This window comes from Staphylococcus sp. AtDRG32 (assembly GCF_004365845.1).
In the GTDB taxonomy this organism is placed as follows: Bacteria; Bacillota; Bacilli; order Staphylococcales; family Staphylococcaceae; genus Staphylococcus; species Staphylococcus hominis.
The window spans coordinates 1-57,671 of sequence record NZ_SODE01000003.1; the positions used below are offsets into that span (position 1 = coordinate 1).

48 protein-coding genes, 1 tRNA gene, 2 pseudogenes and 1 riboswitch (1 of these 52 running past the window's edge) are annotated in these 57,671 nt (G+C 32.4%); of the genes and pseudogenes, 16 read left to right on the forward strand and 35 right to left on the reverse strand.

The window, feature by feature from the left end; translation table 11 throughout:
• The first annotated feature begins 180 nt into the window (after positions 1 to 180).
• Positions 181 to 2,781, forward strand: coding sequence for a hypothetical protein (locus tag BDW25_RS05770; RefSeq protein ID WP_133945106.1), 2,601 nt, complete (start codon positions 181 to 183; stop codon positions 2,779 to 2,781).
• 358 nt (positions 2,782 to 3,139) lie between these two features.
• Here BDW25_RS05770 and BDW25_RS05775 read toward each other — a convergent pair whose 3' ends face one another.
• Positions 3,140 to 3,748, reverse strand: coding sequence for a recombinase family protein (locus BDW25_RS05775; protein WP_133945108.1), 609 nt, complete (start codon positions 3,746 to 3,748; stop codon positions 3,140 to 3,142).
• A gap of 166 nt (positions 3,749 to 3,914) precedes the next feature.
• On the opposite strand from BDW25_RS05775, the gene BDW25_RS05780 reads away from it, so the two are divergent.
• Positions 3,915 to 5,123: an ApeA N-terminal domain 1-containing protein gene (locus BDW25_RS05780; protein WP_049437654.1), complete on the forward strand. Its 1,209-nt coding sequence runs from the start codon at positions 3,915 to 3,917 to the stop codon at positions 5,121 to 5,123.
• A gap of 136 nt (positions 5,124 to 5,259) precedes the next feature.
• Here BDW25_RS05780 and BDW25_RS05785 read toward each other — a convergent pair whose 3' ends face one another.
• Positions 5,260 to 5,355, reverse strand: coding sequence for a type I toxin-antitoxin system Fst family toxin (locus BDW25_RS05785; protein WP_133945110.1), 96 nt, complete (start codon positions 5,353 to 5,355; stop codon positions 5,260 to 5,262).
• Positions 5,356 to 5,881: 526 nt separating this feature from the next.
• Between BDW25_RS05785 and BDW25_RS05795 the strand changes: the two are divergent.
• A pseudogene (locus tag BDW25_RS05795) lies at positions 5,882 to 6,004 on the forward strand (alcohol dehydrogenase); the annotation flags it as partial.
• A 297-nt stretch (positions 6,005 to 6,301) separates the two neighbouring features.
• On the opposite strand, the gene BDW25_RS05805 reads toward BDW25_RS05795, so the two are convergent.
• Complete coding sequence (locus BDW25_RS05805) at positions 6,302 to 8,560, reverse strand: ATP-binding cassette domain-containing protein (RefSeq protein ID WP_049437657.1); 2,259 nt, start codon at positions 8,558 to 8,560, stop codon at positions 6,302 to 6,304.
• Between the two features lie 572 nt (positions 8,561 to 9,132).
• On the opposite strand from BDW25_RS05805, the gene BDW25_RS05815 reads away from it, so the two are divergent.
• Entirely contained in the window at positions 9,133 to 9,741 is a 609-nt protein-coding gene (locus tag BDW25_RS05815) for a stage II sporulation protein M (protein WP_133945112.1), read from the forward strand.
• Positions 9,742 to 10,997: 1,256 nt separating this feature from the next.
• Here the strand turns inward: BDW25_RS05815 and isaB are convergent.
• A complete protein-coding gene (gene isaB / locus BDW25_RS05825; protein WP_049437661.1) occupies positions 10,998 to 11,516 on the reverse strand; it encodes an immunodominant staphylococcal antigen IsaB family protein in 519 nt (172 codons plus the stop codon).
• A gap of 753 nt (positions 11,517 to 12,269) precedes the next feature.
• Between isaB and BDW25_RS11120 the strand changes: the two genes are divergently transcribed.
• Entirely contained in the window at positions 12,270 to 12,404 is a 135-nt protein-coding gene (locus tag BDW25_RS11120; protein ID WP_002488448.1) for a hypothetical protein, read from the forward strand.
• Between the two features lie 71 nt (positions 12,405 to 12,475).
• On the opposite strand, the gene rarD is transcribed toward BDW25_RS11120, so the two are convergent.
• The 7 genes from rarD to lpdA form a co-directional block, all read right to left on the reverse strand.
• On the reverse strand, positions 12,476 to 13,381 hold the full coding sequence (gene rarD, locus BDW25_RS05830) for an EamA family transporter RarD (RefSeq protein ID WP_002454651.1): 906 nt from the start codon (positions 13,379 to 13,381) through the stop codon (positions 12,476 to 12,478).
• 137 nt (positions 13,382 to 13,518) lie between these two features.
• Positions 13,519 to 15,261 (reverse strand): phosphomethylpyrimidine synthase ThiC, encoded by a 1,743-nt coding sequence (gene thiC / locus BDW25_RS05835; protein ID WP_133945114.1) that lies wholly within the window; start codon positions 15,259 to 15,261, stop codon positions 13,519 to 13,521.
• 198 nt (positions 15,262 to 15,459) lie between these two features.
• Positions 15,460 to 15,563, reverse strand: a riboswitch (TPP riboswitch).
• Between the two features lie 186 nt (positions 15,564 to 15,749).
• A complete protein-coding gene (locus BDW25_RS05840) occupies positions 15,750 to 15,965 on the reverse strand; it encodes a zinc ribbon domain-containing protein (protein WP_002449335.1) in 216 nt (71 codons plus the stop codon).
• 92 nt (positions 15,966 to 16,057) lie between these two features.
• Complete coding sequence (locus tag BDW25_RS05845) at positions 16,058 to 17,341, reverse strand: dihydrolipoamide acetyltransferase family protein (protein ID WP_049417467.1); 1,284 nt, start codon at positions 17,339 to 17,341, stop codon at positions 16,058 to 16,060.
• A 14-nt stretch (positions 17,342 to 17,355) separates the two neighbouring features.
• Entirely contained in the window at positions 17,356 to 18,396 is a 1,041-nt protein-coding gene (locus BDW25_RS05850) for an alpha-ketoacid dehydrogenase subunit beta (RefSeq protein WP_002454647.1), read from the reverse strand.
• Positions 18,397 to 18,465: 69 nt separating this feature from the next.
• Complete coding sequence (locus BDW25_RS05855) at positions 18,466 to 19,419, reverse strand: thiamine pyrophosphate-dependent dehydrogenase E1 component subunit alpha (RefSeq protein ID WP_002449327.1); 954 nt, start codon at positions 19,417 to 19,419, stop codon at positions 18,466 to 18,468.
• A 41-nt stretch (positions 19,420 to 19,460) separates the two neighbouring features.
• Positions 19,461 to 20,813, reverse strand: coding sequence for a dihydrolipoyl dehydrogenase (gene lpdA / locus BDW25_RS05860; protein ID WP_049437667.1), 1,353 nt, complete (start codon positions 20,811 to 20,813; stop codon positions 19,461 to 19,463).
• A 259-nt stretch (positions 20,814 to 21,072) separates the two neighbouring features.
• On the opposite strand from lpdA, the gene BDW25_RS05865 reads away from it, so the two are divergent.
• Positions 21,073 to 21,690, forward strand: coding sequence for a CadD family cadmium resistance transporter (locus tag BDW25_RS05865; RefSeq protein WP_002449206.1), 618 nt, complete (start codon positions 21,073 to 21,075; stop codon positions 21,688 to 21,690).
• Positions 21,691 to 21,735: 45 nt separating this feature from the next.
• Here the strand turns inward: BDW25_RS05865 and BDW25_RS05870 are convergent, their stop codons facing one another.
• The 3 genes from BDW25_RS05870 to BDW25_RS05880 all read right to left on the reverse strand — a co-directional run bounded on the left by BDW25_RS05870 (position 21,736) and on the right by BDW25_RS05880 (position 24,046).
• Positions 21,736 to 22,143, reverse strand: coding sequence for a carboxymuconolactone decarboxylase family protein (locus tag BDW25_RS05870; protein WP_133945116.1), 408 nt, complete (start codon positions 22,141 to 22,143; stop codon positions 21,736 to 21,738).
• A gap of 16 nt (positions 22,144 to 22,159) precedes the next feature.
• Complete coding sequence (locus BDW25_RS05875) at positions 22,160 to 23,356, reverse strand: 3M3SH-releasing C-S lyase (protein ID WP_133945118.1); 1,197 nt, start codon at positions 23,354 to 23,356, stop codon at positions 22,160 to 22,162.
• 177 nt (positions 23,357 to 23,533) lie between these two features.
• Positions 23,534 to 24,046 carry a DUF308 domain-containing protein gene (locus tag BDW25_RS05880; RefSeq protein ID WP_133945120.1) on the reverse strand — a complete coding sequence of 171 codons (513 nt, stop codon included), beginning with the start codon at positions 24,044 to 24,046 and terminating at the stop codon, positions 23,534 to 23,536.
• A 233-nt stretch (positions 24,047 to 24,279) separates the two neighbouring features.
• On the opposite strand from BDW25_RS05880, the gene BDW25_RS05885 reads away from it, so the two are divergent.
• On the forward strand, positions 24,280 to 24,705 hold the full coding sequence (locus BDW25_RS05885) for a GNAT family N-acetyltransferase (RefSeq protein WP_049417475.1): 426 nt from the start codon (positions 24,280 to 24,282) through the stop codon (positions 24,703 to 24,705).
• Positions 24,706 to 24,788: 83 nt separating this feature from the next.
• Positions 24,789 to 25,475: a type 1 glutamine amidotransferase domain-containing protein gene (locus tag BDW25_RS05890; protein ID WP_119633473.1), complete on the forward strand. Its 687-nt coding sequence runs from the start codon at positions 24,789 to 24,791 to the stop codon at positions 25,473 to 25,475.
• A 71-nt stretch (positions 25,476 to 25,546) separates the two neighbouring features.
• Here BDW25_RS05890 and BDW25_RS05895 read toward each other — a convergent pair whose 3' ends face one another.
• A complete protein-coding gene (locus tag BDW25_RS05895; RefSeq protein ID WP_133945122.1) occupies positions 25,547 to 26,368 on the reverse strand; it encodes a LysR family transcriptional regulator in 822 nt (273 codons plus the stop codon).
• Positions 26,369 to 26,481: 113 nt separating this feature from the next.
• On the opposite strand from BDW25_RS05895, the gene BDW25_RS05900 reads away from it, so the two are divergent.
• Complete coding sequence (locus tag BDW25_RS05900) at positions 26,482 to 27,477, forward strand: YeiH family protein (RefSeq protein WP_133945124.1); 996 nt, start codon at positions 26,482 to 26,484, stop codon at positions 27,475 to 27,477.
• Positions 27,478 to 27,553: 76 nt separating this feature from the next.
• Here the strand turns inward: BDW25_RS05900 and BDW25_RS05905 are convergent, their stop codons facing one another.
• The 10 genes and pseudogenes from BDW25_RS05905 to BDW25_RS05950 form a co-directional block, all read right to left on the reverse strand.
• A complete protein-coding gene (locus tag BDW25_RS05905) occupies positions 27,554 to 28,411 on the reverse strand; it encodes an ABC transporter substrate-binding protein (RefSeq protein WP_133945126.1) in 858 nt (285 codons plus the stop codon).
• A gap of 133 nt (positions 28,412 to 28,544) precedes the next feature.
• Positions 28,545 to 29,888: a dihydrolipoyl dehydrogenase family protein gene (locus BDW25_RS05910; RefSeq protein ID WP_133945129.1), complete on the reverse strand. Its 1,344-nt coding sequence runs from the start codon at positions 29,886 to 29,888 to the stop codon at positions 28,545 to 28,547.
• 17 nt (positions 29,889 to 29,905) lie between these two features.
• Complete coding sequence (locus BDW25_RS05915) at positions 29,906 to 30,346, reverse strand: MarR family winged helix-turn-helix transcriptional regulator (RefSeq protein ID WP_002449393.1); 441 nt, start codon at positions 30,344 to 30,346, stop codon at positions 29,906 to 29,908.
• A 369-nt stretch (positions 30,347 to 30,715) separates the two neighbouring features.
• Positions 30,716 to 32,419, reverse strand: a complete 1,704-nt coding sequence (locus BDW25_RS05920) for an ABC-ATPase domain-containing protein (protein ID WP_133945131.1) — start codon at positions 32,417 to 32,419, stop codon at positions 30,716 to 30,718.
• A 100-nt stretch (positions 32,420 to 32,519) separates the two neighbouring features.
• The gene (glcP, locus tag BDW25_RS05925) at positions 32,520 to 33,863 is read right to left on the reverse strand and encodes a glucose transporter GlcP (RefSeq protein WP_017174752.1); all 1,344 of its coding nucleotides are present in this window, start codon (positions 33,861 to 33,863) and stop codon (positions 32,520 to 32,522) included.
• A gap of 152 nt (positions 33,864 to 34,015) precedes the next feature.
• Positions 34,016 to 34,255 carry a hypothetical protein gene (locus BDW25_RS05930; protein ID WP_133945133.1) on the reverse strand — a complete coding sequence of 80 codons (240 nt, stop codon included), beginning with the start codon at positions 34,253 to 34,255 and terminating at the stop codon, positions 34,016 to 34,018.
• Between the two features lie 394 nt (positions 34,256 to 34,649).
• Positions 34,650 to 35,429: a (S)-acetoin forming diacetyl reductase gene (locus BDW25_RS05935; RefSeq protein ID WP_133945135.1), complete on the reverse strand. Its 780-nt coding sequence runs from the start codon at positions 35,427 to 35,429 to the stop codon at positions 34,650 to 34,652.
• A 301-nt stretch (positions 35,430 to 35,730) separates the two neighbouring features.
• The gene (locus BDW25_RS05940) at positions 35,731 to 37,125 is read right to left on the reverse strand and encodes a YfcC family protein (protein ID WP_133945137.1); all 1,395 of its coding nucleotides are present in this window, start codon (positions 37,123 to 37,125) and stop codon (positions 35,731 to 35,733) included.
• 304 nt (positions 37,126 to 37,429) lie between these two features.
• Positions 37,430 to 37,945 (reverse strand): annotated as a pseudogene (locus tag BDW25_RS05945) (ArsB/NhaD family transporter); the annotation flags it as partial.
• Between the two features lie 52 nt (positions 37,946 to 37,997).
• On the reverse strand, positions 37,998 to 38,873 hold the full coding sequence (locus BDW25_RS05950) for a hypothetical protein (RefSeq protein ID WP_133945140.1): 876 nt from the start codon (positions 38,871 to 38,873) through the stop codon (positions 37,998 to 38,000).
• A gap of 204 nt (positions 38,874 to 39,077) precedes the next feature.
• Between BDW25_RS05950 and BDW25_RS05955 the strand changes: the two genes are divergently transcribed.
• Positions 39,078 to 39,758 (forward strand): M15 family metallopeptidase, encoded by a 681-nt coding sequence (locus tag BDW25_RS05955; RefSeq protein WP_002454626.1) that lies wholly within the window; start codon positions 39,078 to 39,080, stop codon positions 39,756 to 39,758.
• A gap of 50 nt (positions 39,759 to 39,808) precedes the next feature.
• On the opposite strand, the gene BDW25_RS05960 is transcribed toward BDW25_RS05955, so the two are convergent.
• From BDW25_RS05960 to panB, 4 genes are all read right to left on the reverse strand, one after another.
• On the reverse strand, positions 39,809 to 41,260 hold the full coding sequence (locus BDW25_RS05960) for a SulP family inorganic anion transporter (protein WP_002454625.1): 1,452 nt from the start codon (positions 41,258 to 41,260) through the stop codon (positions 39,809 to 39,811).
• Between the two features lie 134 nt (positions 41,261 to 41,394).
• Positions 41,395 to 41,778: an aspartate 1-decarboxylase gene (gene panD / locus BDW25_RS05965; RefSeq protein WP_002449536.1), complete on the reverse strand. Its 384-nt coding sequence runs from the start codon at positions 41,776 to 41,778 to the stop codon at positions 41,395 to 41,397.
• A 5-nt stretch (positions 41,779 to 41,783) separates the two neighbouring features.
• Positions 41,784 to 42,635 (reverse strand): pantoate--beta-alanine ligase, encoded by an 852-nt coding sequence (panC, locus tag BDW25_RS05970; RefSeq protein ID WP_133945142.1) that lies wholly within the window; start codon positions 42,633 to 42,635, stop codon positions 41,784 to 41,786.
• Positions 42,619 to 43,446, reverse strand: coding sequence for a 3-methyl-2-oxobutanoate hydroxymethyltransferase (panB, locus tag BDW25_RS05975; RefSeq protein ID WP_002449348.1), 828 nt, complete (start codon positions 43,444 to 43,446; stop codon positions 42,619 to 42,621). The genes panC and panB overlap by 17 nt, the downstream gene beginning before the upstream one ends.
• 82 nt (positions 43,447 to 43,528) lie before the next feature.
• Here panB and BDW25_RS05980 point away from each other — a divergent pair, with 82 nt between their 5' ends.
• Entirely contained in the window at positions 43,529 to 44,383 is an 855-nt protein-coding gene (locus BDW25_RS05980) for an oxidoreductase (protein WP_065580995.1), read from the forward strand.
• 118 nt (positions 44,384 to 44,501) lie between these two features.
• The gene (locus tag BDW25_RS05985; protein ID WP_077700177.1) at positions 44,502 to 45,377 is read left to right on the forward strand and encodes a helix-turn-helix transcriptional regulator; all 876 of its coding nucleotides are present in this window, start codon (positions 44,502 to 44,504) and stop codon (positions 45,375 to 45,377) included.
• Positions 45,378 to 45,403: 26 nt separating this feature from the next.
• Here the strand turns inward: BDW25_RS05985 and BDW25_RS05990 are convergent, their stop codons facing one another.
• Positions 45,404 to 46,327: a hypothetical protein gene (locus BDW25_RS05990; RefSeq protein WP_002454621.1), complete on the reverse strand. Its 924-nt coding sequence runs from the start codon at positions 46,325 to 46,327 to the stop codon at positions 45,404 to 45,406.
• A gap of 121 nt (positions 46,328 to 46,448) precedes the next feature.
• Positions 46,449 to 47,321 carry a trypsin-like serine peptidase gene (locus BDW25_RS05995; RefSeq protein ID WP_002449519.1) on the reverse strand — a complete coding sequence of 291 codons (873 nt, stop codon included), beginning with the start codon at positions 47,319 to 47,321 and terminating at the stop codon, positions 46,449 to 46,451.
• 218 nt (positions 47,322 to 47,539) lie between these two features.
• Between BDW25_RS05995 and BDW25_RS06000 the strand changes: the two genes are divergently transcribed.
• From BDW25_RS06000 to lip, 3 genes are all read left to right on the forward strand, one after another.
• A tRNA-Lys gene (locus tag BDW25_RS06000) sits at positions 47,540 to 47,630 on the forward strand.
• Positions 47,631 to 47,782: 152 nt separating this feature from the next.
• Positions 47,783 to 49,294 carry an MFS transporter gene (locus tag BDW25_RS06005; protein WP_037554240.1) on the forward strand — a complete coding sequence of 504 codons (1,512 nt, stop codon included), beginning with the start codon at positions 47,783 to 47,785 and terminating at the stop codon, positions 49,292 to 49,294.
• Between the two features lie 393 nt (positions 49,295 to 49,687).
• A complete protein-coding gene (gene lip, locus BDW25_RS06010) occupies positions 49,688 to 51,955 on the forward strand; it encodes a YSIRK-targeted triacylglycerol lipase (RefSeq protein ID WP_017174735.1) in 2,268 nt (755 codons plus the stop codon).
• A 216-nt stretch (positions 51,956 to 52,171) separates the two neighbouring features.
• On the opposite strand, the gene BDW25_RS06015 is transcribed toward lip, so the two are convergent.
• The 4 genes from BDW25_RS06015 to BDW25_RS06030 form a co-directional block, all read right to left on the reverse strand.
• Complete coding sequence (locus BDW25_RS06015; RefSeq protein WP_002449192.1) at positions 52,172 to 52,465, reverse strand: hypothetical protein; 294 nt, start codon at positions 52,463 to 52,465, stop codon at positions 52,172 to 52,174.
• A 126-nt stretch (positions 52,466 to 52,591) separates the two neighbouring features.
• Positions 52,592 to 53,125, reverse strand: coding sequence for a VOC family protein (locus BDW25_RS06020; protein WP_002449191.1), 534 nt, complete (start codon positions 53,123 to 53,125; stop codon positions 52,592 to 52,594).
• Positions 53,126 to 53,321: 196 nt separating this feature from the next.
• Entirely contained in the window at positions 53,322 to 55,331 is a 2,010-nt protein-coding gene (locus tag BDW25_RS06025) for a catalase (protein WP_002449504.1), read from the reverse strand.
• Between the two features lie 208 nt (positions 55,332 to 55,539).
• Positions 55,540 to 56,160 (reverse strand): nitroreductase family protein, encoded by a 621-nt coding sequence (locus tag BDW25_RS06030; protein ID WP_133945144.1) that lies wholly within the window; start codon positions 56,158 to 56,160, stop codon positions 55,540 to 55,542.
• A gap of 306 nt (positions 56,161 to 56,466) precedes the next feature.
• Here BDW25_RS06030 and BDW25_RS06035 point away from each other — a divergent pair, with 306 nt between their 5' ends.
• Positions 56,467 to 57,671, forward strand: the 5' portion of a protein-coding gene (locus BDW25_RS06035; RefSeq protein ID WP_049437703.1) for an amino acid permease. The gene runs 172 nt beyond the window's last position; 1,205 of the gene's 1,377 nt are visible here — the first part of the coding sequence; the start codon lies at positions 56,467 to 56,469; its stop codon lies beyond the right edge, outside the window.

The window sequence follows — 57,671 nt, forward strand, 5'->3', positions numbered from 1 at the left end:
GAATGGATTTATTCTTCAAGAAAATACATCAATTTTGATAAGTAGAAATGGTAAAAACATTGTATAGCATTTTACACAGGAGTCTGGACTTGACTTATAGTTGATAATAGTAATCTATGCATATTAAAAATAATGATAATATTAAATTTAAAGAGTCTTAAAAGATATGGAGGTAGTGTAATGTACATAAAAAAGAAATCTAGTAGAAACATTAATAAAATCACTAATGAAAATAATAGAGAATTTTTGAAATCGCTAAAATCTGCAAAGGATGAATCTGACGTAGAACAAGCTTACAAACGTATCTTTCAGAAGAGATATGTTGATGGTATTCAGAACGCTGAAATGAATAGACCATACAGTAGTGATGGTTATTTACGTTCTGGTGATCTTGTTCTAGTTTTAAGGATGCTAATGGAATTCAAAAAGGGAACTGACCTTGTTAATATATCTACTCGAGCGAGAATAATTGCTCAAGTCGTTTATTATCTTAAAAGGTTTAAACAAAACGGTGAAGAGTTGCCAAATGTGATTTTTAGTGGCGACGAAGAGGAAATGTTCATTGTTTATGCACCTGTTTTATTTAATTACTTGAACGAAGATTATGATTGGGATATAGCACCAAGCGATGCGCCTAAAAAAAATATTGAGTTATTAAATAAGTTAAATAATGATCCTAACTTATCTTCTTTTGTTTTCAATATCAATACTCCTGGTTTCAATATTAATGAAGTTTTAAATGCAATCGACAGTTTAGTAGCCAATGATGGAAAAAATGACAAAATAAAAGCTAATGAAGCTAATATTAGAATCGTATTTGATGAATTTATAAGAATGATTTTCTCTGAACAACGTAAAGTAAAGTTAGGTTTGGATCCAAACAAAGAGCCACATTTATTAGTAACTATTTTCATTCAATCTATTTTAGGGGATAAAAATTTATATCCTATACCTACAATGAAAAATACATTACATTTACCAAATGGTAGACAAATAAAGGTAGACACAAATGCTTTTAGCGCTTTCTTTTCAAGATATGAGCGTAAATATACAATCGAAGAACAAGATATTTTAAGATCAATTGCTGATCAACTTATAGAAGAAACAACGAGAAGATTTTCGGGTGATTTTTGGACACCTACAATTTGGGCAAACAGAGCTCATACTATTATAAGTGATGTGATTGGTAAGGAATGGAAAAACAAATTTGTTGTGTGGGACTGTGCAGCAGGTGCTAAAAACTTAACGCGTGATTATCAATTTAGTAAATTATATAGTTCAACAATCCATCAAGAAGAATTAGATATAGGAAGTAACTATAATAAAGATTCGGTAAGTTTTCAATACGATTTCTTAAATGATGATATTTATATAACTCCTAAAACAGCATCTAATCAAATAAAAATGCCTACAGAATTATTTAATGATTTAAAGAATGACAAACCGATAATATTTTTTGCAAACCCTCCATATGGTACCGCAAATGATGCTGGAGCTAAAGGAACTTCCAAAAAAAATATAGCCAAAACTGAAATGAACAAAGTAATGAAAAACAAAAAGCTAGGGCAATCCTCACAACAGTTATATGCTCAATTTTTTTACCGCATCTTAAAATTAAAAGATGATTTTAATTTATCAAATGTATACATAGCTTTTTTTAGTAAAACGCAATTTTTAACAGGTGGGAAATATTGGGAGAAATTTGAAGATATTTTATTTTCACAATTTAAATTTGAAAAAGGAATTTTATTTAATGCTAGTGAATTTTCTGATGTTAGTGATTCATGGCCTATAACATTTGGAGTTTATAGACTACGAGATGAAATTGAAGAAAATTATATGAAAGAGTTTAATTTTACAGTTGAAGAATCTGATGAAGATGGAATCAACTATTTAAGGAATAAAACTATTCCATTAGTGCCTCAAAGCGAATTTCTATCAGAGTGGTTACGTGAACCTAATAAAGGAAGAAAAGACTTTAAAGAAAAGCCATATCCTCAATTTAGTTCTATTTTTAAAGTTAATGAAGGTAAAGGTTCAGGTGGAACACTGCTATCTAATTCAATAGGATATATGGTTACAGTCGCAAATAATGTATATAAATCCCAAAGAGATGTATTTATTTTAAGTGGATCTGCATATATGGCACATGGTGTCACGGTTACACCTGAGAATATTGACCGAGTTGTTGTAACGTTCGCATCAAGAAAATCGGTTAAACATTCTTGGATTAATGATATGGAAAATTTCAAAAAACCTTCTTTTGAAATTATAGAAGATGAAGTTTGGGAAGAGTTCGTAAATGATTGCTTAATCTATTCCCTGTTCCATATAGGTGCTAGCTATCAAAGTTCCCTTTCCAATATAGAATATTACAACGAACTATTTGACATCAAAAACGAATGGTTTTTTATGAGCTATAAAGACATAAAAAAACTAGCACAACATCATTATTTAAATGAAATTGAAGAAAATTTAAGGTTTACAAATAAAGAGCGCTTTGTCTATAACAAAATTAAAGATATTGAATTAAGCAAAGAATCTCAAGATGTTTATAATCAAGCTGTTTATTTATTAGAACAATCGTTTAAATATCGTTCAATCGCAAACCAAGAACATCCAGAATGGGACTTAAATAGATGGGATGCGGGATTTTATCAAATTTATAAAATGGTTGATAACTATAACATAAATGGTTTAGATGATTTTAAAAATAGTTTTTCTAAATTAGAAAGCAAAATTGAAATGAAAGTTTATAATTTTGGGATGTTAACTAAATGATAATTTTATCTTAATGCATAGTTTTATTATAAGAAGAAGTGATGAGTTAAATGGTTTTAAGTAAAAAAGTAGAAGAATTAACAAAATCTAAAGCTTTTTAAGGAAGTGTTTATATTGAATATGACAAAATGAAATAGATTAATTTTTATATCGTAGATTTAAGTTTTAGAACAATAGTTTAAAAGGGTTATAAAATTAACTGTTAATTTTGAATTTTAGTCAGTAAAATTATCAATAAATATAAAAGTGTGAATTTGCACTCTTTTTCTTATACAATAACTAAACACTTAGTGCAATCGTATATTATAGCGATTTGGGTGGCTATAATATACGTTCATTTGCATTGTCAACCAATTTATCAAGATAATCCTTTATCATGTTTAATTCTATAAACTGTTTGTCTGGTAATATTAACTTCTTTTGCAATTTTACTAATTGCTTGTCCTTCTTCTAACATTTCTACAACTCTATGATAAATAATACGTTTTTGAGGATCTTTAGCGTTGGGAGAATATAATAAAGGCCGACCTTTATATACACCTTTTTCTTTCGCTACTTTAATTCCTTGTTTTTGTCTACGTTTACTTTCATTTCGTTCTTGTTCTGAAACCATCGCTAATATTTGTATGATTAAATCTTTCATAAACTTATCTAATAAAGGATTGCCAATGACTTCATTCATCATAGGTAAACTAGTAATCATCAATTGAACTTCTTTATCTTTTAAATAATTAACTGTGTTAATCACCTCATCATAATTACGACCTAAACGATCAATCGATTCTACTACAAATCTATCGCCCATTCTTACAAAGTTAAGTGCTTTTTGAAATACAGGTCTATTTTCTACTGACTTTCCCGATTGTTTCTCTGTAAATATTTTCTCTACACCAAATGTTTTCAAATTATCTAGCTGTCTCTCTAAATTCTGATCTATCGAAGATACTCTTGCATAACCTATAATCATTCATCTTCACCCTACAATTAATATACACCCTAATCATACGTTTAAGTTACTATAAATTCAATAACTTATTTTGTATGATTAGGGTGTGCTCTAAAAGCACATACACTCTGAAATTAAATGATATAATATAAATACTATTTTATATTGGTAAGCAAGGAGTTTATTAATGAAATTAAAAAACATTAGTAATACTGATACTTTTGAAATATCTGGAACATTAATTATATCTGATTTTAAGGAAGCTGGAATTTTAAAAAGTGATGGTAGTAATTATCAATTATTATTTAATACTGATATGGATTATGAAGAAAGAATAAACCAATGCCAATTTATTACTGCAAAAGGAGAAACATTGTATCTTAGAAACGGCATTTTATCGAGGCATACTATAAATTTTCCAGGAAGTAACGAATATGAGTATTTATTCACTCAAATTTGGGTATCTATTTCTCATACAGAGATTCCTAAAACTTTTGATAGCATAAATGTTAAATTTAGTGGTCTAAAAGAAAATATAAATCACATACCATTTGATATTAAAAGGGATCAAACAAATAATGAATATACTATTTCTATCGATAAAGCTAATCTAAAGAAAGAAATAATTTCATTGAATGAAGTTCGTCTTTCTTCAGCTTGTAAAATAAATCGTAAAAGAACTAGATTTAACGAAATCACCTTTCAATATGAAAATTCACTAAAATTTGAGTATAAAAACAATTTAACTAGTGATAAATGTATTTCAGATGCCCTTAATATCGCTTACATTTTTAGCTTTATAACTAATGAAAAACATAAAATTGAAAGTATCATATTGTATTCTAAAAAAGAAGCTTTTAGGGTTTTTGTAGATTTACCATTCAATTTTAAGGAGCACCATAAAACAAAAATTACGTACGTTACAAAAGATTTCCTTAATAAATATTTATCAAATATTTATTCTTTTTTTTATAATAATCATGATTCGTTTCAAGATATATTTTCAAATTATATTAAGTTAATGTATACACCAAAATTTATTGAACATTATCTAGTTGACTTATTAAAAATAAATGAAGGTTTGCATAGAAGACTCGTATCAAATCAGCAAATCATTTTAATAGATAGATATAAAGATTTATTTCACTCATTAGATAACGAGTTACAAAATTATTTAAAAAGCATTGTTAATTATGACGAAAAGTTACATGATTATTTGAAGGATTATAGACATTATTATTCTCATTATTTTCCACTATCAGAAAAACCTACATATCAAAAAGATAATATATTTAATATCTCCAATTTTGTTCTTCAACTCCATAAATCTTTTATAATGTTTAAGATAGGCATTCCCTCTAGTGAAATAGTATCTTTATTAAAGATCACTCACTAGTTAGTAATCAATAAACTATTTTGCATTCCTCTACTAACCAGTGTTATAATGTAACTAACAAGAATTCTAGTGTGAATACACCAATCCCCTCACTACGGCAATAGTGAGGGGATTTTTTAGGTGTGGCTAAAGTCGCCTATTTATCGTTGTGATTACGTAGCCAATGCGTAAATAACGCAACAATACAACCACTGATGATTGTGGTCGTGATGTGAACAAGAATTTCTAGCATGAATAACACCTCCTCTCTGCGTCTAAATTTGACACCTGAGAGATAGGCGACTTTATTATTATACCATCTGTGAATATACAAGCATATCTACTTCCGATAAGTTAAATTATGTATTATTTTCTGTTTTTCTCTTTCCTTGTATTTTTTCAAATTCTTCTATATGGTTCGAAATCATTGTTGGAGTAATATTAATATATCCACTTTTAAGCTTTATTTTTGGGGTAAATAATAGAAAAATGAGTTACATTGATATTCTGAGATAGTGAGGCCATATAAGAAAATAAAATTGATGATGAATGAATAGAGAATATCCTCCTTTTGTTATAGATACTATTTTTAAAAAAAGATGATTATATTCAATAAATTCACATGATTTATATGTAAATTATGTATATTTAACACAAAATAATAATTACTTAATTTACTCGTTTGAGTTTGTATTTTAATAACAGGAGCATATTGGCTAACAGAGGATGATTGTATGAAAGCAGTTACTTATCAAGGATATAAAAATATGGAAGTATGTGAAGTAAATGATACAACAGAAATTATCACTCATACTATACCGTTAGAAGATGTAAAAGAAGCTTATGATATCTTTGACCAGAAAAAAGATAATACTATTAAAGTTATTTTAAAATCACAATAACATATAGATGAAGACGCCTTATTTTGAATAACTCGTTCAAAGTTGAGGCGTCTTTTACCTATATATTTAAATTTTAACATTTTTCTATTTAGAAATTTCTTCCAGAAATTCATCCCCCAATCACAAATTGCATAAACTACTTTATCGAGTGTTTTTCTATGTTTGTTAACTTATACTCAACTTTTGGTGGAACTACTGGATAGACAATTCTTTCAATATTTCTATATTGAAAGAATCTATGATAAGAAAAGAGTTGAATGAATATAATAAATATAAACGCATCCAACTCTTCTATTTCTACTGATTGATATAGCGTTTCAAGTGTTTAGATGTCAATGTTTCTGAACTATCAATAAAGTTTTTAGGTGTTCCACTAAATTGGACCTTTCCGCCATCCAACCCAGGGCCTGGACCGACATCGATGATCCAATCTGCTTCACACATAATCGATAAATTATGTTCAATCAAAATAACTGTATTGTTTTGATCAATTAAATCATCAAAACACTCCATCAATATAGGGATATCCGATTCATGTAGGCCTGTGGTTGGTTCGTCAAAAATAAAAATACTATTTTTTATCTCTTCATCTAAATGTTGTGCTAGTTTCACGCGTTGAATCTCTCCACCAGACAAAGTGGATAAAGGTTGTCCAAGTGACATATAATTCAAACCTGTTTTACTTACAGATTGTAATTTTGACTTAATATCATTCTTTTTATCAAAGAAAATAATACCTTCGTCAACCGTCAAATCGAGAACATCGGCGATTGAATACCCATCTATGGTAGCATCTAATACTTCTTGTTTATAACGTTTACCATGACAAACTTCACATGTCTGTGAAAAATCACCCATAAAAGCAAGTTCCGTTTTAATATAGCCCTTTCCACCACAATTTGGACAAGCACCTTTTGAGTTATAACTAAACATAGCTTTATTTAAGCCTGTTTCTTTACTGAAAAAGCTTCTTACACTATCAAAAACACCTAAATACGTTAATAGATTAGATCTATTAGATCCTTGAACTGCTTTTTGATCAATAAAGATGGTATGGTCATTATTTTCAAAACCTGCTTTAACAAGGGTACTCTTACCTGAACCAGCAACGCCCGTTAAGACTGTTAATACGTGTTTAGGTATAGACGTTTTTACGTTATTTAAATTGTTTTGTGTCACAGGACCGATATTATAAAAATGGTTCGCTTCACGAATATTCTCTTTTAAATTATGTTTGTTACGTAATGCGTTACCTGTCGAAGTATTTGAAGATAGTAATTCATTATATGTTCCTTCAAATGTGATTTCACCACCATTTTTTCCTGAACCTGGTCCCATATCTATGATATAGTCTCCTTCTTTAATAACATCGGGATCATGTTCAACAATTAACACAGTATTGCCTTTGTCTTTTAAAGATTTTAAAATTTCATTGATTTTAGCTATATCTTCCGGATGCAAACCAACACTTGGTTCATCTATAATGTAAACTAAATCCGATAAAGAACTATTTAAATGACGTATTAATTTAAGGCGTTGCGCTTCACCGCCTGATAATGTCGTTGTGACACGATTAAGCGTTAAATAACTTAATCCAATATATTCTAATGCTTCTAACTGCTTTTTGAGAGGATCAATAATATATTTAGCTGTTGGATCCTCTAATTTATTAAGAAACTCTAAATTTTCCTTAATCGTCATTTGTGTGAAATCAGAAATATTTTTACTCATAATTTTAGAACTTAATATTTTCGAGTTTAAACGTTGACCTTTACATGTGGGACATATTTTATTATTTACTACATTTTTAAGATGTTTGGCGTAGCGTTTCTTATTAAATTCTTTATCGCCTAAAAATATTCTACTGAATCTAGGTATTAGACCTACATATTTAGCTGACTTTCTCCATTCTTTAGGAGGATTTTTTAACGTCATTGGCTCTTGATATAAAAATAATTCTAATTCATCTTTTGTATAGTCTTTTAATTTTTTATTATTATCAAATAAACCACTATCTCGATAGGCTTTACCACGCTCTTTATCTGGTCCAAAAGAAGGAAAGTCTATTGCACCTTCATTTAAAGACTTATCCCAATCTAGCAATTCATCTAAGTTAATGTCTTCAATATATCCTAATCCTTCACAAGTTTTACACATGCCCTTAGGACTATTGAAGGAATATGCATCTGAATAGCCAACAAACGGTTCGCCTATTCTAGACCACAGTAATCTAACGGAGGCATATATATCCGAAACTGTTCCTACCGTAGAGCGAGAATTTCCATTGAATCTTTTCTGATTAATCGTCATTGCTACAGGAAGATTTTTAATTTTTTTTACTTTCGGTCTGGGTTGTTGATTTAAATGAAATTGGATATAACTGGAATAACTTTCATTTAGTAGCTGTTCAGATTCCGCAGCAATAGTATTAAACACTAAAGATGATTTCCCTGAACCAGAACGTCCTGTAAATACGGTAACTAAGTGTTTTGGAATATTTACATCTATGTTTTTCAAGTTATTTTGTGAAGCACCTGTAATATTAATAAAATCCATTAAGTATCCTCCCTTTATAATCTTTACAACATTGATTATTGCATATTAATCAATGATTAACTACTCATTCAAAAGACGACAACTTTAAGTCTTTTATATTACAAATTATTCCACCAATTCAATCCGTCTTCACTAAGTAATTTTTCACTTTCTTTAGGTCCATAGCTTCCGGAGGTATAATTAGGAAACTGTGGTTGTTCTTGTTTTCATACATTTACAATATCAACGAGTACTATAAAAATGTTTTCAAAATTCAATTACACTATATTTATATCAATAGCGTTAATATTTGTTAATACTGAAATTTTTGTCATCTACGAACATATTAATATAAATAGAATTATAAAATTTAAAATATGACTCATTTGTCAGTATTGTTTAAAAACAGGAGCTATGTAAAAATGAGTTATATCAAATATTAAAAGATAGATGTCAGTACTTTAAATGTTTATAGAACTTTTAAATAAAATACACTTCAATATATAGTACTTTCTATTATAAAGTTATTAATTATCGGGACAGGAAGAAACTCATGATACTCGTTTCAAAAAACAAAAAAGAAAGGGTTAATTATGCTAAATATTAAAGATCAAAATTATTTTAAAAGAGCATTAAATTTCTTTATACTATCAACAATTCTACTACTAATGACAATTCCAATCGCTTTATTTTTTCATCCTTCAGAAGAATTTATAAAACAATTAGGATCCAATTCACCTGAAAGCGTTAGTAAAACACAAGGTCTAAAAAAAGTTTGGGTTTTTATACAAAATAATGGCTTTCATGTTCCAATACAAATGCTTTTGTTAGCGTTAATACCCATACCATTTTTATATACTTTAAACTTGATAGTATCGCTTATTATTCCTGGAATACTATTTGGTTTTTTCATACATTTTGACACTTACAAAGGTCTAACTAGCTTAATCGCTTATATACCCCATTACACTTTGGAAATGATGAGTTTTTGTATATTTACTAGTGGTCTTTATATGCTAAATAAATCAATTATAAGAAAAATAACCAATCTATTCAGAAAAGAAAAAAAACAAAACTACTCTTTCAAAACAAGTTTATTTAATTTATTAAAAGCATATTTATTCGTCTGTTTACCATTGGTTATATTAGCAGCATTTACTGAAACATATGTAGCTGATATGCTTTCAAATTTAATGAATTAAATACAAACAAAAGAATACAAAATCACAAAAAGTGAGGTCATTTTATGTTTCTTGAAAAATTAAAATGCAGTCATTGTGAAAGAGAAATCGACAAAAACGAAAATATAACAATACACACAAATTCAAAAAATCTTAATGGCGTAACAAATCTAAAAAGTTGGGCTAAAAATCAAAACGTTTTATGTGAAAAATGCTCAAAATAAAAAAGAGCCTGTGTTTAGGCTCTTTTTATCAGTACATCACATACGATTATTAGTATTTCCATGTCTTTGTTTAACTAATAAATAAACACCATTTATTAAACCCAAAATAGTCCAAGCAACTGATAAGTAGACATTATCCAGACTATAAATTGGAGCCATAAAAATTAAAAAGAAAATATTCATAACAAACGAAATACGATGAAATGTGCTGAGCTTATTAATATCAATTCTGTTATTTTGAATAATAAATCACCTCTTGATATTTATATTATTTCAAAATTTATGCTTTATTCCAATTGCTTTATTGACGCTGATCCTCAGAATCCTTAAAAATCCTTAAACTTATCGAATGGTCGGCCTCATAACTCTTGCTATGCTGACATTTGTCTGCAAGTTTAATTAAGGGTTCTTCTCAACACAAAACAAATCTTCTTGTCATAAATGTGCATTTTATTTTTTACTTTTATTTCCTTTTAAAACATAAATAAATAGAGTCATAAATATTGCAAAAAACAATGTAGAAATAAGACTTGGATATACATCAAAATCAAGGATGGATATCACTCAATCAAGTAGCAAATTTAAAATAAAAAAAGAAACAAAGAAATATACGAAATATAAAGCAAATTTCAAAATTAAGCCTCCTTTTCCAGCAAAACTTTTTCACAAACATAATTTAAATTTTAAATATACTTTTAAGACTTCAGCTATAATAAATAACCGTAAAGCCTTTTAATATACCTTATCATCATTGTAATTGCACGAAAATGATAGTTGATTGTTATTTTAAATCACGTTATGTTTGAAACAAGAATTCTAGATGTACAAGGAGATTATTACATGAAATTTATTAGTATTGTTCTAGGATTGCTAGTTATCATTTCATAGTTATTTGTTTTACGAGAATACCAACATGGATATGAGAAAACAGAAAAAGGAAAGTTAGTCATTATCATTGCTTGTATATTGACTTTCATTATGACATTAATCAATACACTCGATTAACAAAAAAACAGCACCTCACAATGAGGTGCTGCTCTTTTATATCTTCTATTATGACACAGTAACATGATCCACGTAGCCATCCGTAACATGGAATGTAATATGACCTTTGCCTACTGTGTAACCGTATAGTCCATTTGTTTTATCTGTTTGTTTCTCAGTCAGTGATGGTTGATATTGATAATGATCTCCGTAAACGTCTTTCACTTGTTCTAAGCTTACTGTTTTAGGTGCGACGTTAAAGTCAACCATTGCTGCTGTGTTGCCTTTGACTTGATTAAATGTTTGGTCATACTTCGTTGTTGTTGATGTACCGTTTTGATACTGATCATTCACTTTAATTCCGTTAAATGTCACATTTCCAGCTTTTAACGCATTATAGAACGTGTGATTTAATACGAATTCGCCACCTGATTTTGTATAACCTTGATAATGATAATGATAACCTTGTGACGTTTGTGTTTGTGCATGTGCTTCATTTGATACACCGTTATGCTCAGTTACATTAAACCCTAATACTGTTCCTAAAGTAATACCACCAACGACCATTGCTTTTGCAAATTTCTTCATTATGGATCACTCCTCTTATAGAATTATAATGAACTTCCACCTTGAATATATAATATTACACTTAAATATTCAAATTTTTATAAATTAAAATATAATTTTATTTAAAAATAATTAATTGAAAGACTAATTAATTATATAATACTTATAATATTACTCTGCTTTTTTATTCTTTCATTATTTTTAATTTATATTTAATACATGTTAGCCTTAAATCATACATATTTTAATTGATAAGGAGATTACTAATGAAAACAATACGTTATTTCCTATATTTTTTTATCGTTTATTTTATAATCTTTTACTTAGCACAACGACTATTAAAATTAGATTTAGGTATTGTGCGTTGTTTCATTTCATCCGTCATTTTCGCTATAATGATGAGTTATTTTGCTTACTTTGCGAAGAAACTTAATAGATAATGCCTATGTTTATTTGTCATACTTCTGCTTCATTCTATTAACGGTACTTCTTTCTATATCAGTAGTATTCCTATGAAACATTAAAAAACATCATGACATGGTATCAATTGCTAGAAATGTAAATAATAAAAAATATGTAGCATGGATATATGCAGACTTCTTAGATGTAAAGGAGGTATTGTCTATAATAAAGATCATTGGTGTAGCTATGTATCTTGTTCACTCCACAATACCTTTATCAAAATTAACGATGGACATGTTTTTTTTTTATAAAAACGGGAATACTTTACTATACGCTTTAACTACGTAAAACTTAACAAATGGAGGTCATATTATGGCTGGATATAAATCACCAGGACGTAAAATTTCTGAATATATTGGCATTATTGCTATCGTAGCAGTATTTGCTGGCGTTTTTTATAAAAATTTTAAAAATGAAAACCAAACTGGTAACGGTTCTTTAGGCTAATTTAAATAATTTTTATAGATGATAAATAGAGCCACCCTTCACTCATTAAGTAGTGAGGGGTGGCTTGTTTTTTATTCTGGTCTAGGACTACGTTTCATTTTAATATATTGAGAGATACTATAAAGCGCAATACCAATCCAAATAAAGATAAATGTAATGAATTGGTGGATATCGAATTTCTCTTTAAATACGAAAATCCCTAGTAAAAAGATAATCGTTGGACTGACGTATTGAATAAATCCTGTCAGTGATAGTGGAATGCGACGAGCACCCGCTGAGAATAAAATAAGTGGTACAGCTGTCACCGCTCCAGAGAATAAGAGTAAAAATGTACTCATATTCAAACCGACTGATGATTGGTGTGCTTGCCATAAATAAATGATATAAATCAGTCCTGCTGGTGCTGTCACAATACATTCAATCGCAATCCCACTCATCGCTTCAACACGTACCAATTTTTTTAGTAAACCATAAATTCCAAATGAGAATGCCAACATTAAAGAAATAATTGGAAATTCTCCTATCTTCATTGTCATGTAAATGACGCCAATTGCGGCTGATACAATCGCTAACGTTTCAAATGTATTGAAACGCTCTTTTAAGAAAATAAATGCGAGTAAGACACTCACCAATGGATTAATGTAATAACCTAAACTGGTTTGTAGCACATGACCATTAGACACTGCCCAAATAAACGTGCCCCAGTTAATCGTAATCACATAACCTGCAATGATAATCGCAACCAGTTGAATCGGATGTGCTACGAGTTGATTGATATCATGTTTAAGCGCTTGTGATTTTTTTAATACAAAAATCATTAGAATCATAAAAACCATCGCAAGGATAATGCGATACGCTAAAATTTCAAATGCGCTAATACCGTAAATGAATCTCCAATAAATAGGTAGAATTCCCCATAATAAATGCGCCCCTAACGCAAATAAAATTCCTTTTTTAAATTCTGCATGATTATCCATGCTAAACCCTCCTAGCAATATTACCCTGGAAATATGTATAACACTATCGTATCAGTAGTTAGACGAAATGGGTATATCTAGGAGAATTTTTTGAAAAAAGGTAGCCATTTTATATCACTACCTCTTTACCATTATCATTAATGATATATTGTATTGTCGCCTTCTCTAAATTCTTCGGCTTTCTTTTTCATGCCTTCAAGTTGTTCTTTGTAGGAATCGCGAATATCATGTGATAAGCGCATTGAACAGAATTTTGGTCCACACATACTACAGAAATGTGCAATTTTCGCTGATTCTGCGGGTAATGTTTCATCGTGAAATTCTCTTGCTCGATCAGGATCTAATGCAAGGTTGAATTGATCAATCCAACGAAACTCAAAGCGTGCTTTACTAATTGCATCGTCGCGTTCTGTTGCCCCTGGTAAGCCTTTAGATAAATCTGCTGCATGTGCAGCAATTTTATAAGTGACGACACCTTCACGTACGTCATCTTTATTTGGTAAACCTAAATGTTCTTTAGGTGTCACGTAACATAACATTGCCGTACCATGGCTCGCAATTTGAGCAGCACCAATGGCAGACGTAATATGGTCATATGCTGGTGCGATGTCTGTTACAAGAGGTCCTAATGTATAAAATGGTGCTTCTTTACAATAGAAATCTGCTAAATCTTGGTTTTCTTTAATTTTATGCATTGGAATATGCCCTGGACCTTCAATCATAACTTGCACATTATATTTCCAAGCAATATCCGTTAACTCACCTAAAGTTTTCAACTCCGCAAATTGACTTTCATCGTTAGCGTCATAAATTGAACCAGGACGCAAACCATCTCCTAGAGAAATAGCAACATCATACTTACTTAAAATTTCACAAATCTCATCGAAGTGTGTATATAAAAAGCTTTCTTCGTGATGTGCAAGACACCATTGTGCAATAATTGAGCCACCACGAGAAACAATCCCAGTCAAACGATCAACAGTTAATGGAATATAATGAAGACGTAATCCTGCGTGAATAGTAAAATAATCGACCCCTTGTTCAGCTTGTTCAATTAATGTATCTCTATACGCTTCCCATGTTAAATCTTCTGCTACCCCATTTACTTTTTCTAACGCTTGATAGATTGGCACTGTTCCTACTGGTACAGGTGAGTTACGTAAGAGATACTCACGAGTGGTATGGATATTTTTTCCTGTAGATAAATCCATAATCGTATCTGCACCCCAATGTGTGGCCCAAACTAATTTTTCAATTTCTGCTTCAATAGATGATGACACAATAGAGTTACCAATGTTTGCGTTGATTTTTACTGAGAAGTTTTTACCAATAATCATTGGTTCAGATTCAGGATGATTGATATTATTAGGGATAATCGCGCGTCCTCTCGAAATTTCTTCCCTTACAAATTCTGGTTCCACTTGTTCCCTAATTGCTACAAATTTCATTTCTTTAGTGATAATCCCATGTTTAGCGTAGTACATTTGCGTAACTGGGGTATCTTTACTGCCACGTCTTGGTTGATATTCAAATGGATGAGCTACATAATTTTTATGGCCTTCTTTTGAAAAACCATTATCAATCGATTGAATACGACGACCTTCATAATATTCAACGTCTTCACGTGCTTCAATCCATGCATCGCGAACCTTTGGAAGTCCGTGATTGATATCAACCTCATAACTGTCATCATGATAAGGACCTGCTGTATCGTACACTACGACAGGTTCATTTTGAAAACTACGTTGTTCTAATTGGGTGTCAGAAAGTTCAATTTCTCGAAATGGTACAAAGATATCACTATCATTACCCTCGCCTTTTTTAAAAATACGTTTACTTGCTGGAAAAGTTCTTTTAAAATTGATTTTTTCTTGCTCCATTGACATTGCCTCCTAAATACTAGAAGGGTCTAAATATCACTGATTATATGATTCATAAAAAAAGCATTCAGCTTAATACTGAATGCATAAGAATAAGTGAATATATACGAAAATATATGTAAGCATCATAATGAAGAAAATGATTAATAGTTAAATTGACCTTTTCATCAATTTATGAAAACATCCATATGTTATTGTAAAGTGACTCACTGGCTTCCCTACGCTAGTATTAACTAGATCAGGTTCAAAGGGTTGGAACATGATGTTCCTTTCAGCAATATAAAGCACCCCTAGCAGAGATTATTAAATTATAGGTTATTTAACCTACACTTATACAATGACTTAAAATTCCATAAATATCAAGTCAATATATCAAATAGTTTTACAACTTTTAGACACCCGAAAGTCTAACTTCACACAACCTGAAGTCTTACCTAAAGATTAAAAAACAGCAACCACAAGGGTTACTGTTGTTCTATTCTTTTGACCTATCCTCCAAAGAACAAATCAATAAAATCTCTACTTCTGTTTCTATCTTGTTTATAAAATTCGGTATATCCACAATTTTTACAAGTTATCGTCTTAAAATTATTATGTTGTACATCTAAAAATTTAGACAATCCTGATCCTGTTGCTGATAACGTTCCTTCTTCTATTTCTGTATGACCACATTTTATACAACCTTGATTTTGGTTTTCTGACATAATGAATCACTCCTCTATTATATTTGTTGTTAGCTTACATAATACAATAACCCCCAAAATTGGGGGTTATTCATTAATTTGATATTTCATGTTTATAACATCAATAGATATGGATTTTCAATATATTTAGCAAGTACTTTTAAGAAATCAGCTGCGCCTGCGCCATCTAAGATTTGATGATCGAATGTTAAACTTAATGGGATACGAGAGATTTGTTTTACATTATCTCCTTCAAGAACAAGTTCTTTAGCTAGAGCACCGACACCTAAGATACCTGTTTCACCTAAATTTAAAATTGGTGTGAAGTATTCGATACCACTTGCACCCATATTCGTAATTGTAAATGTAGCGCCACTAAGTTGAACGTCACTTGTATTTCCCTCACGTACTGCTTCAGCTGATGTTTTAATTTCTTTTGCTAAAGTGCCAATACTTTTAGTATCTGCATTGTCAATGACTGGCACCATAAGACCATCTTCAAGTGATGTCGCAATACCTAAATGTACATCTTCGTATTCTGTTAATTCACCGTTTTCATAACGAGCGTTCATTGCGCCATATTCTTTAAGTGCTAGGACTACTGCTTTAGCTAATAAAGCTGTGACTGTCAATTTTACATCTTGATCTGCATCTTTTAATTCTTCAGATAATCGAGCTTTAAAGTCTAATAAGCGATCTGCGTTGACTTTGCGATGTAATGTTAATTGAGCAGTATTATTAAGACTTTGACGCATATTTTGAGCAATACGTTGACGCATTGGATTTAGACCTTCACCAATACTAGACACATCGACGTTTTGTGCCGTTGAAGATGCGCTTTCGTTAGACGTACCCGCTTCACCTTCGTAATCATAACCTTCTGAGTCTACACGTTGAATATCTAATTTTGTAATACGATCATTTCCACCTGTACCTTTGATTCTTGTGATATCAAGTTCCTTATCTTCAGCCATATTACGTGCTAACGGAGAAATAAAGATACGGTCACGTTGTTCAGGCTTCGCTTCTTTTTCTGTATCTTTTTTATCAGATTGTTCTTCATTTGAAGAAGCTTGTTGATCTTCAGAAGTTGTGTCGTTATCTTTATTCTCTTGGGTAGTTTCTTCAGAATCATCGTCATCGCTTCCTACGTCTTCGCCTTCTTCTCCGATGATACCAAGCACTGCTTTTACTTTTGCATCTTCGCCTGCTTGTACTTTGATTTTTAGTAATGTTCCACTTGTAGGTGCTTCGACATCGTTTGTTAATTTTTCAGAGCTAATTGTGACAATGCTTTCGCCTTCTTCTACTGTATCGCCTTCTGATTTAAACCACTCTTCTACAGTACCTTCTTTCATTGTCATACCAAGCTTTGGCATAATAATATTTTCACTCATTGTGATACACCTCCCTACGCGTTAGCCTTTTTTAAGTCATCAACTAATTCAGATGCTACGTCTAATACTTTATCTGCATTTGGAATATATGCCGCTTCTAAGTTTGATGCAAATGGTACTGGTGTATCTGGTGCTGTTACTTTTTTGATTGGACCGTCTAAATAATCGAATCCAATATCACCGATGACAGAAGCGACGTCGCCAGCAATGTTACATTGTGGACTTGATTCATCAATAACAATTAAGCGACCTGTTTTTTTCACTGATTCTAACACTGTATCTTGATCCCATGGAGACACTGAACGTAAATCAATGACTTCTACTGAAACGTTATCTTCTTCAAGTCGGTCAGCTGTTTCTTCAGCTACTGCAACCATTTTACCAATTGCGACAATAGTTAAATCATCACCTTCTCGTGTAACATTGGCTTTACCAATCTCAATCGTATAAGGTTCTTCAGGGACATTACTTTTTTGACCAAGTAATGTTTTATCTTCTGAAAAGACAACTAAGTTATCGTCTTGAATCGCTGACATTAATAATCCTTTTGCATCATATGGATTTGATGGTACAACTACTTTAACACCTGGAATTGTTGCGAACATATTATATAGAGATTGAGAGTGTTGTGCTGCCGCACTTGCGCCAGCGCCATGAACGGTACGTACCACTAATGGAATTTTAGCTTTACCACCAAACATATATCTCATTTTTGCACCTTGGTTTAAAATTGGGTCTAAACCAAAGCCAATAAAATCGTTAAACATGAGTTCTGCGATGGGACGTAATCCGGTAGCTGCTGATCCTACAGCTGCACTTAATGTAATATGTTCAGAAATAGGTGTATCAATCACTCGTTTACGACTATATTTTTTAGCCAGTCCTTTTGTAACACCGAATACGCCACCAAATGTATCGTCGTCTTGAATATGTTCTACTTTTGCGCCACCTGAAACGTCTGTACCAATTAAGATGACATTTTCATCTTTCTCCATAGATTGATCAATCGCTTCATTAATCGCGCCCATAAATGTTAGTTTACGTTCTTCACTCATCGTAAAAACCTCCTCGTCTGGTTAGGTTCGTTCTTATCTATTTCTTCGTTTTAGTGCTTTAAAGGTTTGTTATGCAAAAACATCTTTGTATAGTGAATCTTCATCTGGTAATTCACTTTCGTCCGCAAATTTCACAGCATCTTCTACGGCTTGTTCAGCTGTATTTTCAATATCATCTGCTTCTTCTTCAGTTAACCAACCTTCTTCAATCGCTTGTTTTCTGAATTCTACAGTGGCATTTTTATCTGCATTACGATCATCTGGTGATTTAACTTTTTGTTCGTCACCTTCAAAGTGACCATATTTACGATACGTATCACATTCGATTAATGTAGGCCCTTCCCCTTTTTTAGCGCGGTCTACTGCTTCTTGTGTTGCTTTATAAACCTCTAAGACATCCATGCCATCTACACGTACGCCTGGCATATTATAAGCTGCAGCACGTTCAGCAATCGTTTCAGATGCACTTGCATAGTCGTGTGTCGTACCTTCAGCGAATTGGTTATTTTCACAAACAAAGATAACTGGTAAGTTTAAAATTGAAGCGAAGTTTAAACCTTCGTGGAATGTGCCTTCATTTGCGGCACCATCACCAAAGAAGCATACGGCAACATTGTCTTTACCTTGATTGATAATTGAAATACTTGCACCAATCGCAAGACCAAAGCCTCCGCCTACGATACCGTTCGCACCAAGCATCCCTTTGTCAATTTCGGCTACGTGCATTGAGCCACCTTTACCGTGTCCTAAACCATCACGTTTACCCATGATTTCTGCCATCATACCGTTTAAATCACACCCTTTTGCGATAGCATGTCCATGACCACGGTGTGTACTTGTAATATAATCATCGTCAGTTAGTTGTGACATGACACCTGTGGCAACGGCTTCTTCACCGACATATAAATGTACAAATCCTGGGATTTGACCATCACTAAAAATTTTGTGTACCTTCTCTTCAAAAAATCGAATTTCATTCATCGTTTTATAAATCCAACGTGCTTGTTCTTTTTCCATTTTCATTGTCAATTCCTCCTATCTTTCATAGGGCGTAAGTGTAATAACTACATGTGAATTGCAGAACCAAAGTATGCATCCGCACCTTCGCCAATCGCTTCTAATAATGCTGGATGTGGTTGAATTATTTCGGATAATTCATAGATGGTACCTTCTGACGCTTTTACTCCTAGGACTTCGCCAATTAAGTCTGTCGCATGAGGTCCTACAATAAAGGCGCCGAGTATTTCCCCATATATTTGATCAATAACTAATTTTATAATTCCTTCATTTTCCCCTTTAATGAGCGCCTTCGCATTACCTTGAAACGCTGATTGTGTGACTTTCACATCATATCCCGCTTCTTTGGCTTGCTCTTCTGATAAGCCAATGGATGCCGCTTCAAGTCGTGTATAAATACAACGTGTAATGTTCTCTTGACGAACAAGTGGTGGGTGTTCTCCAGCAAGTGTTTCTGCTACATGAATACCATGTGCACTTGCAGCATGTGCAAGTTGATAACCTTTGACTAAATCACCAATCGCATAGACATGTTTTTGACTTGTTTGATAATGGTCATCCACTTTAAAGAACTTGCCATCCATCTCTAAATTTAAATCTTTAGCCACTTGTGTATTCGGTTGTCTACCTGTCGCGACAAGTAACGTGTCGAAGCTGACGTCATCTTGACCATCGAGTACAATTTTAGTTTTATCTACTGTTTTAATTTTCGCCTTTGTAATAATGTTAATACCTTGATTTTCTAAATGAGCTTTTAATAACTCACGTGTATCATCAATTTCAGTAAGTAAAATATCATCTGCCACTTCAACAATGGTTACTTTCACGCCAAGATCAGCCATTGATGAAGCGAGTTCTGTTGCGATGACACCACCGCCAATCACTGCTAACTGTTTAGGTAGTTGTTTTAAATCGAAAAATGTATCTGTTGTTTCATAATCGACGTTATCTAATCCTTCAATAGGTGGTACAAATGGTTTACTACCTGTCGCTAAAATAATATCTTTACCTTGATACGTTTCATTATTTACTTTTACGTTTAAGTCTTTTGAAATACTTGCTTCTCCCTCAATATAAGCTACTTTATTTTTCTTTAGTAACTGTTTAACGCCACCCGTAAGTGTTTGTACGACTTTCTTTTTACGTTGTACAAATTTAGGAAAATCGATATTTAATTCTTTCGTCGTCATTCCCCAGTCATTAGCAACTTGAATGCTATGTGCTTTTTCCCCGTGTTCTAATAATGTTTTAGATGGAATGCAACCCACATTTAAACAAGTGCCTCCAGCATTGAATTTTTCGATGACTGCCACCTTTTTACCCAATTGTGCGGCACGAATGGCTGATACATACCCTCCAGGTCCTGCACCAATCACAATCAAATCATATGATTCACTCATGAATGAACGCCTCCTTCCGTAAGAGAACTTTTATCATTTTATTATAAAGAGATATTTGTAAGCGCTTTCTTATCTCTTTATATTTATTTTACATCTTATATTTTAAATTTTCAAATTATTTAGTATTTATTGTTTTTTATTTTTTCCATGCAAGTAGACATTAAAAATTTGGTGAAAATTTTAAAATAAAATCTATATAATTCTTATTTGAAGTACGTTATACTTTATTCAATATCACTTTTAAAAGGACAGTTAAACTATGATTCAAACTATCATTACTGCTGCGATATTGTATATCGCAACTGCAGTCGACTTACTTGTTATTTTGCTTATTTTTTTCGCGCGAGCACAGACAAAAAAAGAATATAGAAATATTTATATTGGTCAATATGTAGGATCTGTGACATTGATTGTCGTAAGTTTATTCTTTGCCTTTGTCTTAAATTATGTGCCTGAAAAATGGATTTTAGGATTACTTGGTCTTATTCCTATCTATTTAGGATTAAAAGTAGCTATTTTTGATGATTGTGAAGGAGAAAAAAGAGCGAAACAAGAACTAGACAAACACGGATTAACTAAACTAATTGGCACGGTGGCGTTAGTGACGATCGCAAGTTGCGGAGCAGATAACATCGGATTATTTGTCCCTTACTTTGTCACATTAAGTGTCTCTGAACTCATTGTGACACTAATCGTCTTTTTAATTTTAATCTATGTCTTAGTGTTTACTGCACAGAAGCTTGCATCTATTCCTGAAATCGGAGAAACAGTAGAGAAGTTCAGCCGTTGGATTATGGCGGTGGTCTATATTGGACTTGGTTTATTTATTATTATCGAAAACCACACCTTGCAGACGATTTGGGGAATGTTATTTTAAATGAAAATTATTAAAGGACTCTAACCTAAGCTAGAGTCCTTTTATTTAGGGTTGTAATTTCATTATCGCACCAAATTGTTGTTGTGCATTTGTAAATGTAATGAATGTAATAAGTTCGATAATTTCTTTATCTGATAAATGAGACTTTAAGATCTCTGTGTACGTTGTAGGTATTTGATCTCCCAGTTTGATATAGACTTCTGTAAATCCTATACATATTGCTGATTTTTCATCTGTTAGACTCCCGGTAGGCTTGCCTTTTGCTTTACAATATTGGCAACCATTTTTCTGAGCTAGCATACGGCGTATCTCTTCTTTGAGTTCTGCGTTTAACGCACTAGTATTTTCTAGTGTGTCACTCAATGCGGTCCACGTCTTCATAATGTCCTCATGATGACCTAATAATTGTTGAAATGGTGTATGACCTATGTGTGAGGATTCAATAATAGCCATGATATTTTTCCTCTATTTAGACTAAAGCCGCTTTTATTTTTTGTAGTCCCTTTTTCATTACTTCTCTAGGAACTGCAATATTAATTCTAATATGACCCTCTGCGTTATGAACAAATTGCTCTGCGCCTTCAATGATAACACCAGCATTTTTAATAAAGAATTTCGCCATTGATTCATCAATATCTTTTTCTTTAATATAATAGCTTAAATCTACCCAAGCTAAATACGTCGCCTCTGGAATTTTAAATTCTGCATGTGGTAGTTCTTTTTCTAGGAAATCTGCTAAATAGTTAAAGTTATCGTCTAAATAATGATTCATTGCTTGTAACCAATCTTCGCCTTTTTCATAAGCAGCTTGCGTGGCAACTACACTTAGAGGATTTTCCGTACCAAAGTGATGTGTATTCCAAGTTTTTAGAAGCGATTCATTTTGAATAATGATATTTGAAAACATCAAACCTGCAATGTTGAAAGCTTTACTTTGAGACATAGTTGTGATGATTTTGTCGTAATCTGAGACAGCTTTGGCAAATGGCATATGTGATTGACCTGAACGTTTGATATCACAATGGATTTCATCTGAAATGAGCCATACATCATTCTCTTTCATAATTTGACCTAATGTGGCTAACTCTTCTTCTGACCAGACACGTCCCGTTGGATTATGTGGATTCGCAAAAATGCATAATTTAATATTTTCTGTTTCTACTTTTTTACGTACATCGTCAAAATCAATCTCATAATATCCATGATGACTGATTAGTGGAGAATATACTGTTGAAATATGATTTTTATCACATGCCATTTTAAATGGACCATAACTCGGCGTAAAAATTAATGCTTTATCATCCTTATCACAAATATAACCTACAAGTTCAATTAACCCAGCCACAATGCCATGAGAGAATACAAGATGCTCTTGAGGGAAAGTGAAACCATAACGTTTCTTTGTCCAAGATACAAAAGCTTCATAATATTCAGAACCGAAAACGTTTGTGTAACCTAAAATTTTCTTATTTAAACGTTCACGAATCGCATTTAATACGACTTCTGGTGTACCAAAGTCCATATCTGCTACCCACATACGAATCAGTTCATCATTATCTTTTAAATCTGACGTATCTGCATCACTAAAAAGATAGCCTTTATAGCCTTCCACATTCATTGCATTTGTATAACGACGATCAATGATTTCATCAAAATTGTAATTCACAAGATTTCCTCCTAAACATGTTCATGTGTTTTATCAATTATCATTTTAATACTTACGCTATATTCTGTATATTAACTTTACTTTTCATTCAACGCAGTAGACACGCTTTTTAAGCGAAAAACTCCTCACTAATACAGTAGTGAAGAGTTTAAAATTTAATATGTTTGAATACGTATATTATGCTAGACCATCAATGACGTATGTCACACCTAGGACTGCGAATGTAAATGCGATTAAGGTTGAAACAAAAATCATACCCATCATTGGATTAAATAATAAGATAATACCTAAAATAATCCCTAGGATATTTACGATAATTGATAAACCACGTAATTGATGTTGTTGTGATAGTGTAAACAGACCGATAACCGAACTGAAAATAAACCAAAACGCAAACATAAATACAAAGAATACTGAACTTGCTCCAACATTAAATACAACTAGAATGCCAAAGATTAAATCGATAATACCATTAATTAAAATTAATTTTGTATTTACACCTACAAGTTTTTTTGCCGTACGACGGAATAAAAGTTGAATGACACCGCCTATCATAATGAGTAAGCCAATCAGCCAGGTAAGTGTATAGAAGTTTTGAACTGGATTACTAAATATAATCACAGCAATAATCAGTAATAGCGTACCAATGATTAAACTTGACCAATTTAATTTTCCACTATCTTGGGCCATTATTATCTCTCCTTTTTATATTTAAAATTATATTTAAAGATCACTACAAGTATAATTTATCTATCATTAGAACACAAAAAACCTCACTAATCGATGGATTAGTGAGGCTACTTTTACGAATTCATAGAATTGGTAAATTGTATATTAGTATGTACCACCATTAAGATTTTTCAAACAACTTTTGTAAAATTTGTATATAATTGAATCAAAATAAATAATTGTGAGATGATCTTATGAATATAGAATTATATAGTGAATATAATGAAAAATATCTAAACGATATCTACCAAATTTATAATTCGGTTGGATGGGCTAATCATAATAAGAATAATATTAACGAAATTTTTAACAATAGTACTTTTGTGACACTTGCTTCTTACAATGATAAAATAATTGGTTTTGCAAGAGCACTCTCTGATGGTGTATTCAATGCTGCAATTTATGATTTAGTAGTAAAAAAAGAATTTCAATCTCAATATATTGGCATTCAAATACTTAACCATATTCTTACACAAATTGGTTCTCTATCCTGTGTTCATTTAATCTCTACTACAAATAATGTGAAGTTCTATGAAAAGGCAGGTTTTAGGAAATTAAAAACTGGAATGGTACTCTATCAAAGTGAATCATTAAAGATGGAGTATACTGAAAAAATATAAATATAAAAAATATACCTAGTATGTGTTATTCTTCCTTAAAAATGGGTAAGTATGAATTACGTAAACAATTTAGGAGGTATACAATGAGTAAAGCATTAGTAGTTGTTACAAGTGTTTCAAAATATCCTGATATGAATCGTCCAACTGGATTATGGTTGGGTGAAGTTGTTCACTTTGCAGATGTATTGTACAAAAATGGTTATGATATCGACTATATTAGTCCAGAAGGTGGCTATACAGCTATTGACCCTGCAAGTCTACAAGAAGATATGATGTCTGAGTTAGATTGGAAATATTATCAAGATAAAGACTTTATGACACGTCTTGGTAGTACACTTACACCAGATGCTGTACGTGCTGAAGATTATGATATTATCTATTACGCAGGTGGTCACGGAACAATTTGGGACTTCAAAGATAATACAGATTTACAAGAATTAACACGTAAAATTTATGAAAATAATGGTGCAGTTTCTTCAGTATGTCATGGTGCTATCGGCCTATTAAATGTTACAGATAGTGAAGGTAATTCTATTATTAACGGTAAAACTGTAACTGGTTTCTCTAATACTGAAGAAGAAGCAGTTGGCTTAGCAGATAAAGTACCTTATTTAACAGAAGATGAACTTAAAAATCGTGGTGCACATTACGAAAAAGGTGACAACTGGAGTCAATTCGCTGTTATTGACGGTCATGTGATTACAGGTCAAAACCCACAATCTGGTAAAGCTGTAGCTGAAAAATTCTTTGAATTAAAAAACAATAAATAAGACACCCCGCAGTGTTAATAAAAAAGTTGGACCTTTCAATCTTTAGAAAGATCCACCTTTTTTTATATACTCTACTTCATAATCATTTCAATGACAGCTCTAATATTTTTATCAATATATTTATCAACATGTTGAGCAAGGTAATAGTGACGTTTCACATTTAAAGTTGTTATCATTAATTTTTCATAATCCTCGGGATGAATTGCTGATTTTGAAATAATCGCAAACCCATTTCCAGCCTCTACCATTTGTTTGATAATCTTAATATTATTAATTTCTATCAAATATGGATTTAATTTTAACTCAGAAAGACCTACTTCCTGATAAAACCTTGTTCCAGACCCTTTTTCTCTAACGAAACATATATCCATTCTAGGTTGAACCGATTTTTTGTAAATATACACCATTTCGTCTTCTATTATTTTCTTACATTTTATTACATTGTCTTGAATTTCCTTTTCTACAATACCTATATCTACTCTGTTGTGTTTAATATCATTTATAACAGAATCTGAATTATTAACACGTAAATGAATATGTAACTTAGGGTATTGTTGCATAAGACTGGTAAGCTGTTCTGATAATAAATATTCACCATATGTATAACTGCTTCCAATTGTTAAGGTGCCTGAGATGATTTCAGATTCCGATGTTAAGTTTTGCCATAATTCTTGTTCAATACTTTCCCGCTGCAATGCGTATTGTAATAGCTTTTCGCCATCTCTAGTTAGTTTTAAATATGGAGATTTAAATTCAAATATTTTAACATGATATTTTAATTCTAAACGTTTAATATCACGACTCACAGAAGGCTGCGAAGTATATAAATTTTCTGCTGCTCTAGTAAAACTTTCTGTTTTGATTACTTCAATTAATACCTTATACGGATCCATGCATCATTCTCCTTTAAGTCTAATATAACATTTTTGATATATATACTATACTTATTATTTATTTAACGTTATAACAATAACGTGCTAAGATTTCATATCGAGGTGAAAGTACTATGAAATCAATCACGCAGCCTTCATTTATGAAAGGTATTATGTTTACATTTATGATCGCAATGATCAGTTATATATTAGCTAAATTTCCTATTTTACATACGATTGGGGCATTAACTATTGCTATTATTTTTGCGATGCTATATCGCCAAGTGATGGGATATCCAGAACACATTCGTCCAGGTATTACGTTCGCATCGAAACGTTTATTAAAATTTGCGATTATCTTATATGGGTTAAAACTAAATATGGGAGATATTCTAAGTAAAGGCTGGAAATTACTACTTATTGATATTATCGTAATTATCTTTTCAATAAGTTTAACTTTAATTTTGAATCAAATTATTAAAGGAAATCAAGATATCTCTATACTACTTGGTATTGGTACAGGAGTATGTGGAGCTGCAGCTATTGCAGCTACAGCACCAATCTTAAAATCTAAAGAAAAAGACATTGCAATAAGTGTAGGTATTATTGCACTAGTTGGAACTATATTTGCACTTATTTATACAGCTATCGAGGCTATTTTTAACATACCTACTATAACTTATGGCGCTTGGACAGGTATCAGTCTACATGAAATCGCTCATGTCGTCTTAGCAGCAGATATTGGCGGGCCACAGGCAATGACATTTGCTTTACTTGGAAAATTAGGCCGTGTGTTTTTACTTATTCCATTAAGCATTGTCTTAATTTTGTATATGCGTTATAAGTCACACTCAAGCCAAGTACAACAAAAAATCGATATTCCTTACTTTCTCATTGGATTTATCATAATGGCTTTTATCAATACATTTGTTCCTATTCCTTCATTACTTATGAATATTATAAATGTTATTACAACGGTATGTATGTTAATGGCGATGGTTGCTCTAGGATTGAATATCGTTTTAAAAGAAGTTATTTCAAAGACACTTAAACCTTTCATAGTGATATGTATTACTTCGATTTGTCTATCTGGTGTGACTCTCTTAGTTACTTCTATAATATTTAAATAAGTAAACATGTTATATGCTTATATTTAAAATAAAAAGCATGCATTTCACCATTTTGAAATGCACGCTTTTTTAATCATTATTCTTCAATATTTATTAAGTCTTCTAAGATTAATTCTGATGCGATTAAGCCTCTATATTTTGCCCAACGTTCACGGTTTACATCGTGTACACGATCATTTCTAACTGCTTCAATATTTGACCACGCTTCTGATTCTTTTAATTTTTCATAATCTGCTTTGTTATCTTCATCTACCATAATCAATATACGTTCTGGATTGAAGCTTGCAAATCGGTCTGTATCGACTTTTAAGTAATCTGCACCCATATATTCAGGTAGATGGTTTTCCATATCTTCAGGAACAGAACCATTAAAACCAACTTTTTGCAAGAATTGTCCAACATATGAATGTGATGCATGAACATATAAACCATCATGTGTTGGTACAGCAGCAATAGTTGATAAGTCTTTATCAAGTTTAATATCTTTGCTTAAGTCTTCAACTTTTTCATTGTGTTGAACAACAAGTTCACGGCCTTTATCTTCTTTAGATACGAGTTCTGCAATTTGTTTAAATGTTTCAATACTTTGGTCGTAGTTAGCATCAAAGCTTTCTAATAATACTGTTGGTGCTGCCGCATTTAATTTTTCAAATATTGATTCATGTCTTGTCTTATCTGCTAGAATTAATTGTGGTTCTGCTTTTTTAATCAATTCTGCATCAGGCTCTAAACGTGAACCAACAGATGTATAGTTACCTACTAAGTGTTTAATAGAATGTTCTAAGTTATTTTTATCTTTGTCATCAGCAATACCTGTGACATTCATTTCTAATTTAGCTAATGCTTCTACAAAAGAATATTCTAACGCAACAACTGATTCTAATTCATCTGGTATTTCTACTTTAACACCATTCAATTCAAATTCTTTAGCCATAATATAAATCCCTCCAAATGAGATGACGTTTCATTTTTCGTACAATATAGTTATTTACGTTTTAGAGAAATTTAAACATTTCATTCTTTTATAAAAAAACGATTAGCCACATGGACTAACCGTTTTTAAATTCTTATAACATGTTCATTTTTAATAAATCAATCACACCACTTGAAGCACCTGGGAATGCAAAGATAAGTTGATTTAAATCTTCCGCTGTCATATGTTGATTAATAATAAATACAAGTAAGTTTACTAAATCATTGGCAGCATCTGCATAGATTTCAGCACCTACTAAGTGTTTATGTTCATCTAGTACAATATACATTTCAGCTTCTGTTTCATTCTTATATTCGAATACCATTTGTTTACCGAATGGCACATGTTTTACTGTATATTGATCATTTTCTTTTGCTTCTTCTACAGTTACACCAATTTGTGATAAACGTGGAAGCGAATAAAGTACCGAAGGAATAGCTGGATATTTAATTTCATCTTGTACCATACCTAAAATATGTGCAGCAATGTAGTTTGATTCAAACGTCGCAGTTGGCGTTAATTTAGGAATCGTTTTATCTAAAACGTCACCGCTTGCGTAAATATTTTTAACATTTGTTCTTAAGTACTCATCTACTTCAATACCTTTTTTACTATAATTGATACCGACATTTTCTAATCCAATACCTTCAACATTTGGAACTCTTCCTGTTGCATCAAGTACATATTCTGTATTGATTGATAATCCAGATTCAGTTGTTAGTGTAAACGCGTCTCCTTCTTTTTTAACTGCAGCTGTATTTTCATTTAGATAGAATTTAACGCCTTCATCTTCTAATTTTTTAACTAATTTATCTACATGATTACGGTTAAATCCTGGTAAAATCTCATCTGTATTATGAACCACATGAACATCAGCGCCAGTTTTAGTCATGATAGATGCAAATTCGATACTGATAATTCCGCCACCAATGAATGTGATACTTTTTGGTGTGTCTTCCATCGATAAGAAGTCACGGCTATCATGTGTATATTCTTTACCTTCGATAGGTAATTTATTGCTATGTTGACCTGTCGCAACGACGATATTTTCAGTTTCAATCGCTTCACCATTTACTTCAACTGTATGTTCATTTTTAATTACACCTGTACCATCATATACATCAATACCTTGTTGTTCAAATAATGATTTTAACTGACCAGCCATTGGATCAATCACTTTATGTTTATAATCCATTAAGTTTGACCAATTTACTTTAAGATTTTGTGATTCAACAATACCAGGATAGTGTGTTGCTTCTTCTAACACTTCAAATGGATTTTCAAGTAAGATTTTAGCATTACAGCCCCAGTTTGTGCATGTTCCCGCAATACGCTCTTTTTCGATAATTGCTACTTCTTTACCTGCATGTTTTAATGTTAAAGCTGCGTGCCATGCTGCATGTCCACTACCAATAAATGTAACGTCGTATGTTTTCATTTAACTCATCCTCTTCTTTATTTTTTATTGAGTTGTTTCAAACCATGTTCTAATTGTTCTAATACGTCTTTTGCTTGGTTATATTTCGTTTTATCAAAATGTGAAGGTAAACATTCGGCTACCGCTTCAAAAACTGCTTCTTGTTGTTGATGTGCTTTTTCAGTAAGTGTCACCATCAGTTGACGTTTATCAGTTTCAGAACGTTCTCTTATGACCCATCCTGATTGTTCTAATCTTTTTAAAAGTGGTGTCAACGTATTACTTGATAAATCAAGTTGTCTACCAATCTCATGTAATGTTCGATTATCTTCTTCCCATAAAGCCAGTAAAACTAAATATTGAGAATACGTTAATCCAAATGGCTTTAGTTGTTGTTCATAAAATTGAGCAAATAAGCGGCTCACATTATATGCCGAAAAACATAATTGATTCGCTAATGTCATTTCATCCTTTTTCAACACAGCACCTCTTTTCTATCGTTCGCGATTTATTTTAGTATAAACAATCTCGCGCGATTAATCAAATGATAAATATCCAAATATTTCTAAAATATTGAAGGTGAGAGATAGAATTTATTTTAAATTTGTTGTTTCACTCCCTAATACTTTTGCTATTTTAATCAGAAAAGTCTCACTTTCCTTTAATAAAAAGAAAAGTGAGTCTATGATTTACATATGTCCAATCGATAAATATTTATTTTTTTAATCTTCTTTTCGTAGTTTCCCTTATTCTTCCGTTATTAATTCAGATGCTTCACTATTAATCAGACTTTTAATTTTTTAAAAGTAAGACTACCCGCCTACTAAAAAAGATAATATATGTTCTTTTTATTTCACTTTCAATCCTCTATATCGATTTAAGGTACCGATAAATTCTTGTTTACGAGGTAAGGCAAGATGTCCTGGATGTCCATTAAAATGAGAGAGCGCTTCTAACCCTTCATGCTCAATTAAACGATACATCTCATTTGTGGCTTGAATTATGGAATTCTGATTATTGATGCCATAACGTCTAAAGTAATCTAACATTACCGTAATAGCGTTTGTCTGACTATCATCCACAAGTTGTTCTAATCCTATTAGGTTAATAGGCTCATGACCATACATAATAGAATGTAACCCTTTTGATTTGAAACAATCCTCTTTTCCTTTTTTAGAGAAAGAATCCGTTAACGGTATGCGGTGAGATAGCACTCCAAATGATTGATTACCATCAATTTCTCGCTTATAGCCGTCATTATTCGCAATTTCTTTTGCTTCCTCTGTTACATCTTTTAAATGATATTCATCCATCATTAATACTTGGTCAGCAACATCAAAATAATCTCCTGAACCGCCCACAATAAGAATAGTAGAAACACTATAATCTTCATATAATGATTTTACTTTATTAGAAAATGGAGTGATTGGCTCTTTTTCAGGAGCAATTAGTTGTTGCATACGACCATCACGAATCATAAAATTGGTAGCTGATGTATCTTCATCGACTAATAATAATGAACTTTCTGCTTCTAAAGCTTCGATTACATTTGTGGCTTGAGATGTACTACCACTTGCGTTTTCTGTAGAAAAGTGTGTCGTATCCTTCTTTCCTGGCAGATTATCAATAAATGGACTAATATCGACATTCTCAACGTTTCGACCATCCTCAGCACGTATTTTCATCGCATCATGTTGAGTCACCACAAATTCTCGACCGTCATGTTGAATGTGATCATATACACTACGCTCAAGCGCTTCTAATAGTGTCGATTTACCATGGTAACCTCCACCGACAATAAGTGTAATCCCTTGTGGAATAGCCATCCCTGTGACTGCCCGACCACTTGGAAGGTTGAATGTATGTTCAAATTTCTTAGGACTTGTGAATTGAATAGCACCTTTCATTGGAGCGTCCGACACACCACTTTTTCTTGGCAAGATTGAACCATTTGCCACAAATACGACTAAATGTTCTGTTTCAAGTTGTTGTCTAATATAGGTCTGGTCTAGTTTTAATGCAACTTGTTCTTTCAATGCTTGTTGATTTAAATTTTCGTATCGTATCGCTTTTTCTACCATTTGAGGAATGCCATGTATTATCGTATGTGATGCTGCTTTTCCTAGAATCTTACGTCCAGCTGCTGGTAGTCCAACTTCAATACGTACTTCAATCTCTTTATTATTAATCACTACAGATGTACGTTCGAGTATTTCTTGTCCTGGATGATCGATAAAGATCTTCCCATTTTTACCCGAACCTTTCACTGTACGATTGAAATGTTTTAACTGGGTATCCACTGTTCGAGTTAAAAAGTCTGAAGTCGCTATACGTTTATCTTTAGTGTCTAATAATTCATTAGGAATTTCAGTCTCTTGTTTCCCAATAATCACACGCATTTTTGAAGGTGGCGCAAAAGGATCGACTTGGACATGATCTATAGCTAGACGGAATTGATCAAATTGATATATCCCTTTCGTTCGTTTATAAGCGCCATATTTTTGTCCGTCTAAAGATTTAAGTAATCGTTCTAAATCTTTTGACTGTTTCATCTTAATTCCTCCGTTCATAGCATTACTTTTTTATGTTTACCCTTTTTTTAAAAAATAAAAAATCACTACTCCAAATCATTGAAGTAGCGATATACATACGTTATTCAGATTTAACACCTGTACGTAATCGTAACTCATGTTCAATTTCAGCTAAACTGCGACCCCGTGTTTCTGGAAGATACTTAATCACAAAGAACATCGCTAGTACGCCAATAGCAGCAAAAATTAAGAATACCCATTCTGTATCTAAATTATGATTTAAAATTGGGAATAATTGTGCAACGATTAACGTACCAAAGTTTAATACTAATGCCGCAATACCTGTTGCTGCTCCTCTTGCACGCGTTGGGAATAATTCAGGTAACATGACCCATAAAACTGGACCCCATGAAATTCCAAAGAACACGATAAATAATGATAAACAAATAATAATGACCCAGGCTGATGATTGAATACCGATTGACCAAATAAGCATCGCCATAATAACCAGTGAAGCAATCATTCCGATGTTTCCTATAACGAGGAGTTTTTTACGATCGACACGGTCAACAATAAATAATGCCAAAATCGTTACTAATACGTTTACCACACCAATACCGACTGTACCGATAATTGAAGCAGAGCCACCTAGACCTGCTTTTGTAAAAATCGTTGGGGCATAGAAAATAACTGCGTTGATTCCGATAAATTGTTGAAAAATCGCAAAGATACACCCAATAATAAGCGTCGGACGTAACCAAGGTGATTTGATTACTGAGAATGTTGATTCTGATTGAGAAGCTATTTCTTTCATTTCTTTAATTTCAGCATCAATTGCATCTGGATTATATGTGATTTTCATTACGTCACGCGCTGCTTTTTCACTTCTATTTTCAAGAAGCCAACGTGGACTTTCAGGCATAAATGCTACACCAATTAATAAAATTAATGAAGGAACCACGGCTAAACCTAACATCCAGCGCCAAGCACCCATATCTGCAAAGGCATAGTTCACTAAGTATGCAGCTAAAATACCAATTGTAATCATTAATTGGTTAAGTGAACCTAAAGATCCACGTAGTTCTGTAGGGGCCATTTCAGTAAGATATACAGGTACCGTTGACATTGAACCACCTACGGCAAGTCCAACAATGGCACGACCAATAATAAGCATGACAATATTTGTTGAAAATGCTAAAACAAGTGATCCAACAATAAATACCAATGCGATAAATAGTACTAAACGACGACGACCAATTCTATCTGATAAAGGTCCACTGCCACCTGCACCTACAATCGCTCCGAAAAGCATTGATGACACAACTAACCCTTCTATCGCACCATTATGTAAAGGAATATCCTTAGGAATATAAAGTAATGCGCCGGAAATAATACCGTTATCATAACCGTAAAGCAAACCTCCTAAAGCACCCAAAATAAAAATCAAATATTTATTTACTTTCATATAATATCCTTCCTTTTTCAAACTAGTAAATATTATACGTATTAATTGAAAGCGTTTCAATGTTTTTTTAATTTAATTTAAAAAAGCAATCTTCACATTATAGCTGCAAAGATTGCCGTTCATATTAATATGATATAAAATCGTTTTCTTTTCTAAGCAAGTAATAATGGACTTGAAAAAATAAGAAAGAAAATAATTGTTAAAAATAACGTGATACTATTAAATACTTTGCTGCCACTCATTAGACCTACAACACTTGAAACCACTGATAATAGCATGACAAAAAAGCCAGGTAAATACCAAAACATATCTGTAAATGTAATCGAAATTGCAAGTAGAAATGATAATACACATAAGATACCAGAAACTATATTCATATTGTTTAATCTCATTGATGTCTTCCTTTCTGTAAGATATTAATCATATTATATACTATATTTACATTTAAATTTACTATATATCATTATTTTTTTAAAAATATAAAACACCCTTATTGATAAATATCTAAATAAGAGGATTTTATTTTTGATTGCTTCTCTAAATATTTTTTTATAGGTGTATTAGCTTCTATTGTTTATTATTTTTTCCTAAATACTCATTTTTAATGAGTTATACAATTACGATGGGTCCATTTATTATTGATATATTATGAACATCAATAAGGTTAAATATTTCATCATATAAAGATATATCTTCTAAAAGAATATAAAAACGCGCCCCAAAAGTTAGATTTTAAGTCCAACTTTTAGGGTGCATATCAGTTTTAAAAATAATAATTTGCTTAAATTAGTGGAATCTCATGCCACCGTCGACAATAATAGTTTGACCAGTAATATAATCAGAATCACTACTAGCTAAGAAACCAACCACATTAGCTACATCTTCTGGTTTAGATAAACGTTTTAATGTGATTTGATCAGTGAATTGTTTCCAACCCCATTCTTCTGGTTGATTATTTTCTTCGGCTAATTTTTTAGCAATACCTTCCATCATAGGTGTTTCAACGATACCTGGTGCAAATGCATTTACTGTAATGCCTTTGTCAGCTAAATCACGCGCAGCAACTTGAGTTAATCCACGAACTGCGAATTTCGTACTACTGTATAACGATAATCCCGCATTACCTTCAACACCTGCTTGAGATGTTGCGTTTATAATTTTACCGCCATGGCCTAATTTTTCAAATTGTTCTAAAGCTGCTTGAATGCCCCAGAATACGCCTCCAACATTTACTCCAATAACTTGATTAAATTGTTCAGGTGTGACTGTATGGATAGGTGTTGTTGGTCCTAAGCCAGCATTATTTACGATTACATTTAACTCTCCAAAATGTTCTACAACTTTACGTGTCACATCAAAAACATTTTCACGGTCAGATACGTCCGCTCTAAACGCTACTGCTTCTTGACCTTCTTTTGAAAGTGATTCAGCCGCTTTTTTTGCGCCTTCTTCATTAAAATCGACGATAGCAACGTTAAAACCGTCATTAAATAAACGTTCTGCTATTTTGAAACCAATACCTTGTGCTGCACCTGTAACAAGTGCTACTTTTTTAGAATTGCCCATTTATTACACCTCTTAAAGTAATATAACTTTCAATTATTATGTTAGCACTTTGTATGAAAAATACCATGAAAAGTTTGTGAACTTTTGAACAAAGTTTTAACTTTACTCCTTTATTCCATAAATAGTAGCACAGAAGAACAATTTATATATTTTATTTACTAAAGCTATAAACTATTTTTAATGATTAAAACAAGTATCCTAAAGGGAGACATTATTTAATACCTTTACTTTTATATCTTTTTAAGACGCCCTTCTCACTACCTTCAGACAAACGTTAGTCTACCTTAGGTGTATATTTTCCTTAATAACCTATAGCTAAAGCAATAGACATAGCAACGCTACATATCATTATCCATATTAATATAGGTTTCCATACAAACTTCACCCATTCCGTATAAGAAATTTTACCTACAGCTAGGGCTCCCATTAAAATTGCTGATGTAGGAAATAGAATATTACTGATTGCATCACCATATTGGAAGGCAAGCACTGTCAATTGTCGATTAATGTGAAGTAAATCTGAAATAGGCACCATCAATGGCATAGTCGTTAAAGCTTGACCTGATCCTGATGGGATAAAAAAGTTAAGCATAAATTGCAATATGAACATTGCGATAATGACTAAAGACGAGGGTACATCTGTTAGTAACATCGTCATTCCATGAACAATAGTATCAATAATTTTTCCATTCTCTAATAAAACGATAATTCCTTTTGCAAATCCAACAATCATCGCGCCAAATAGAATATTTTGCATTCCTTCAACTAAGGCATCAAATGTTCCATTGAAACCAAGCCCACCTACAAATCCAGCTAAAATACCTGCAAGTAAAAAATTGGCACTCATTTCATTAAAGCCCCATCCGAATTTAAAAATACCAAAAACATTAAATATTATTGTGGCCATAATAATGATTAAACTACCTGCTTGTTTTTTACTAAAGTGTTGATATTCAATATCTTGTTGAATAAGTCCTTCTTCTTGTTCTAAATGATATACAATACTCTTCGTCTTATCTTGTTTGACTTTATTTGCATAGACCATGACAGTTGTAATAGCAGTGACTAGTATAAAGAGATATATGATGGTACGAAGCCCCCAACCAGAGAACATTGGAAGTTCCGCAACAGTTTGAGCAACTCCTACTGTAAATGGATTTAACATTCCTCCACTAAATCCACTCGCAGCCCCCAAAATTACCATAGCTGCTCCTGTCAATGCATCATATCCTAATGTTCGTGCAATAATAATACCAATTGGAACAAAAATAATTGTTTCCTCTGCCAAACCAATCGTAAAACCTAAAATTGAAAAAGCCGTCATAGTTAAAGGAATCATTAAAAAATTCGCTTTTCCTAATGTTCTCATAACTTTATTGACGCCATTTTCAAATGCACCTGTCTTATGCACAATCCCAAATGCACCACCTACTAAAAATACATAAAATACAATTTCGCCTCCACTTATAAGTCCTTCTGGAATTGCTCTAAAAATATTTAAAAAATTAATGTGTTCTGACGAAATAGTGTGATATGTACCTGACACCACTAATGTTTGTCCATTTTTCTTTTCTCTAACATATTCTCCTGCTGGAATAATATATGTCATAAGCCAAGCAACTAGAATAATAAACATTAATATTGCATAAGTATGTGGCGTCTTTAATTTAAATTTCCCTTCTTTCTTTTGTTCCATAGTATCCCATCCTTTTTTATATGAACTTTGAATATAAAATATATTTATTATCATACCTTATTTATAAGTAAATGATAAGATTACAATTTTTATAACAATTTATTAAATGACATCACTTACTGTTATTTCAAAGAAGACTATGCAATATTTACTATTAAACATGACATACTTCATGATATCCCTACGAATATCATGCTAGATATTGATCGTCAATGCCTTATTCAGAAAAAGTTATCGCGGTGATATTATATTTTATCGTCACTTAAATGATTAAAAGCCATAAATCTTTTGATTTTTGGCTTTTTTATAAGAGCTGTAATGTAATATATAATACTAATAAAGTCATAAATAAGACTGGAACCATTATGACAATACCTGTTTTAAAATAAATGCCCCACGATATTTTAATTGCCTTTTGTGATAAGACATAAAGCCATAATAGTGTTGCTAAAGAACCAATAGGTGTAATCTTAGGGCCTAAATCAGATCCAATCACATTAGCATAAATCATATCTTCTTTAAGTATATGCGCTGCTTGTGATTGACGAATAACAATCGAATCAATGAGCACGGTCGATAAATTATTCATCATATAAGATAATATAGCCGAGATGAAACCTACAACCATGATACTTGTACACAGTCCATGATTGGATATTGCTGAAAATATCTGTCCTAACATACTTGTAATACCAACGTTCTTCAATTCAAAGACCACTAAATACATACCAATTGAAAAAATCACAATATTTCATGGTGCTCCTTTAATCACTTTTCTAACTGATACAGCGTTTGATTGTACTGCTAAAATAAGAAAAACGTTATGACAAGATTTAATTTAATCCTCTCACAACGTTTTATTAAACGATGATTTATTTTTCTTCTTTTACAATGTTACCTTTTTCATCTAACTTTTGAATCTTTCCATGTTTTGTTCTATAAGTGCCTAGAATTTCACCTTTTTTATTACGATAGTTCACAATCCAGTTACCATTATGATCTGTCATTTTGACATCATCCCATAAATAACCTGATTTTTTTAATTCTACTTCATCAAAATCAGAAATTAATTGATACACTTCGTTACGATAACGTGTATTGACACTACCAGATTTTTCTAAATCATTTGAAGCTAACGGATTCCCTTTATCATTAGCACTATCAGGTAACGCGTTTGAAATATGCATTTTACTTATAAGTTCTGGTAAAGCTTTATTATCTTTATTATGTTTATATACTTCTTCTAAATTAGCTTCTTTTCCTTTATCAAGTAAATCGTTATAATCCAATGTACCTTTTTGCATACGTCCTACATAAACTGTATCTTTATTAACTCCAATTAGCGCTTGATAGGTACTTTTATCTGGATAAACCGTAAAGAACTGCATATGTTTTGGTGCATGTTTTACTGGTTGTTTCATTTTAACTAATGTAAAATCAACTAATTTATAATTATGTTTGCCCGTAGGTAATCTATATTCATAAATTCCAGTTAGAATTTCATTTTTAGTCAATGTATATTGATCGACACCATCAATACAGAATGCTAATGCTAATCGTTCTTTCGTGGATAATTTAGACGTATTGGTCGATGACGTTTCATCTTTTTTATCTGATTCGTTCTTTTTAGCTTTTTGAACGTTATTTTGATTTGATTTTGATTTATGATCTTCTTTTGAAGATTCATGCGTACTACAAGCAGCTAATAACATCATCATGATACTACCCAAAAATAAAATTTTTTTCATCTATTGGCCCCTCATACATTCTTCTCATTTTATTAATATACTATACATTATTTATACATTATTTGAAGGGGAAGATAAATATAAATTTTGTTAAAATACCACTTTTTCATAAAAGTTGTGTCTTATATAATTAAAAAACTATGTTACACTGTGTACAATGTTTCATTATTGTTTATAGCAATTAAAATTTAAAGGAGTTTAAGCATGAAAAAATTCTCTGCAATCTTAATAACAAGCGCTTTATTACTTTCAGCTTGCTCACATAGTAATGATAATAATGGTAAAAATGAAAATAATACTAAACAAACATCTCAACCTAATAAAAGTGATGACAAGCAACAAAGACATACAAAAGTCATTAAAAACGGTCGTACGTATGTCGATGGTGTCTTAATTGTAAACAAAGATATCGGTCTTCCTTCAAATTATAATCCTGGTGAAGATCCAAAAGCCCAACAAGCTTTACAACAATTATTTAGTGCTGCACAAAAAGATGGCATTCAATTATACAAAATGAGTGGTTACAGAAGTTATCCTACTCAAGTACAACTATACAATCGCTACGTTGCACGTGATGGTAAAAAAGCTGCAGATAAGTATAGCGCACGTCCTGGCTACTCAGAACATCAAACAGGTCTTACATTTGACATCGGTGGCGTTAATTCAGATAAAAACTTATATGCAAGTTTCGGAAAAACAAAAGAAGGTCAATGGATTGCGAAAAACGCACATAAATACGGCTTTATTGTGAGATATCCTAAAGGAAAAGAAAAAATTACTGGTTATCAATACGAACCATGGCATTTACGTTATTTAGGAAAAGATACTGCAACCAAAGTATATCAATCTGGTAAAACATTAGAAGAATATGTAGGATTAAAATAATAAATTGCAAAAAAAGAAGAGTCCAGGATTTATGTCCCGGACTCTTCTTTTTAAATAAGTTGGTTTTCTTTTAATTGACTTAACTCGGAAACCACTTTCCGACTATCTTTATTTAAATTTTTAACATATACTTCATTATGCTTATCTTCAAGTTTACGCACGATTGTTTCAATAGCATCTACAGCCGAGTCATCCCAAATATGCGCGTCACTAAAATCTAATTGAATTGTTTCACGTTGAACATTAAAGTCGATTTGGGTCATCATAGTATCAATTGACACAAAAAAGATGGGTCCTTTAAAAACAATAAAATATTGATTATTTTCTTTTCTTGTCTCTACTTTAATATTCGAGATTTTAGTCGCAAAGAACAATGCGCTAAATACAATTCCTATAACAACACCCAGTGCTAAATTGTGTGTAAATAATACAATAATCACTGTTAAAATCATTACAAACACATCTGTTTTGGGTGCATGTTTAATATATTTAAATGAACCCCAATCAATAGTTCCTACAGAAACCATAACCATAATACCTGCTAACACTGGCATAGGTATTTGTATCACTATATGACCAAGCACCATAATCATGAAAATTAAAAATAATCCCGCTGTTAAAGTTGATAAGCGACTATTCGCACCTGATCTTACGTTAATCCCTGACTGCCCTATCATGGCACAACCGCCCATTCCACCAAATAAAGCTGTAATTATATTGGCAATACCTTGTCCACGAGCCTCTCTATTTTTGTTACTATAGGTATTTGTATAATCGTCTACAATCTTAGCTGTCAACAGAGATTCAACGAGTCCCACTATCGCCATAGATAACGAATAAGGGAAGATAATTTTTAATGTTTCTAGATTAAAAGGTACGTGAGGAATAGTAAAGTGTGGTAAAGCTTGTTTAATGGTACCTAAGTCGCCTACTGTATGAATATTAGCACCCATGGTTAGATAAAGTATAGTTAAAACGACAATCGCAATAAGTGGCGCTGGGACTATAGTAAAGAATTTAGGTAAGATAAATACAATTAATAATGTAATCGTGACATAGATATAAGTATCAATAGAAATACCAAAAATATGTTCAACTTGAGATAAAAAAATCATAATACCTAATGCATTCACAAATCCAATCATTACTGAGCGTGGAATAAATTTTAACAATCGTCCTACTTTTAAAATACCAAGTAATAACTGAATCAATCCCATTAAAATGGTTGCTGCAAATAAATATTGCACCCCATAATCCTTGACTAGCGGTGTTACAACCAGTGCAACTGCTGCTGTCGCACCTGAAATCATAGCAGGCCGTCCGCCAACAATCGCTGTAACGGTAGCAATAATGAAAGCAGCATATAATCCTACCATAGGATCTACACCGGCAATAATTGAAAACGCGATAGCTTCTGGAATTAGTGCTAAAGCAACAACAATACCTGCCATTATATTTTTACCAGGATTTTTTAACCATTCGTCTTTTAATGTTTCTGTCATAATCAACGCTCCTTTTTTAACATAGCGACTATTATAACAGGAATGACAATCTATTTTTAGGGTTTAAGAAAATTTATATAAAAAGCGTGCTAGTCTTTCCAAAATAATCTCTTTAAGACTGCACGCTCACTTAATTACTTAATTATTGTATTTTCTTTTTCATGAATCATTTGAATTATTTCATTATTTTCGTTCATAATCGCGACTTTAGGTGCATGATCGATTAATTCACGTTCGTCCAACTGTACATAAGTCATAATAATAACTATATCATCGACTTCTACTAAGCGAGAGGCAGCACCGTTTAGACAAATTTTCCCACTGCCACGTTCGCCTGCAATCACATATGTTTCAAAACGTGCCCCATTATTATTATTGACGATAGCAACCTTTTCATTTGGAAGAATATCAACCGCATCTAAAATATCGGCATCGATCGTAATACTTCCTACATAATTTAAATTGGATTCTGTGACACGTGCTCTATGAATTTTACTATTCATCATTGTTCTAATCATTTTCTCTATTTACTCCCTAAAATAATATTGTCTATTAAACGTGCTTTAGAAAATTTCACAGCTAAAGCGATAAAAATTTGTCCATTTATTTCATTAACAACTTCAAGTTCAGGATAACTATAAATTGCGACTTCGTCGATATGACCGCTTGTATGTTCTTGTAAGTATGTTTTTATTGCACCTACAAGCCTATGACTTCGACGTTCACCTTCTGCATACATGTCTTTGGCTAATGTTAAACTTTTACTTAGATGAACTGCTTCTTTACGTTCTTCATCAGTCAAATACACATTACGAGAACTACGCGCAAGTCCATCGTCTTCACGTACTATATCGACGCCGACAATTTCAATAGGATGATTAAAATCTTTTACCATTTTCTCAATAATTGCTAATTGTTGTGCATCTTTTTTACCAAAATAAGCTTTATTAGGACTTACGATATTAAATAATTTATTAACTACTGTAACGACACCATCAAAATGTCCGGGACGTTGTGGGCCTTCTAAGACTTCCCCTAGACGTCCCACCTTTAATGTGACGCCTAATGCATCTGGATACATCTCTTGAGCGGAAGGATGGAATACATAATCGACATGAATAGCTTTAACTAAAGAAACGTCTTTATCAATTTGGCGAGGATATGCATCATAATCTTCATTAGGTCCAAATTGTAATGGATTTACAAATACACTAATGATTGTCACATCGTTTTCTTCAACTGAACGTCGCATCATACTTAAATGTCCTTCATGAAGCGCACCCATTGTTGGAATGAAACCTATTGATTGACCAGACGCTTTTATGCGTTGTGCGATTGTTTGCATCTCTTTTACAGTATTAATTACTTGTGTCATTTTTATTAACCTCATCTAATACTTTTTTCTTATACGTATGTGCTTCTGCAGGAAATGCTCCTGCTTTCACTTCTTTATCATATTGCTTCATACCATCAATGCCTACAGATAAATCTGCAAACTGTTTTACGAATTTAGCATAGCGTTCTACGCCATAATTCAACATATCGTGATACACCAATACTTGTCCGTCTGTATCTTTGCCTGCCCCAATACCAATAACTGGAATGTCTAATTGTTTACTAATTAATCCAGCTAAGTCACTTGGAATAGCTTCTAATACTAACGCCACTGCACCTGCTTCTTGAACGGCATGTGCATCACGAATAAGTTGTTCTGCTGCGTCTTTTGTACCACCTTGTAACTTGTAACCCATAACACCGACACTTTGTGGCATTAAACCAAGATGTGCAACAATTGGAATACCAATTTGTGTCGATTTTTTAATGAAGTCAGTTAAATGGGCACCTTCTGCTTTTAATGCATTCGCATTGGTTTGTTGATATAACGTTATCGCATGATTTAAATCATGTTCCGCACTTACGCCTACCGCTCCGATAGGTAAGTCTACAACGATAAATGTATCATCGGCGCCTCGACGAACAGCTTTACCATGATGAATCATATCATCTAAAGTAACTTGAGTGGTTGTATCATAACCTAAAACTGTCATTCCTAGCGAATCACCAACTAGAATCATATCAATATTGGCTTGTTGCGCTTGTTTTGCACTGGGATAATCGTATGCTGTAACCATTGAAATTTTTGTACCATTTTGCTTCATTTCCATAAGTTTTGACAAATTTTTCATTATTTTATCGATCTCCTATAACATTATCTCAATAACATCACGTATAATTATATGTAATATTTTAAAGAAAGGAAAGTTATAAATGCGTATTGCGATTATTGGACCAGGCGCTGTAGGTACGACGATTGCCTACGAATTACAACAAGTATTACCTCATATCACATTACTTGGAAGAACAAATAAGTCCATTCACTTTCAACCTGCAAATCAACATGTCATTGTTAAAGATATTAAGTCTATGACTAACTCCTTCGATGTTATTATTGTGGCAGTCAAAACGCATCAACTTGAATCTTTAGTTCCAGACTTAAACCGTCTTACTCATGATGAGACAACTATTATCTTAGCTCAAAATGGATATGGTTTGCGTTCAACTTTACCATTTAAACATGTCTACCAAGCTGTGGTCTATATTAGTGGACAGAAAAAAGACGATGAAGTGACCCATTTCAGAGATTCCCGTTTGCATATTCAGCATGATCATCGGACTGAACAACTTAAACGCTATTTAGAATATACTAAAATAGAACTTATATTAGAAGATCACATAGAAACAACGATTTGGTATAAATTACTTGTCAATCTTGGTATTAATTCAATTACTGCATTAGGTGGCAATACTGCACAAATTTTAAAAATTTCGGAAGTCTATCAATTATGCACGCGCTTATTAGAAGAAGGTAAACAAGTCGCTATAGCAGAAGGTATTACATTGCCTGACACGATTGTTGCAGATATTATGCATATCTATGCTGGTTATCCAGATCATATGGGGACAAGTATGTATTATGATGTGATGAATCATCAGCCCCTTGAAGTAGAAGCAATTCAAGGTTTTATTTATCGTAAGGCTAGAACACATCACCTTTCTACCCCATCGTTAGATACAGTTTATGCATTATTACGGTCTCACCATTCTTTATCCATTCAATATTAATGTTAAAATCAATATTTAACTATTAATATTTTGTCAAATTATATAGTAACAAACTCTATTACAAGCTATATAATTATTTTTAAAAACTTTTTCACTTTAATAAAAGGGAGATATATCTTTGGATAAAGCAACACGTATACTTAATATGTTGACATTATTATTAAATGGTAATGTTGTTACTCAAGAAGACTTAGATCGCTTTACAAATGTCAGCAAAAAATCTATTCAACGTGATATTAATACAATTAATACATTTTTTTATGAAAGTCATTTTTGGAGAAGCAATCATACTAAAATCGTCTATAATTATCAATTAGGCGGTTATGAACTCACACATGATACTACGAACAAACAAAGTCTTGGTGTACTAAGTTTACTCATTAAGTTACAAAGTCTCACACCTATTCTTCATTACGATATTTACAAATTTTTCTTAAATGCGCTGTCGTCTGTCAGAATAGAAGATAAACATATTTTGATGACGATGTTACATCAATTCAAAGTACGTGATGATTTACTTCCTGGAAAACTATTAATGGATCTTCAAAAAGCCATCGTCAATAAACATAGAGTGCGTATTGAAGTAGATCATAACAAAATAACTATTAAACCATTATCTATTTTGTATATGCATTATGATTATTGGTTTACTTACGAATTTCAACATAAAATACATACTGTTTCTTTGAAATCGATATCATCCTTACACGTTCTAGATACAAAATTTTCTAAAGACTTCGCGAATAATGCAGTATTATTTGAAATGAGTACAACCATTTGGAATCAATTTAAACAACAATTTTCAATTAAAGAGATTGTTTCCCGTAATGAAGACACCATTTTGGCATGGGTAAATTGCACGCGATTTGATGCTTATTATATTGCTTATCAACTTGCTCCTCTAGCAAAAATTATTGCTCCAGAATCATATATCGATAGTTTTATTGAGCGTTTAGATGAAATTAAACGTACTTACACAGAAAACAACAGCTGACCATTAAAATCAGCTGTTGCTTTTTATTAATCAATTGGATCTCCATGTTCATCATATTTTGTTACTACACCGTCAGAAGTAACGATATATGAGCCAACTAAATCTCCATTTTTATCTAAAATTGAGAAGCCCCAATCTCCGTTTTCATCTTGTTCTGGTTCTTTATATGTGTACGTATCAGTATCTAATTGATGACCTTCATAATCTTCTACCTTATCAATGACATTTGCACGTGTTACTTTTTCAGTAGATGAAGATGATTCACTAGTTGTATTGTTTGAATCAGTATATGTTTTTCCATTAGTAAAAACGATTTGATTCACAATCTCCTTATAATTAGAATTCTCACCGTATTTCTCAAGTAAGGTATGGAGATCTAATTCATGACCTGTTTGTGAATTTACAAATTGACTGTATGTGCCTGGACTTTGGGTTGCGATAATTGTAACCCTATCGCCTCCTACTCCAATAAGCGTAGAAAATGAGCCTTTAGCAGGCTGAGTAGCATAGAATTTCATATTACTTGGTGCACCCTCTACTCCATTGTCTAATGCTTCTAATTGATACGTATCTATACTTTTTTGTTCGCCGCCACCGTTATAATTCGCAAAATATGAATGATTTCTTAATTCATTTGCAGTAATAGCATAGTCTGACACTGAAGGATCATTTAAAGCCAACGCTACTTTTTCAGCTTGAGATAAGTTGTCGATATTACTATTTGTTTTATTCTCTCGTTGATTGCTATCATTTGAACTTTTATTACTATCTTGTTGGGTATTATTTTTATGATTATCTGAAGTGTTTTTATTTGATGGTTGGTTACTTTGTGATGTAGTATGTTCTGATTTTTCACTAGAATTATTGAGCCCAATCATATCTCCTAAATCACAACCTGCAAGTAAAGTTGTCGCCGTTATTGCGCCGATAGCTAAGTAATGTTTCTTCATTTATTTCGCTCCTTTTAAAATAAAAAATATATATTCAACTGACAATATTAAACAGACTCTGTATGTCGTTATGAAAAAGTACACACTTCATTATCTAAAGCATGTACTTTTTTTATATCAATTACTTAATATGTTGACGTACGAAACGACCAGCATATCCTTTAAATGATTCGCCACCAGACATTTCTTGTTTAGCATAAGCATCCGTTGAACCACCCATTAAGTTATATCCATATGTTCTTAAGCCATACATTTTTGTAAATGTACTATTTAACATTGGTGAGCCTGAAGCGCCTGATCTAAAAATATCTTTCGTTTGAATCTCGGTACCATTTGTTGAAAATTGAGTTACACGAAGTTTATTAAAATAGGCTTTTGTGTTGTCGTTATATTGCCATGGATATCCTAATGAATAAAGTGGCGAATTGAATTTCAATTGTTTAATCTCTGAATCCGTTGCAATTTTAACTGGTTTCACATATTTAGACATATTTTGTTTTGTGTGAACCACTGCAATATCATATTGTGGTACTTTAATCACTTCTGTTGCTTGGAAAACATATGGCATACGACTTCCATCACGATTCATTTGAAATTTAATATATTTCGGAGCCGCTGCACGACCATATTGATCATCGATCACGTGTGCATTTGTTACAAATGTATGAGCCCCAATCACTGTTCCTGTTCCCATAGAATCTTGTTTTCTTACAGATGCATCGCGAGAGCCTTTTTTCCAGCCATTTAAATTAGATACACGACCAATCGCCTTTAAATTATTTTGCGAGGCATTTGGATAGCGTTGAATTGAAATACTGCTGTTACTAATTTTTTTCGCTTTTAAATAGGCTTGATATGAGCCTCTTTGTATACCGTCATAATAATAGTTGGTTTCTACAGCTTTAGCCTCTTGATGTTGGGCGGAATATCCGAGTACACTGGCACCAATAATGACACTCGCTACTAATGATTTACCAAATTTAGATTTTAACATTAATTTGTCCCCTGCTTTCTTCCATTTAGAAATGAATTTGTTTTATGTTTAAAATAAAATATGTACATCAATATTATAAAACAAACAAAGGACAGTATGCGTCTTTTTTATAAAACAATTTATTTTTAACTTTAATTTACATTTATAAAGTATTTACATAGAAAATATTTTTCTTTACAAACTTCAAAATATATAGTATAGTATTAAAGTAAAATCATGGAGGGATACTCAAGCCTGGCTTAAGAGGCTAACCATTTTATGGTTAGTAGGAGCTTTTAGCTCGCGTTGGTTCAAATCCTTCTCCCTCCGCTATCTAAGAAACCTAAGATTAAATTCTTAGGTTTCTTTTTATTTTATATTTTATATATAAGACACTCTTATTTATTTTTCCCATTTACAGGAGTATAATAGTTAAGTTGCGAAATGACGATACACCATATTCATATATCGGAGTGAAAAAAATGGACTTTTGGTCATCTAAAAAAGGAAAAATGCTAGAAATATCAATACTTGGCATACTAACTATCTTCGGCATTGGTTCACAATATTTTTCAAATTTGGCTTATAGTTTAAATCAAGGTATTTTACAAACATCATTTAGTATAGGTTCTCAATATCTCATTATACCTTCTGTGATTGCTAACTTTGCCTTTGCACTTGGCGTGCCACTTGGACATACATTGACACACAAATTCGGGTTTAGACGTAATTTTTTATTCTTTGTAACTCTATTTTTAATCGGCTCGATTATCGGGCTTTTTTCTTTCGACCTAATTATTTTATCTATTGCTAAAGGTTTACAAAGTTTAAGTACCGGCGTCTTATTCTTCACACTTTTACCAAAACTCTTTCTCAACTTCCCTAGACAATACCGCAATGTATTCTTATTAATGGTTATTGTAGGTTTATTTGGCGCAAATGCATTGGGAGGTCTATCAGGTAGTCTATCTTTAGAATTAGATCGTTGGCATTGGATCTTTATTATTAATATTATTTCAGCTATCTTATGTCTTATTTTAGGTTCAATATTCTTAACAAAAGAAGAATATCAACATTCTGAACCTATTCATATTAGTCGTCCTATGATTATTTCATTAGTTCTTAGTACGATTGCTCTTACGCTACCGATGGGGATGCTTACACAAAAAGGGTACGGGTCTCTCTGGGTCTGGCCTATCCTAATTATAGCAATTTTATTCATTGTAAATTTTGTAGTTTTTAATCACGAAGCAAAACATCCATTTGTTCACTTTAAAACGTTATTAACAAAGAAACCATTTGTTGGTGCAACAATGGCTATATCTTCACATTTAGCCTTATTATGTGGTATTGCAGGAATTAATGTGTATATAATTAGAATCTTAAAATTACCTTTCACTATATCTTTACATTTTTATTTATTCTTTTTCATAGGTGTCATTGTGACAGGATTTATTAAAATGTTTATCTATAGTGCAGTGGGAGCTGGTGTTTTAGGCACATTAGGCTCATCAGCATTACTTTATGTCAGTGTTCATTGGATGATTTTACATGATATTGTAAATATTCATTTACTTTATATTCAAGGTTTCCTACTTGGTTTTGGTGCAAGTATGACACTTGTAAGTGGTGCTATGGCAACATTATTAGATGGCGATTTACTTCAAGCTGGTCAGCGTTCTCAAACGATGCACACAATACGTAACTACGCGGCAGCATTTCTTGTTCCAGTGATTGCCTATCTGATTAAATATAATATTCAAAAAGGAACACAATCTGTTTATACAGAAAATATTACAAACACTTCAATTTATATTAAGCGTATAAAAGATATTGCTATTGATGCTGATCATAAAGTATTTCTACTAATGATTATTTTCAATTCGATTATGTTAGTATCATCGATTATCCAAATGTCTCTTGGAAAAGGGAGACGTATTACACCACCTCGTTCGCCTAAAAACCCCGAGTTACATTTGAATATACACAAGTAATGATTTTTAAGGAACAGTTTACTTTATTAGGGTTTCGCTCCTTAGTTTACGATGTTATTACACATTTCAAGTTCATATATCCTTAAAATGTACATTTACTCTATGTAATTGTGACAGATTATTGACAACGCTTTCATATAGCGTTACTATCTATTTACACTCAATAGACAACGTTGATGGTTAAATCTCGTATGTAGCTCTGTTCTACATACGACAATTTTTCGCCATATTTGTAAACGCTTTCTAAATTGTCTGTTAAGAAAGGATGGTTACTTTGGAAAATATTAAAGCGATATTTAGTAAACTTTTCGGATTTATTCCACGTTCAATAATTAATATTTTTATTTAATCTATATATTTTATAACAAAAAACTATTAATAGAGGTGCTATTTATGAAAAAAAGTGAAAACAGATACAGTATTCGTAAATTCAGTGTGGGTGCATCATCCATTTTAGTAGCGACATTGCTATTTATGGGAGGCGGTGCTGCACAGGCAGCAGAAACACATCAGGAAGTGGGAAATCCTGAATCAGCTGTAGCACAATCTATTGGGGATCATAAAAAACAATCTGATAATCAAGAAACACAACAAGACAATGTTCAATCTGACGAACAAGCTACTTCTACATCTCAATCAGTAACTAATGAAAATGAAGCACAACGCTTACATAATGAAAACAAAGCTTCAACTCAAGTTAAAGATAGCACTGATCAATTAAATACTAATGAAGGAACAACTGACAACATTGTAACTCATCAATCTACAAAACATTCAGTAGCTGAAACTGAAGAAGCATCAACTACAAAAACATCTTCTGATGACCCTGAATCAGTTTCAACTAAAGAGGAGCAACCTTCTCTTGAAACACAAGAATCGACTAAAAACACAATTCAAAAAGACACACTAGCCTCAGATAAAAAAGATAACACAACTGAAACATCAACTACTAAAAATCAAGCTCACTCTTCAGAAAACGTGACAAATGAAAGTCCGACAGAAGAGAAAACAACAACTCAAACAACGACTGCTGAAACCAACACATCATCTACAAAAGACAATACTTCAAAAACAACTGACAGTCATTCAACAAAAACATCTCAGTCAACACCTCTAACAGAGAGTAAAGAATTAACACCATCAAAAACTCAACAAGATTCAAATGTAAATCAGGATGCAATAAAAAATAATGACGTAGAGGCACCATCTACTGGAAAAACAAACGATACTGTAGACACAACTGAAACAAAACAAACAGTGACAGCTAAACAACCCACAGATCCTGCTGCACCTACAGTGAATACTTTAAACACTAAAGATGAAGCGATCTCAATTGACGGTACAACAAATGAAACTGTTGGACATAAAGATGCTAAAGATCAAAAAAATTCACAGGCTGGCTTAGAGACATTAGCTAATAATGCAGTAGCAACAACAAATAATACATCTCAACAGCAAGGTACGACAGAAACAAAAGATCAAACCAATAAAGTTGCTAAACAAGGTCAATACAAAAACCAAGATCCAATCATTCTTGTTCATGGTTTTAATGGATTTACTGATGATATCAATCCTAATGTTTTATCACATTATTGGGGCGGCGATAAATTAAACATTCGTCAAGATTTAGAACAAAATGGTTATAACGCTTATGAAGCAAGTATCAGTGCATTTGGTAGTAACTATGACCGTGCCGTTGAACTTTATTACTATATTAAAGGTGGTACTGTAGATTATGGTGCTGCACATGCAGAAAGATATGGACATGAACGCTATGGTAAAACATACGAAGGCGTTTATAAAGATTGGCAACCTGGTCAAAAAGTGCATCTAGTTGGTCATAGTATGGGAGGACAAACTGTTCGTCAATTAGAAGAATTATTAAGAAATGGTAGTCAAGAAGAAATTGAATACCAAAAAACACATGGTGGTGACATTTCTCCTTTACTACAAGGTGGACACGATAATATGGTTTCTTCAATTACAACATTAGGCACACCGCATAATGGTACCCACGCTGCAGATGAATTAGGAAATGAAGCACTTGTTCGTCAAGTGGTTTTTGATTTAGGTAAACGATTAGGTAATAAAAATTCACGTGTAGACTTCGGTTTGTCTCAATGGGGTCTAAAACAACAACCTGGTGAAAGCTACATCTCTTACCTTTTACGCGTTAAAAACTCTAAATTATGGCAATCTAAAGATAATGGTTTTTATGATTTAACACGTGATGGCGCGACAGATCTTAACCGCAAAACATCACTTAATCCAAATATCGTTTATAAAACGTATACAGCTGAGGCAACGCATCCGACTTTAATAGGAAAACAAAAAGCAGACTATAATATGTTCTTACCATTCACAGTGACAGGAAATGTGATTGGTAAAGCTACTGAAAAAGAATGGAGAGAAAATGATGGTCTTGTATCTGTGATTTCATCTCAACATCCTTTCAATCAAGCTTATACAGAAGCAACTGATACAAATCAAAAAGGTATTTGGCAAGTAACACCTACTAAACACGACTGGGATCATGTCGATTTTGTAGGTCAAGACAGTACAGATACAAAACGTTCAAGAGAAGAACTACAACAGTTTTGGTATGATTTAGCAGATGATTTAGTTCAAACAGAAGCGCTAACTTCAACTAACGAAGCTTAATATAATTTTTTGCGGAAAGGTGGTTGTCTAATGTCTGGTGATGTCTTTCAATTACTTGGTTCTTTCTTCAGAATAGTTAAAGCATTATTTTTCTAATTTCATATAAATAAAAGCACCTCCGAATGAGATGAAGACATTTTCACTCGTTAGGAAGTGCTTTTTATTATGTAAGATTTGTAAGAACATGATGTCATAAAGTGCTGTAAGTTTTTCAGTCTAGTTAGATGAACGTACATCTACATTATTATCGTTTGACGAGAATGCTTCTTCATTTGCTGAAAGTGTGATCTTTTTAGAGTGGTTAGAAGCTTTGACTTCATGACGTAATGCACTATTCAATCCTAATAAATTATTTGCTTGAGTTTCTTCACTATTGTAGCTTTCTAATCCATTCACAATTTCAGTCGCTAAATATTCACATGCATCTTGATTGTCAACTTCGACTTTTTCATTGATTATTGATTCAATTACTTCAATTAAGTCACATTTTTGAATTTGAATATCAATCATTTGTTCTACTCCCTTAAACTGTCATTAAGCCATTTGATAGGCTTTCTAGTTTATTACCCTGTTTCTAGAAAATGTACACAAAATCGTCACTGTCGAAAAATGTAATGCACTACTGCGTCCATTTTATTACTCATCGTTACTTTTAGGAATAAATACCTTCGCTTCACTATCTTTTGGATAATAAAAACCATTAGGTACAGTTTGAAGTTCGATTAAGCTTCCCCATGGCGCTCGAATATAAACGGTTTTATTATTCTCTGTATTCTCATATTTTGTATTAGAATGTGGTTCAGATAGTGGCTCTCCTCCTGCCTGTTTGACACGTTCTAATACATGTTCAAATTCGTCACTTTCAATATAAAAAGAAATATGTGTAAAACCTATATCTTGTAGTGATTGTGGTTCATGTTGTTGAGCGTGTTGGAATTCAAACATTTCAATATTAGGACCACAACCAAACACCATCATGCGTTTATGAATAATTGAAGTTCCTTTTTCTAGCCCTAAGATATGCTCGACATATTCGCCACCTCTTGGTTCATCATTTTTAGTTTGACTATCATATGCAATTTTTCCATCTAGTCCCTGTTTAAAAAAAGCAGTGGCTTTTTCAATACTAGGAACCGTAAGACCAATATGATTAATACCTCGATTCATCATATCTCCTCCTTACTCAAAAGAGTGCAAGACAGCATTCATTTTGAATTTATCGTCCACTCCAGTAACGTATCTCCAACTTGTGTTGATTGAAAAGAATTTGGAACAAACGCATGTTCAATTCAATCATCGACTGCCAATATATTAAAAAAGCCTAAGACAACACATTATGTCTCAGGCTTTTTCAAAAAATCATTCATTATTTTCTATCGAAATATCTGTAACGTTTGAATGCGTCAAGGATAGCTTGTGGTTCGCTAGATACTACAACACCAGGCGCATCTAAATCAATACGATTACTTTGTAATACATTTTTCGCTTCTTCAGTGATTACAACAGGTTTTTTATGATTATAGCTCATTTCAACAAAGTCAATCGCAGTCGGTAACATTTCTTTACCGTCTGAAAGAACGATTACACTATCAAATACTGTTGAACTTGCTGTGCTATAAGTTTCAGTAATACCAATTTCGTCATCATTAAGGTTTTTAGCTGTTTGTCCAACAAATGCATAGTTTAAGTCGTTGTTAACAAATACTTCTGCATATGATTTTAATGTTTCAGCGCTAATATCACCATTTACAAGCACTGCTACAGAGTGTCCTTTTAGTGGGATATCAAATTTTTCTAATGTTAATTGGCTATCTTTAGCATCTGATTGCACTTCTTCGTTTTCTGCCGGAACTTCTACACCTACATTATTTGCTACGTATTCAGCTAATTTACGATCAACTTTATTAATTTGATTAACAGCATTTTGTTTTACTTCTGTTGATTTACATTTACCAATTTCAAATGAAAATGCATCAGCTAAATGTTGTTGTTCTGCTTCAGTTAAGCTGTTTTTATATAATTTAGCTTGAGTATAGTAATCTTTGAAACTATCACTACGTTGACGTACTTTATAACCTTCTACTTTTTCATGATAATGCTCGAAACCACCTTGTTCTTTAGGTGTCGTATGAGGGTCATTATTGTTCAAGCCATTTTTATGGTAGGCTGTTTGACCTTGATGAATATATGATTGATGCATTGCATCGCGTTGATTATTATGAACGTCTGCAACTGGGCGGTTAATAGGAATTTGGTTAAAGTTTGGTCCGCCAAGACGAGAAATTTGTGTATCTGTGTAAGAGAATAAACGACCTTGTAATAATGGGTCATTAGAGAAATCAATACCTGGAACAATATGTGCAGGGTGGAACGCAACTTGTTCAGTTTCTGCAAAGACGTTATCTACATTACGGTTCAACGTCATTTTACCAACAATTTTCACAGGTACTTGATCTTCTGGCCATAATTTAGTTGGATCTAAAATATCAAAATCAAAGTCAAATTCTTGTTCAGGTTTGATAATTTGTAAGCCTAATTCCCATTCAGGATAGTCGCCTTTATCAATTGATTCATATAAATCTTTACGATGGAAATCAATGTCTTTACCATGTAAGATTTGTGCTTCATCCCATACTAAGCTTTCTAAACCTTGTTTAGGTTTCCAGTGGAATTTAACAAAGTAAGATTGACCTTCTTTATTTACAAGTCTAAATGTGTGTACACCAAAACCTTCTTGTTGACGGAAGTTTTTAGGAATCCCTCTATCACTCATTGCCCAAAATACTGCGTGCATAGATTCAGGGTTTTGACCAATGAAATCCCAGAATGTATCGTGCGCTGAACCACCTTGTGGCATTTCATTATGTGGCTCTGGTTTTAATGCATGTACGAAGTCAGGGAATTTAATTGCATCTTGAATAAAGAATACAGGTGCGTTGTTACCTACTAAATCGAAGTTACCTTCATCAGTATAGAATTTAGTAGCAAAACCACGAATGTCACGTACTGTATCTGGAGATCCTTTAGAACCTTGTACAGTAGAGAAACGCACAAATACAGGTGTTGTTTTTTCAGGGTGTGTTAAGAAGTCAGCACTTGTATATTCACTTAAATCTTCATACACTTGGAATTCACCATGTGCACCGAATCCACGTGCGTGTACCACACGTTCAGGAATACGTTCATGGTCAAAGTGCATCATTTTTTCACGGAAGTGGAAGTCTTCTAGTAAAGTCGGACCTCTATCCCCTACTGTCAGTGAATTTTCATCTTCACTTACTTTCATACCACTATTTGTAGTCATTGCTGTACCATCATTATTTTTTCTTAGAGCATCTAATTGTTGTTGTTTTTTGTTTTCATTTGATTGATCCATACTTATCTCTCCTAGATATAGATTGGTATCGTAAATACATTGTTATGTACATTGTTTCCTTATTACGGGATACAGTTAGTTATTCCCATTTATAAAAGAATTAATCATTTTAAAGAAAAAATATATTCCCATAAATTTTTATTTAAAGAACTTTCTTTTATAATCGTTTATGAAAATATATTTTTTGATATTTTATATTAAACTTTAATTATTGGTAATCTACTACCTTATCAACTGGCATTCTATATGATGTATGAGGTTCTTTTTCTTTCTTACCAATCGCAACGATTAACACTGGAACGTAACGTTCTAAATCATATCCGAATGCTTCGCCAATTTTGTCATGCTCAAAACCACCGATAGGGTTTGTATCATAGCCATATTGTTTTGCAACTAACATTAATTGCATCGCAGCTAAACTACTATCCACTTTTACGATGTCACTCATAACTTCACGTGAACTATTTTTGTAAGTATCCATTACAAAAGGTAACATTTGGTCTTTTACTTCTTGAGGCATATGTCCTTCCTCAACCGCTTTGTTATAGATAAACTCGCCTTCCTCATAACATTGTAAATCACCGAAAATAACAATCATCGCTGATGATGTATCATTTTGTGACCTATTAAAACGAATTAATGGACGTAATTTTGCTTTCGCTTCATCACTTTCTACAACAACAAAACGCCACGGCTGCATATTCACTGATGAAGGTGCTTTTGTTGCCTTTCTAATGATTTCATTCATTTCTTCATGTGGAATTTTATAATTTGGATCAAATCCTTTCACAGATTTTCTACTTTCCAATATTTCGTTAAAATCGTTCATTCATTTCCCTACTTTCATATTTTAATTACGTAACCTAGATTATTAAATAAATTGAAAATAAATAGAAGTAATTTGCTTATAGATTAAAAAAAACACTCAATTTAATACATTATTAATTATAGTTAATAATGTATTAACATTTATCTATTAGACTATTATTTGATTAACATTAACTAAATAGGGTATCCTTAACCTTAGCAAATAAATAATTTGAAATTTAGAAAAATTATTTATGTTATAACAAAGGGTATTGGATTCAGTCATAAAGTTTCAGTCATAAGATTACTCATGAAAGGGAAGAAAATTATGGCAGAAGATAAACTGCAAAGAGAATTGAGTAATAGACATATTCAACTTATCGCTATTGGTGGCGCAATTGGTACAGGACTGTTCCTTGGATCAGGTGAATCTGTACATTTAGCCGGACCGTCTATTTTATTGACTTATGTTATTGTCGGTTTTGTATTATTTATGTTTATGAGAGCAATGGGAGAAATCCTCTTATCGAATTTAGGATTCAAATCATTTGGGGATATTGCCCATCATTATATTGGACCAATTGCTGGATTTATGGTCGGATGGACGTATTGGTTAACTTGGATTATTTCAGGTATGGCTGAGGTAACTGCAGTAGCGAAATATGTAGGATATTGGTATCCTACAGTACCAAACTGGCTCACAGCTGCATTTACTATCTTAGTATTAGTCGCTTTGAACTTATTCAGTGCAAAGCTATTTGGAGAGTTAGAATTCTGGCTGTCAATTATTAAAGTGATAACAATTGTAGCCTTAATCATTGTTGGTATTGTGATGATTGTGCTTGGAATGAAAACATCATATGGACAAGCAAGCGTAACGAACCTTTGGTCTAGAGGTGGATTTTTCCCGAATGGTATTCAAGGTTTCTTGATGGCATTCCAAATGGCTATCTTTTCATTTATTGGTATTGAGTTAATCGGAATTACAGCTGGGGAAACTAAAAACCCACACAAAACGATTCCTCAAGCAATTAACAATGTACCTGCGCGTATTTTAATTTTCTATATTGGCTCATTAGCAGTGATTATGTCTGTCGTACCTTGGGATAAATTAAACCCTGCAGACAGTCCTTACGTAAAATTATTCGGCCTGATTGGTATTCCATTTGCTGCCGGTATTATTAACTTTGTCGTTTTAACAGCAGCTGCTTCATCATGTAATAGTGGTATTTTCGCAAATAGTCGTACAATGTACGGTTTAGCAGGTCGTAAACAAGGCCCATCATTCTTACATAAAACAAATAAACATGGTGTACCTCACTATGCTATTTTAGTTACATGCGGCTTATTAAGTATTTCAGTTATTTTGAATGCAGTATTTAAAGATGCAACAAAAGTGTTCGTTCAAATTACGATATTTTCAACAGTATTGAATATTTTAATTTGGACACTTATCATGATTGCCTATCTAAATTATGTCAAACGTAATCCTGAATTACACAAAGATAGTAAGTTCAAAATGCCTGGCGGAAA

What these genes read in the sequence shown, in the direction of transcription:
- BDW25_RS05940 (WP_133945137.1), bottom strand. Translation starts at nt 37,125, where the DNA reads ATGGAACAAAAGAAAGAAGGGAAATTTAAATTAAAGACGCCACATACT.
- BDW25_RS05935 (WP_133945135.1), bottom strand. Translation starts at nt 35,429, where the DNA reads ATGGGCAATTCTAAAAAAGTAGCACTTGTTACAGGTGCAGCACAAGGT.
- BDW25_RS05815 (WP_133945112.1), top strand. Translation starts at nt 9,133, where the DNA reads ATGCTAAATATTAAAGATCAAAATTATTTTAAAAGAGCATTAAATTTC.
- isaB (WP_049437661.1), bottom strand. Translation starts at nt 11,516, where the DNA reads ATGAAGAAATTTGCAAAAGCAATGGTCGTTGGTGGTATTACTTTAGGA.
- BDW25_RS06030 (WP_133945144.1), bottom strand. Translation starts at nt 56,160, where the DNA reads ATGAACGATTTTAACGAAATATTGGAAAGTAGAAAATCTGTGAAAGGA.
- BDW25_RS05840 (WP_002449335.1), bottom strand. Translation starts at nt 15,965, where the DNA reads ATGTCAGAAAACCAAAATCAAGGTTGTATAAAATGTGGTCATACAGAA.
- BDW25_RS05900 (WP_133945124.1), top strand. Translation starts at nt 26,482, where the DNA reads ATGAAATCAATCACGCAGCCTTCATTTATGAAAGGTATTATGTTTACA.
- BDW25_RS05920 (WP_133945131.1), bottom strand. Translation starts at nt 32,419, where the DNA reads ATGAAACAGTCAAAAGATTTAGAACGATTACTTAAATCTTTAGACGGA.
- BDW25_RS05890 (WP_119633473.1), top strand. Translation starts at nt 24,789, where the DNA reads ATGAGTAAAGCATTAGTAGTTGTTACAAGTGTTTCAAAATATCCTGAT.
- BDW25_RS05980 (WP_065580995.1), top strand. Translation starts at nt 43,529, where the DNA reads ATGCGTATTGCGATTATTGGACCAGGCGCTGTAGGTACGACGATTGCC.
- BDW25_RS05870 (WP_133945116.1), bottom strand. Translation starts at nt 22,143, where the DNA reads ATGGCTATTATTGAATCCTCACACATAGGTCATACACCATTTCAACAA.
- lpdA (WP_049437667.1), bottom strand. Translation starts at nt 20,813, where the DNA reads ATGAGTGAATCATATGATTTGATTGTGATTGGTGCAGGACCTGGAGGG.
- BDW25_RS05770 (WP_133945106.1), top strand. Translation starts at nt 181, where the DNA reads ATGTACATAAAAAAGAAATCTAGTAGAAACATTAATAAAATCACTAAT.
- BDW25_RS06025 (WP_002449504.1), bottom strand. Translation starts at nt 55,331, where the DNA reads ATGGATCAATCAAATGAAAACAAAAAACAACAACAATTAGATGCTCTA.
- BDW25_RS05775 (WP_133945108.1), bottom strand. Translation starts at nt 3,748, where the DNA reads ATGATTATAGGTTATGCAAGAGTATCTTCGATAGATCAGAATTTAGAG.
- BDW25_RS05865 (WP_002449206.1), top strand. Translation starts at nt 21,073, where the DNA reads ATGATTCAAACTATCATTACTGCTGCGATATTGTATATCGCAACTGCA.
- panC (WP_133945142.1), bottom strand. Translation starts at nt 42,635, where the DNA reads ATGACACAAGTAATTAATACTGTAAAAGAGATGCAAACAATCGCACAA.
- panD (WP_002449536.1), bottom strand. Translation starts at nt 41,778, where the DNA reads ATGATTAGAACAATGATGAATAGTAAAATTCATAGAGCACGTGTCACA.
- BDW25_RS05855 (WP_002449327.1), bottom strand. Translation starts at nt 19,419, where the DNA reads ATGAAAATGGAAAAAGAACAAGCACGTTGGATTTATAAAACGATGAAT.
- BDW25_RS06005 (WP_037554240.1), top strand. Translation starts at nt 47,783, where the DNA reads ATGGACTTTTGGTCATCTAAAAAAGGAAAAATGCTAGAAATATCAATA.
- BDW25_RS06020 (WP_002449191.1), bottom strand. Translation starts at nt 53,125, where the DNA reads ATGATGAATCGAGGTATTAATCATATTGGTCTTACGGTTCCTAGTATT.
- BDW25_RS05930 (WP_133945133.1), bottom strand. Translation starts at nt 34,255, where the DNA reads ATGAGATTAAACAATATGAATATAGTTTCTGGTATCTTATGTGTATTA.
- BDW25_RS05780 (WP_049437654.1), top strand. Translation starts at nt 3,915, where the DNA reads ATGAAATTAAAAAACATTAGTAATACTGATACTTTTGAAATATCTGGA.
- BDW25_RS05785 (WP_133945110.1), bottom strand. Translation starts at nt 5,355, where the DNA reads ATGCTAGAAATTCTTGTTCACATCACGACCACAATCATCAGTGGTTGT.
- BDW25_RS06015 (WP_002449192.1), bottom strand. Translation starts at nt 52,465, where the DNA reads ATGATTGATATTCAAATTCAAAAATGTGACTTAATTGAAGTAATTGAA.
- glcP (WP_017174752.1), bottom strand. Translation starts at nt 33,863, where the DNA reads ATGAAAGTAAATAAATATTTGATTTTTATTTTGGGTGCTTTAGGAGGT.
- BDW25_RS05895 (WP_133945122.1), bottom strand. Translation starts at nt 26,368, where the DNA reads ATGGATCCGTATAAGGTATTAATTGAAGTAATCAAAACAGAAAGTTTT.
- BDW25_RS05885 (WP_049417475.1), top strand. Translation starts at nt 24,280, where the DNA reads ATGAATATAGAATTATATAGTGAATATAATGAAAAATATCTAAACGAT.
- panB (WP_002449348.1), bottom strand. Translation starts at nt 43,446, where the DNA reads ATGAAAAATTTGTCAAAACTTATGGAAATGAAGCAAAATGGTACAAAA.
- BDW25_RS05845 (WP_049417467.1), bottom strand. Translation starts at nt 17,341, where the DNA reads ATGAGTGAAAATATTATTATGCCAAAGCTTGGTATGACAATGAAAGAA.
- BDW25_RS05990 (WP_002454621.1), bottom strand. Translation starts at nt 46,327, where the DNA reads ATGAAGAAACATTACTTAGCTATCGGCGCAATAACGGCGACAACTTTA.
- BDW25_RS05805 (WP_049437657.1), bottom strand. Translation starts at nt 8,560, where the DNA reads ATGGATTTTATTAATATTACAGGTGCTTCACAAAATAACTTGAAAAAC.
- BDW25_RS05955 (WP_002454626.1), top strand. Translation starts at nt 39,078, where the DNA reads ATGAAAAAATTCTCTGCAATCTTAATAACAAGCGCTTTATTACTTTCA.
- BDW25_RS05960 (WP_002454625.1), bottom strand. Translation starts at nt 41,260, where the DNA reads ATGACAGAAACATTAAAAGACGAATGGTTAAAAAATCCTGGTAAAAAT.
- thiC (WP_133945114.1), bottom strand. Translation starts at nt 15,261, where the DNA reads ATGGAGCAAGAAAAAATCAATTTTAAAAGAACTTTTCCAGCAAGTAAA.
- BDW25_RS11120 (WP_002488448.1), top strand. Translation starts at nt 12,270, where the DNA reads ATGGCTGGATATAAATCACCAGGACGTAAAATTTCTGAATATATTGGC.
- BDW25_RS05850 (WP_002454647.1), bottom strand. Translation starts at nt 18,396, where the DNA reads ATGAGTGAAGAACGTAAACTAACATTTATGGGCGCGATTAATGAAGCG.
- rarD (WP_002454651.1), bottom strand. Translation starts at nt 13,381, where the DNA reads ATGGATAATCATGCAGAATTTAAAAAAGGAATTTTATTTGCGTTAGGG.
- lip (WP_017174735.1), top strand. Translation starts at nt 49,688, where the DNA reads ATGAAAAAAAGTGAAAACAGATACAGTATTCGTAAATTCAGTGTGGGT.
- BDW25_RS05950 (WP_133945140.1), bottom strand. Translation starts at nt 38,873, where the DNA reads ATGAAAAAAATTTTATTTTTGGGTAGTATCATGATGATGTTATTAGCT.
- BDW25_RS05995 (WP_002449519.1), bottom strand. Translation starts at nt 47,321, where the DNA reads ATGTTAAAATCTAAATTTGGTAAATCATTAGTAGCGAGTGTCATTATT.
- BDW25_RS05910 (WP_133945129.1), bottom strand. Translation starts at nt 29,888, where the DNA reads ATGAAAACATACGACGTTACATTTATTGGTAGTGGACATGCAGCATGG.
- BDW25_RS05905 (WP_133945126.1), bottom strand. Translation starts at nt 28,411, where the DNA reads ATGGCTAAAGAATTTGAATTGAATGGTGTTAAAGTAGAAATACCAGAT.
- BDW25_RS05880 (WP_133945120.1), bottom strand. Translation starts at nt 24,046, where the DNA reads ATGGCCCAAGATAGTGGAAAATTAAATTGGTCAAGTTTAATCATTGGT.